Here is a 55,793-nt window from a genome sequence, read left to right as displayed (position 1 = left end):
CCGCGGGATGGCACGGCCAGGCGCTGTTCGTGGCCGCCGGGGGATACCACCACCATATGGCCATGAATGTCTGGAACAGCCGCGGCGCGGGGCCGCGGAAGGACACCCTCGGCCTCGGCGAAGTCCTCATTCACGTTCAGACAGTTGATGAGGCAGGCGCTCTCGCGGAGCGGCTGGACGCGGCGGGAGTGGGGTACCACCACACCGGCGCGGAGCTGCGATTTAACGACCCCTGGAACAACAAGCTGCGGGTCGCCGTACGCTGAAGGCGTGCCTGAGTCGCCTGCAGGCCGTTCCGTCTGGCACAATGTAGCTGTACCCAATCTGCGCAGCCCCTCTCTCTGCGTGCATTGTGTCCTCTAGAACCCCCAAAAGTATGGCCCGCCCCACGGGTGCAGAAACCGGAGTTCGCCCTTTTGATCAACAAGGAGTGACCACACAAGTGGCCGTAAAGATTCGCCTGAAGCGCTTCGGCAAGATGCGCGCACCGTACTACCGCATTGTCGTCATGGACTCCCGCGCCAAGCGCGACGGACGTGCCATCGAGGAGATCGGCAAGTACCACCCCACTGAAGAGCCCTCGTTCATCGAGGTCAAGTCGGACCGTGCACAGTACTGGCTCGGAGTCGGCGCACAGCCCACGGAGCAGGTCGCCGCGATCCTCAAGATCACCGGTGACTGGCAGAAGTACAAGGGTATCGAGGGCCAGGAAGGCACCTTGAAGACCAAGGCCCCGAAGGAAGCCTTCACGGCACCTGAGAAGGGTTCGGTCATTGTGCCCGAGGCCATCACTAAGAAGAGCAAGAAGGCCGACGAGCCTGAGGCAGAAGCTTCCGAGGCTGAGTAAATTGCTCGCTGAAGCGCTGGAACACCTCGTTCGCGGGATCGTGGACAGCCCTGACGACGTCCGGGTATCCACCAAATCCAACCGTCGCGGCGAGACGCTCGAGGTCCGGGTTCACCAGGAAGACCTCGGCCGCGTCATCGGCCGGCAGGGAAGGACAGCACGCGCCCTGCGCACTGTCATCTCAGCCCTCGCAGACGGCGAGCCGGTGCGGGTCGACGTCGTGGACACCGACCGCCGCCGCTGACCAGCAGCACATGCTTCCGAGTCCGGCCCCACCACGCCAGTGTTGGGGCCGGACTTTTCACGATCCGCCCACATCAATTCGAAACCGGAGACCAGATGGACCTGCAGGTTGCCCGCATCGGCAAGCCCCACGGCATTCGCGGTGAGGTTACCGTGCAGCTCTTCACGGACGCTCCCGAAGAGCGGTTCGAAGTCGGCGCCGTTTTTCGTGTGGAGCCTGCCTCCAGCGGTCCGTTGACGATCTCCAGTGCACGTTGGAACAAGGACATCCTCATTCTCGGCTTCGAGGAGGTTGCCGACCGCAACGCCGCCGAGCTCCTGCGCGGCGCACAGCTCTTCATTGACTCCGAAGAGGACAACGACGACGACGGCGATGCCTGGTATGAGCACGAATTGGTCGGCCTCCAGGCCCGGGTGGGGAGCGACGTCGTCGGCCGGGTGAGTGCCCTGCGCACCATGAGCGTCCAGGACCTGCTGATTATCGAGCGGCCGGACGGCGAGGAAGTGCTGGTGCCGTTCGTCTCAGAGATTGTGCCCGAGGTGGATATCGAGGGTGGGTTCGTGCTCCTGACTCCGCCGGCGGGGCTGCTGGAACTGAACCTTCCCGGTTCAAACCAGGCCGAAGAGTCACACCCGAACGTCAGCGATAGCTAGTGCGCATCGACGTCGTCAGCATCTTTCCTGAGTACCTTGCCGCCCTGGAGCTCTCGCTGATCGGCAAGGCGCGGCAGGACGGGCTGCTCTCCCTTACCGTCCACAACCTGCGGGACTTCACGGTCGACCGGCACCGGACCGTCGATGACACGCCATACGGCGGAGGTGCCGGGATGGTCATGAAACCGGAGCCTTGGGCTCAGGCATTGGAGGACGTGCGCGGTGATTCGCGTCCTGTGCTGATCGTTCCCTCTCCCGCCGGGGAACGCTTCACCCAGGCAATGGCACACGAGCTCGCGGAGGAAGAACATCTCGTCTTCGCCTGCGGTCGCTATGAAGGGATCGATGAGCGGGTGCTCGACTGGGCCGCGGACTCGTTCGACGTCCGACCCGTGAGCCTCGGCGACTATGTGCTCAACGGGGGAGAGGTGGCTGTGCTCGCGATGGTGGAAGCGGTCGCGCGGTTGCTTCCCGGCGTCGTCGGAAATCCTGAGTCACTGATCGAGGAGTCCCACGCGGACGGGCTGCTTGAGTACCCGGTCTATACGAAGCCATCCTCCTGGCGCGAGCTCGAAGTGCCGGAGGTACTCCTCAGCGGTAACCATGCTCGCATCGCCCGCTACCGCCGGGACGAACAGTTGCGCCGCACTGTCCTCCGCCGCCCGGATCTGCTCGGCAAACTGGACGTGGAGGCACTCAACGCCGCCGATCTCGCCGTTCTGGCAGAGGCTGGCTATGCGGTGGTCGACGGAATGCTTACCCAGAACTGAGAGATACCTTCGGTTCTGCCATCGCGGCCGCACTGTGGCATAATTGACACTCGTGCCAACTGGGTGCGCGCCTGCCACAGGGGGAGCGTCACCAACGCAGACGGCACACCGGAAACCGCCAAGGGGCGCCCGGTACTCAATCTTCAACGGCATCTGCCTGTTCTGCAGGTCTTTGTCGTTGTGACCAACGTGAATGACCTGTGGCGTTCACCAGGAGCAATGCACATGCATATTCTCGACAGTGTGGATGCAGCCTCGCTGCGCAGCGATGTCCCCAACTTCCGTGCGGGCGACACCCTGAAGGTTCACGTCAACATCATTGAAGGCAAGAACACGCGTGTTCAGGTCTTCCAGGGCTTCGTTCTCGGACGCCAGGGCGACGGTTTACGCGAGACCTTCACCGTTCGCAAGGTCAGCTTCGGTGTCGGCGTTGAGCGTACCTTCCCGGTTCACTCCCCGGTCATCGACAAGATCGAGCTCGTCAGCAAAGGCGACGTACGCCGAGCGAAGCTGTACTACATGCGTGATCTCCGCGGCAAGGCTGCAAAGATCAAGGAGAAGCGGGATCCGAAGACCGCCAAGTAGTCCGCGGATTCACAAGCTTCACCATGCCTGAGTTCTCCGTTCCACGGAAGAAGACCAGGCAGCCCACAAAGCGCCGGCCCGGAACTTCGGGCTGGCGCTTTGTGTTCTATGCGGTTGCCCTCGCCTGCCTGACCATCGTGGCTGTGCGGGCGCTGCTTGTCGACATCTTCTACATCCCCTCCGGCTCTATGGAACCGCTCCTGGAAGCAGGGGACCGGGTGCTGGTCTCACGTACGGATTATGTATTCGGCGAGATCCAGCGCGGAGACGTTGTTGTCTTCGATGGAAGAGGCTCTTTTGCCCCCCTTGGCCCCGGAGGCGTCGAGCAGGCGCTGACGGATACCATGCGATTCTTCGGGCTTGGCGACACCGAAACGGTCTATGTGAAGCGCGTCGTGGGCGTGGGCGGGGACCTGGTTGCGTGCTGCGATTCCAGCGGGGGAGTCACCGTCAACGGGAACGCACTCGAGGAGCCCTACGTTTTCCCCATGAACGCGCCGAGCGAAATGAAGTTCGAGGTAGCTGTTCCAGAGGGTAAGTTGTGGCTGATGGGTGATCACCGGTCGGAGTCATTCGATTCACGGGGCTTGTTGGGTGCTCCAGGAGGCGGGCTGGTTTCCGAGGAGCGGGTCATCGGCCGTGCGATCAGCGTAGTCTGGCCCCCTGTTAACGCAGCAGCTATCCCACGCCCAGCCGACGCGCCGTAACCGGCAGGACCAACCCTGACGCACAGTAGAGGATTCACTTCAATGGCAAAGACCTACCCGGGAACACCGAACGACGGCGCCGAAGAGCCTGCGGACACGCCGCGATTCGATGTTCCCGGAGATGGTGAGCCCTTGGACAATGCCCCAGAAGAATCCAAGAACCGGAGTCTTGGCAGCTGGGCCAGGGAAATTCTCATCATCGTGGCGGTTGCGCTGCTTCTCTCCTTCCTCATCAAGACATTCCTTTTTCGTGCGTTCTTCATTCCTTCGGGGTCCATGGAGGACACCCTCGAGATTGACGATCGAATCTTCGTCAACCAGCTTGTCCCCGAGCCGTTCGCGCTGGAGCGCGGCGACGTCGTCGTCTTTCGTGATACCCAGGGCTGGCTTCCCGAGCCGGCTCCGGGCACCACGTCGACCAACTGGTTCCAGGATGCGCTGGTGTTCATCGGTTTGCTGCCGGATCAGTCCCAGCAGCACCTGGTCAAGCGGGTGATCGGCCTTGAAGGGGACCGCGTAATCTGTTGCGACGCGGAGGGGCGGATCACCGTCAACGGCGAACCGCTGAACGAGCCCTACCTATATCCCGGAGCAAACCCCTCCGATGTCCCGTTCGACGTCACGGTGCCGGAAGGCGAAATCTGGGTCATGGGGGACCACCGAAACGCTTCGGCAGATTCCAGGGCGAACCAGGACGGGCCAGGGGAAGGATTCATCGACGTGGATGATATCGAAGGCAAGGCGGCAGTCATCGCCTGGCCGCTGGACCGTATCGGATTCCTTGGCAACTACCCGGATGTCTTCGCAGGCGTCCCCGAAGCCCCCCAGAGCACCGGGCGGGAGAACTCAGCGCCGTGACCGGGAAGGCGCCTACCCTGCGGTACGAACGGTCATTCCTTGCAGAAGGCCATCGCTTCCTAGCCGGCTGTGACGAGGTGGGCCGGGGGGCCCTTGCCGGACCGGTAACTGTTGGGCTGGTAGTCATCGATATCACTGCTGCGAAGGGCTTGCGTGGTGTGCGGGATAGCAAGCTTCTGAGCGCTGCTGACCGGGAAGCACTGGTGCCGAAGATTCAGCGCTGGGCACTCGCATACGGTGTTGGCCACGCTACGGCCGGCGAAATTGACGCAACGGGCCTGATGGCAGCGCTGCGCGCGGCAGGGAACCGTGCGTGGGCGCAGGCCAGCCGGACGGTGCGGCCCGATGCTGTGATTCTCGACGGAAACCATAACTGGTTGGCACCTTCCGCCCAGGGCTCCCTGTTCGAGGACGTCGAGACCCGGGAGATCAGCTGCGACGCGCCGGTTCACACCCGGATCAAAGCGGACCTTCAGTGCCTGAGCGTCGCCGCCGCGAGCGTCCTGGCCAAAGTGGAACGCGACCATCTCATGGTCGAATTTTCCCGGCGCTACCCGGGGTACGGCTGGGAGATCAATAAGGGTTATGCCACCGCCGGCCACAGGGCAGCCATTGACGGTCTCGGGCCAAGCCGGGAGCACCGCCGTACGTGGCGCCTCGGCACGGGCACAGGTATGAGCGTGCCCGCCGTCGAAATTGGGGGATGATGGATTAATGAGCGCCGAGGATCTTGAGAACTACGAAACCGACATGGAGTTGCAGCTCTACCGTGAGTACCGCGACGTCGTCAGTCTCTTCAACTATGTGGTGGAAACAGAGCGGCGTTTCTACCTCGCCAACCACGTGGATTTGCAGGCGCGCTCGGCGGACGGCGAAATCTACTTCGACCTGACCCTCAATGATGCCTGGGTGTGGGATGTTTACCGGTCCGCCCGGTTCGTGAAGACTGTCCGGGTCATTACGTTCAAAGACGTCAACGTTGAGGAGTTGGCCAAGACTGACGACATCTCCCTGCCGAAGGACGGCTCGCTCGGCGGCTGACCCCCCTTGCACGTCCGGTCCTGACTCCTGCTCCACAGTGGCCCGATTTTGCTGGCTTTACCCACATAACCAGCTAAAACGATGCCTCCGGATTCATCCTGCATCAGGCTGGATCCGGAGGTGTTCGTATGAAAACAAAGGACGAGCTGGGCAGGCGCGGTGAAGCGCTGGCCGCCCGGTTTCTGGAAGACGCCGGGCTCCGGGTCATTGACCGGAACTGGCGGTGCACGGTAGGCGAGATCGACCTCGTGGCCGTCGACGGCGCCACTTTGGTGGTGGTCGAGGTAAAGACCAGGTCCACGGAGAAGTTTGGCCATCCGCTCGAGGCCATCACGCCGGGCAAGCTGGAGCGGCTGTATCTCCTTGCCTCGCGGTGGGCACGCGCACACGACCTTCGGTTCTCAGGGTTCCGTGTGGATGCGGTCGCGATCGTCGACGACGGCGTCAACGCACCGGTGATTGACCACCTTCGGGCGGTGAGCTGATGCCGCTCGGCCGCACGTACGCCATCTCACTGGTGGGACTGAACGGGTACATTGTCGAGGTCGAATCTGACATCGGGCAGACGCTGCCCGCTTTCGTCCTGTTGGGCCTACCAGATGCTTCCTTGTCGGAAGCCCGGGAGCGGATCCGGGCAGCGGCCCGGAATGCCGGACTGCCGCTGACCCGGCGGAAGATCACAGTGAACCTGATTCCGGCGTCTCTGCCGAAGCGTGGATCCGGTTTCGACCTCGCAATCGTCATGTCAGCGCTGGCCGCTGCCGGAGACATCCGGAACTGCGGCCGCACCGTCTTTCTATCCGAGCTCGGCCTCGACGGTCGCCTCCGGGCAATCAACGGTGTCCTGCCGGCGGTCATGGCTGCCGTCGAGGCAGGCTATCCGAATATCGTCGTGGCAAGCGATAACGCCGCCGAAGCCGCCCTCGTTCCGCAGGCGGTGGTCCGTGGCTTTGATTCTCTGGCGGAGGTGGCACTGGCTTTCGGGGCGGACGCTGCCGCAGTGGAGCTTCCCACACCGGACCAGCCGGAACTCTCCCGCATGGCTCAACCCAGGGACGTCGCGATTGTGCCCAAGGACATGTCCGACGTCGCCGGGCAGTCAGATGCACGCCTTGCTGTGGAGGTCGCCGCGGCCGGGGCGCACCACCTCATGATGGTCGGCCCGCCCGGTGCGGGAAAAACCATGCTCGCAGAGCGGATCCCGGGCATACTGCCTAATCTCACGGACGAGCAGGCCATGCAGGTGACCGCGATCCATTCGCTCAGTAGCGCCGTTGCGTGTCGTGAACTGCGCCGCAGGCCACCGTTCGAGAGCCCTCATCACACAGCCAGCGCCGCCTCCATCATCGGCGGGGGAAGCGGGATTCCGCGTCCCGGTGCAGCCTCGCGGGCACACCGGGGCGTCCTCTTCCTGGACGAGGCGCCTGAGTACCAGCGCCGAATTCTCGATGCGTTGCGGGAGCCGTTGGAAAGTGGCGAGCTTGTGTTGCACCGTGCGGCCGGTACAGCAACATATCCGGCCAGATTCCAGCTGGTTCTTGCCGCGAATCCGTGCCCGTGCGGTCTGGCGAGCGGCAAAGGCATGAACTGCACATGTTCCGCGCAGCAGCGAAGGCTCTACTTCGGCCGGATTTCGGCGCCACTCCTTGACCGGGTTGACCTGCAGTTGGCCATGCACCGTGTGGCGCTGAAGGACTTCTCAGGCTCTCCAGCTACCGACACGAGTGCCGCGGTTGCCGCCAGGGTCGCAGGGGCACGGGAAATGCAGCGGGACCGGCTGTTCCAATGGGGCTTCCATACCAACGCAGAGGTTCCCGCCAAATTGCTTCATGATGAACTTCGCCTGTCTCGCAAGGCAACAAAGTCGCTGGATCTAACCATGGAGCAAGGGGCAATAACCAAGCGTGGCTATGACCGAGTGCTGCGCGTCGCGTGGAGCGTAGCGGACCTCGCCGGGAAATCAATACCGAGCAGTGACGACGTTGAACTGGCACTGGTCTTCAGGACCCAGCAGGACGCAGCATGAGCGCCGCCGACTGGAGTCAGGTACAGATTGCCCGAGCAGCGCTGTCCCGATTGTTCGAACCCTCTGACAACATCGGGATGGCCCTGGTCGCAGCCGCGGGGCCAGAAGAGGCGTTGGGAATCGCAACCGGCCGCACCCGCTGCGGGCCCACCCTGCACCGTGCGTTCCTCGAGGTTCTCGCTGACACCGGTCACCAGGTGCGCACCGACGTATTGACCGGAGCGGTTGCCCGGTGGGGTTCAAGGAAGGACAGCCTGGTACCCCTGCGCGATCTGGAGACGGTGAAACGCTTTGGCGGTACCCTGCTGACTCCGGAGTCGGAGGCTTGGCCGGCTGCACTCACCGACCTTCAGCTCGGAATGCCGCTGTGCCTGTGGGTACGAGGCGAGTCTCCTACAACCATTCCTCCGCTCGAACGGGTGGTGGCCATCGTGGGATCGCGCGACAGTACCAGTTACGGCTCCTCGGTCACGGCAGAGATGGCGGCCGGACTGGTTAACCGCGGGTACACGGTGGTCTCGGGCGGAGCCTATGGTATTGATGCGCAGGCCCATCGCTCGGCGCTGATGACCGCGCGGGAAGACCACCCGCTTCCTACCCTCGGTGTATTGGCATGCGGCATTGACCGCTACTACCCGGCTGGCAACGAAGAGCTCCTGAGGGAAATCGCCCGCAGGGGTTTGCTGGTCTCGGAGGTCCCTCCGGGCTCAGCTCCGTCTCGTTGGCGCTTCCTCCAGCGAAACAGGCTCATCGCAGCCTTGAGCGCGGTCACGGTGGTCGCCGAAGCCCGGTGGCGCTCCGGCGCCCTCAACACGGCACACCATGCCGCTGGTCTCGGGCGCGCAGTCGGAGCCGTGCCCGGGTCTATCCAATCCGCTAATTCGGCGGGGTGTCACCGACTCCTCCGCGATGGCAGTGCCATCTGCGTCACTGATGCAGCCGAAATCGCCGAGCTTGCCGGCCCTTTGGCATTGGTGTCAGGGCCGGAACGTCCTGCGGTCAAAGCCGTCCACGACGGATTGACAGTGGAGGACCTCCTGCTTCTTGATGCATTGCCGGTCAGGGCGTCTTCGACGGTGGACAAGCTTGCGTCGGTTGCCGGGCTCAGCCTGCCGGGCGTCCTCTCGGGTCTCGGGCGCCTTGAGGCGGACAAGCTGGCGGAACGGTCCGACGACGGCGGGTGGCGCAAGACACGGCACTAGGTCCTTCCACAATTCAGGCACACCTACACATTCACAAAGGAAATGCACGACCATGACAACTTTCACGATTTTCGATAGTCCGATCGGTGGACTGGTTCTGGTGGCCCGCGGGGGCGGCCTGACCGGTGTCTATCATGAGTACCACTCACCTGAGCCGTCTCCTGTCCTCCTCGGTGCGCCTTTTGACCCGCTCGCCGGCGAAGCTGACAACCCAAGAGGATCGGAAGCCGGAAGCGTAGATGCGGCCCGCTTGGAGAGCGAGAATGCCGCGGAGGTGTTCCGCGTCGCTACTGAATGGCTCGAAGGTTACTTCAGCGGACAGATAGCTGACAGGATCCCCTACGTGTTGAACCGTGGAACCGATTTCCAACGCGAGGTGTGGGCAGCTGTCTCGGAGATTCCGTACGGTGAAACGCGTACCTATAAGGACATTGCCGCTGCCATGGGTAACCAGGACATGGGACGGGCGATAGGCGCCGCCGTCAGGGCGAACCCGCTCTCGATCGTCATTCCCGGCCACCGCGTCGTGGGTTCCGGCGGAGCGATCACGGGTTACGCGGCGGGTGTCGCCGTGAAGCGCGCGCTCCTTGAGCTGGAAACGACCGTAGCGATGTCCGCCGTGGCGTAATGACCGGCAGTGTGAGCTGTCGCTGCGGAGGGCCGGAAGGATGCATCGCGGTGCGCCTCCTTGAGGTCTTCAAGGTCCTGGCTCACAGTGGTTACAACACACGCTTATGGATACAGTTACGGCAGGCAGGCTCGGGTGATGAGGACTACAGGGAGCGGAGCCGCGGCTGATGCTCCCGGATATCCAGCGTTCACGAATGAGGCTCAGGGCTTCATCCGTTATCTCGCACAGGAACGAAATCGCTCTGCCCACACGATTCGCGCCTATCGCGGCGATATCGAACATTTTACCGCCTTCGCCGCCGGACAAGGACTGACCTCGCTGCAGGAGGTCGATCTCTCCTGCCTGAGGGCGTGGCTAGGCTCGTTGGACCGGACAGGCCAGTCCCGAGCCACGCTGGCACGCCGGGCAGCTACCGTCCGGAGTTTTCTGGCGTGGGCGGCAAGGGAGGACCTGATCCCGGCGGACCCTTCCCTTCGCCTCAAGGCGCCAAAACGACAAAGTGCGTTGCCGGATGTGTTGACGGTGTCCCAGCTCGAGCCTCTGCTGGCGGCAACGCAGGCGGCGGCCGTTGGCGGGGAGCCTGCTGCCCTGCGTGCACGTGCGGTACTGGAACTGTTGTACGGCTCCGGGATCCGTGTGGGCGAGCTGGTGGGACTGGACATCGATGATCTCGATACTGATCGCCGGACCCTCAAGGTTCTTGGGAAAGGAAACCGGGAGCGCACCGTTCCCTACGGCGTTCCGGCAGCACACGCCGTCCACGACTGGCTGGCAAGAGGAAGGCCTCGGTGGGTGCGGACCGAGAGCGGCGCCGCGCTTTTCCTCGGCCCCCGGGGAGGGCGCCTCGATCAACGCCAGGCGCGGTCAATTGTGGACAAGCTCCTGCGCACCGTTGAAGGCACCGGCGCTAGGGGCCCCCACACGCTGCGTCACACGGCAGCAACGCACCTGCTCGACGGCGGTGCGGACCTGCGGTCCGTCCAGGAACTTCTCGGGCATCGCAGCCTCTCGACCACCCAGCTTTACACACACGTGTCGGTTGACCGCCTCCGACGGAGTTACGAGCAGGCGCACCCGAGGGCCTGATCAAGTTGGAGGTAAGCCGCCAGTCAGAAGCAACGTCCGTGAATCCAGCCACCGTACGGCAGCAGCTAATTACACTGGCGCAATTCGGGTTCTTACGGCACAATGAACCGTAGTTCACTACGCATGCGGACTGACTGTACACGCAAGTGCATATCCCGGAGGTTGTTTCCGGGACACCGAAGCAGCAGCAACGTTTCCACCGGAAGCTGAAGGTCGTTGGGGAAGACGTACCTACAGCTATGGAGGATGGAATGTCTGTTGTGATGGCTCGCGGTGTTTTGTACGTACACTCAGCCCCTTCTGCGTTGTGCCCTCATATCGAGTGGGCCATCGGATCGGTGATCGACCAGCGAGTGGATCTCCAGTGGTCGCCGCAGTCTGCCGCGCCCGGAATGTTCCGCGCCGAACTCTCCTGGGTTGCCCCTCAAGGGTCGGGAGCAAAATTGGCGTCTGCCCTGCGCGGCTGGGCGCATCTGCGTTATGAAGTCACCGAGGAACAGAGCGCCGGAGCCGACGGCGGGCGTTGGTCCCACACTCCGGAGTTGGGAATCTTCCACGCAACAACTGACGTCCACGGCAACGTGATGATTTCAGAAGACCGTATCCGGTACGCCTATGAGACCGGAGCGGGCGACCCCGCGGCCGTCTACCACGAGCTGTCCCTGGCGTTGGGCGAGTCCTGGGACGAGGAACTAGAACCCTTCCGTCATGCAGGAGAAGGCGCTCCGGTTCGCTGGCTGCATCAGGTGGGCTAAAGCGCGCAGTCATTACCCGAAACATGCTGGAGGCCCGGATACACAAGTATCCGGGCCTCCAGCATGTTGGGCAGAATCTGCCCGGGACGATCAGACGTTCTTGACCACGATCACGGCATTGTGCCCTCCGAACCCGAATGAGTTGCTGAGCGCCACAATGTCACCTCCGGGCAGATCCCGGGCAGAGGTCACTACGTCCAGTGGAATCTCCGGATCCTGGTTTTCGAGGTTGATGGTGACCGGAGTCCTCCGCTCGTAAACCGCGAGAACCGTCATGACCGCCTCTACTGCGCCGGATGCACCGAGGAGGTGTCCTGTCTGTGATTTGGTCGCGGACACCGCGACGGATTCCACCTGGTTCCCCAGAGCGGTTTTCAGTGCAACGTACTCGGGCTGGTCTCCAACGGGCGTTGATGTCGCGTGCGCATTCACGTGGACAACATCCGAAGCCTGAACGCGTGCATCGAACATGGCCGCCTTCAAAGCACGGGTAGCCCCGAGCCCCTCGGGGTCGGGAGCCGTGATGTGATACGCATCCGCGGTTACCGAAGTTCCGGCCAGTTCGCCGTAGATTCGTGCTCCGCGGGCCAGCGCATGTTCCTCTGCCTCTAGGAGAAGCGCACCGGCGCCCTCGCCCATGACGAAGCCGTCACGGTCGATGTCGTAGGGCCGTGACGCGTGTTCCGGATCATCATTGCGGCGCGACAACGCCTGCATGGACGCAAAAGCCGCGATCGGCATCGGGTGAATGGCCGCTTCGGCGCCGCCGCACATGACAACGTCGGCCTTCCGGGAGCGGATAAGTTCAAGCCCCTGATGAAGGGCTTCGGTTCCGGAAGCACAGGCTGAAACGGGAGTATGGGCGCCGGCACGTGCGCCAAGGTCGAGGCTCACTGCCGCTGCCGGGCCGTTGGGCATCAGCATGGGCACCGTCATCGGAAGGACCCGGCGAGGACCTTTCGCGCGAAGAGTGTCCCAGGCGTCGAGCAGAGTCCACACACCTCCGATTCCGGTGGCAAACGCCACTGCGAAGCGGTCGTGGTCGACCTCCTCCAGCCCGGAGTCGCGCCACGCCTCCCGTGCTGCGATGACCGCGAACTGGGTGGAAGGATCCATGCGCTTGGCTTCAACGCGGCTCAGGACCTCACTCGCCGGCGTCGACACCTGTGCTGCGAAGGTGACGGGCAGCTCGTACTCCGCTACCCAGTCGGCTTCGATTGTTCGGGCCCCTGAGACACCCTTCAGCGCGTTTTCCCACATGGTGGGAACGTCGCCGCCGATGGGTGTAGTGGCGCCCAGGCCGGTGATGACTACTTTGCGTGCCATGGTTCACTCTCTGATGCGTCGTTGTTGCCGTGGAACGGAGATCGGATGGGGCGGCGATGGCAGATTGCGCGCATCGCCGCTCCCGGATCAGGACTGTGCGTTGGCGATGAAGCCGACGGCGTCTCCAACGGTCTTGAGGTTCTTGACTTCCTCATCCGGGATACGGACACCGAATTTTTCCTCGGCGTTGACCACGATGGTCATCATGGAGATGGAGTCGATGTCCAGGTCGTCGGTGAAGGACTTGTCCATCTCGACGGACTCCGGTGCGAGGCCGGTTTCTTCGTTGACGATCTCGGCAAGTCCGGCGAGGATTTCTTCGTTGCTAGCCATGGTGGCTCCTTTTCTTGTGGTTCCGGTCTGTGACCGGATGGGTTTGATCGGACCGCAGATTGCGGTCCCGTTGTGGAAAATTATGGGAGGACAACTACCTGCGCGCCGAACACGAGACCCGCTCCGAAGCCGATCTGCAGCGCAAGTCCACCGCTCAGAGACGGGTTCTCGGAGAGTAGGCGGTGCATTGCGAGGGGGATAGAGGCGGCCGATGTGTTGCCGGCGTCGACGATGTCCCGCGCAACCGCGACGTGGTCCGGCATTCCGAGCTGCTTGACCATTTCGTCGATGATCCGGATGTTCGCCTGGTGGGGCAGGAAGGCAACAAGGTCCTCGGCGCGGATACCTGCCGCATCGAGCGCCTGCTGGGCAACCTTCGCCATCTCCCAGACCGCCCAGCGGAACACCGTAGGGCCGTCCTGGCGCATGGTTGGCCAGAGCGCTGTTTCAGTTTCTGCTGAGGCGCCTGCGGTCAGTCCGCCGTCGGCGCGGGCAGCCAGCGAGAGGTCCCTGATGTCCAGCAACGAGTGCGTCATCCGGATGGATTCGTGCTTGCTTCCATCCGAACCCCACACAGAGGGGCCAATGCCCGGCGCATCAGAAGGACCGACGACGACGGCTCCCGCCCCGTCACCGAGAAGGAACGATATGGTGCGCTCAGAGTTGTCTATGAAGTCCGAGAGCTTCTCCACGCCGACCACGAGCACGTACTCAGCGGTTCCTGCATGCACCAGCGCATCGGCCTGTGCAATGCCGTAGCAGTAGCCTGCGCAGGCGGCAGAGATGTCGTAGGCCGGAGCCGGGGTAGCGCCCAGCCGGTCCGCGAGTTGCGCGGCGGCTGACGGCGTGGCGTAGGGGTGCGTCACCGTCGAGACAAGGACCGCACCAAGTTGCGAAGCCTCGATTCCGGCGTCGGCCATTGCTGCACGCCCGGCCGCTTCCGCCATGTCGATAACGGAAGTGTCCTTGTCCGCACGGTGGCGGGTAACAATGCCGGTGCGCTGCCGGATCCACTCATCCGAGGAATCGATCCACTGACAGATGTCGTCATTTGTGACGATTACGTCCGGACGGAAAATTCCAAGTCCGTGAATACGGGTGTGTTCGCGCAGGGCAGCCTGCTTGAGGGTGGGAGTGGTCACTCGATTCCTTCTGCGATCGGGGCAGCAACTGGACCCGCTGTGCGGGAGTGCTCTGCAAGGAAAGTACGTGCAGCATCAAGATCTTCGGGGCTCTTCAACGCGAGGCCGGCAGTTCCGCGCATGCCCCGCTTCGCCAACCCGGTCAACGTACCGGCGGGGGGAAGCTCGAGTACCCCGGACACACCCATCGCCTGCAGACGCGCCATGCAGAGATCCCAGCGGACCGGACGCGAAACCTGTGCAATCAGGCTGTCCAGGTTGGTCTCGCCGGACGCGACTGGTTCGCCGTCGTAATTGGAAAGCAGTGTAGCCAGCGGAGTTGTCGGAGACAACGAGGGGCGAAGCGCTTCGAGCGCCTCCACTGCGGTGGCCATGTGGTGCGTGTGGAAGGCGCCGGCCACTTTCAACGGGATAACCCGGGATTTCGACGGCGGATCCGCAGCGAGCGCCGTGAGCTGGTCCAGGGTGCCCGCAGCGACAATCTGACCGCCGCCGTTTGCGTTCGCCGGAGTGAGACCGTGGCGCTCAAGGGTGGCGACGACGTCGTCGTGGTCCCCGCCCAGTACGGCGCTCATGCCCGTGGGTGTCACGGAGGCAGCGGCTGCCATGGCCTGCGCGCGGGTCTTTACCAGCGCGACGGCGTCCTGCTCGGTAAGTGCTCCGGCGATCGCGGAGGCGGTCAGCTCGCCCACGGAGTGGCCGGCAATGACGGTGGAAGCGGTGAGCGCGGCATCCTCGAGCAGCACCCTCGACGCAACCAGGCCGGCGGCAACGATAAGCGGCTGAGCAACCGCGGTATCCCGGATTGTCTCCTCGTCAGAGACCGTTCCATGCCGGATCAAATCCAGTCCCGCAGCGTCACTGAGCGCTTCGAGGTGCTCGCGCACACCGGGCAGGTCGAGCCAGGGGGTCAGGAACCCGGGAGATTGGGAGCCCTGTCCTGGGCAGAGAATTGCAAGCACGTATCAAGCTTTCCAAAGAGGATGTCTGTTGCAGGGTGTTCCGGTGCACGAAGCTCCCGGAGGCACTTTGTAGGAAGTCTACAACGAACCGGTGCGGTCCAGCCTCGCACCCGCCCGGTCGGCAACGCCTTTGAGTGGGGGAGCGAGACGTCCTATTACCAGCGCCGTCTGCAGAACAAACGCCTCGCGGGGGAGGAGCGGATCCCATCCGGTGATGTCACACACCCTCCGCAGACGGTAGCGGACCGTATTGGCGTGAACAAACAATTCACGTGACGTCGCTTCCAGTGAATGACCCAGCGAGAGATACGCGGAGAGCGTCTCCTCCAGCCCATTCTGCGCGTTGACGAGCGGCCGGTAGATGTTGCGCAGCAGGGCCTTCCGCGCTGTATCGTCGCCGGAGATGACGCGTTCGGGCCACAGGTCGTCGGCTGCCACCGGGCGCGGAGCGGAAGGCCATGCGCGTGCGGCGGTCAGGCCTGCGAACGCCGCCTGGGCGGAACTGCTGGCCGCCACGAGCGAGGCGGACTCCGGCCCATAGACCACTGGGCCCGGCCCGAAAAGCTCGCTGAGTTTGCGGTAGGAATTGTCCCTGTCCTGAACTCCACCGAGCACCAGGATAAGGCGGTCGCCCTGGATTCCCACCAGGGTGTCCTCCGCAAGGCGTCCGGTGGTGCGGCGCAGTTCGTTGAGGAACATGGCATTCGGTTCTGAGGGGGACCTGCCCACCATGACGGTAATCCGTGCCTGCGACTTCCAACCGACCGCCGCGATGCGGGACCGCAGGGCGTCTGAGCTCTCACCCCGGAGGATGGCATCCACCACCAGCGCTTCGAGCCGGGTATCCCAGGATCCACGGGTTTCCGCCGCCCGTGCGTACACGTCCGCCGCGGCGAAGGCCACCTCCCGGGAATATCTGAGCACCGCTTCGCGCAGCGGCCCCTGGTCTGCGTCTGAGGCGAGGTCAGGGACCTGGTCCTCGACCACCTGCACTACGACGCGGATCAGTTGAAGGGCCTTCTGAAGGCTGATGGAGCGCGTCAGCTCGGTGGGGGCGGTTCCGAAGACGTCGCTTAGCACCCAGGCAGGTGATACCGGCTTCTGATACCAGTTGACGAATGAGGCGATGCCCTTCTGCGCTACCAGCCCGAGCGCCGAACGCTCGTCCGGACGGAGGTTGCGGTACCAGGGGAGCGTTGAGTCCAACTGCTTCAGCGTTGCAGTTGAGAGCGCACCGATCTGGGTCCGCAACCGGTCCACCGTTGCAGAGTCAGGTGCGGGCAGGGAGGTGCCGCGCGGGCCAGTGGACGATGCCATGCATTGAGCATACTCACCAGGTGCACGAGGCCCCTATTTTGTACGAAGGCTACAAAGAAGGCACGTTCTGAGGAGCTTGGATTAAAGCCCGCTGCCGCATGGTCGCCCTTGGGGTGGGCCACCATGCGGCAGGAAGGGAACGGTGCTAGGAGTCGCCGCCCGCGTTCCCGGTAGTGCCTGCATTCACATCGAGCAGTGAGTACTTTTCGATTGCTTGGCGGGGTGCGTCGGGGTCGACTTTGCCTTGTTTGGCGAGGAGTTCGAGGGTGCGTACGACGACGGAGTGTGAGTCGATCTTGAAGTAGCGTCGTGCGGCGGCTCGGGTGTCGGAGAAGCCGAAGCCGTCGGCGCCGAGGGTGGCGAAGTCCTGGGGGAGGAACTGCCGGATCTGGTCGGGGACGGCTTTCATGTAGTCCGAGACGGCGATGATGGGTCCGGGTGCTTCGCCGAGTTGTTGTGCGACGAAGGGCACGCGTGCTTCTTCGCCGGGGTTGAGGAAGGCGTCTTCCTCTGCGGCGAGCGCGTCACGCCTCAGTTCGGTCCAGGACGTCACTGACCACACATCCGCGGACACACCCCACTCGTCAGCAAGTATCTGCTGCGCTTCGAGAGCCCATGGCACTGCCACGCCGGAGGCGAGGATCTGCGACGTCGGCGCGTTGTCGGCAGCGTGCCCGTCCTTGAGCTTGTAGATACCCCTGAGCAGGCCGTCTACGTCAAGGTTCTCCGGCTCGACGGGCTGGAGGATCGGCTCGTTGTACACCGTCAGGTAGTACATGACGTTCGGATCGGTACCGGACACCGCGTTGCCGTTGCCGTACATGCGTTCCAATCCGTCCCGCATGATGTGCCCGATCTCGTATCCGTACGCCGGGTCGTAGGTAACTACGGCAGGGTTGGTCGAGGCCAGTAACGGTGAGTGGCCGTCGGCGTGTTGGAGGCCTTCGCCGGTGAGGGTGGTACGGCCGGCGGTGGCACCGATGATGAAGCCGCGGGTCATCTGGTCTCCGGCAGCCCAGTAGGAGTCGCCGGTGCGCTGGAACCCGAACATGGAGTAGAAGACGTAGATCGGGATCAGCGGTTCACCCTGGGTGGCGTATGCCGTGCCGGCAGCCGTAAAGGCCGCGACGGAACCGGCCTCGTTGATACCGGCATGGAGGATCTGGCCCTCAATCGATTCCTTGTAGGCGAGCACCAGATCGCGGTCAACAGAGAGGTAGTTCTGCCCCTTGGGATTGTAGATCTTGGCCGTCGGGAAAAACGAGTCCATGCCGAAGGTACGCGCCTCATCCGGGATGATCGGCACAATGCGCTTCCCGAACTCCTTGTCACGCATCAGATCCTTGAGCAGACGCACAAAGGCCATGGTGGTTGCGGCCTGCTGCTTCCCGGAGCCTCGTTTGGCAACTTCGTACGCTTTGTCGCCGGGCAGTACAACGTCGGCGTGCTTGCTGCGGCGCTCCGGCAGATAGCCGCCGAGCGCCTTACGGCGCTCATGCAGGTACTGGATTTCCGGAGAGTCCGGTCCCGGGTGGTAGTACGGCGGGTTGTAAGGATCTCCCTCGATCTGCTCGTCGCTGATGGGGATGCGGAGGTGGTCGCGGAAGTCTTTGAGGTCCTGAAGGGTGAGTTTTTTCATTTGGTGGGTGGCGTTGCGGCCTTCGAAGTGCGCGCCGAGTCCGTAGCCCTTGACGGTTTTGGCCAGGATCACGGTGGGTTTACCGGTGAACTCGGTGGCGGCCTTATACGCGGCGTAGACCTTGCGGTAGTCGTGTCCGCCGCGCTTGAGGCCCCACACCTGGGCATCGCTCATGTCAGCGACGAGGTCCTTGGTCGCAGGGGTCTTCCCGAAGAAGTGATCCCGCACGAACCCACCGGATTCGGCCTTGTAGGTTTGATAGTCCCCGTCCGGGGTTTCATTCATGATCTTCACCAGGTCCCCGCTGGTATCAGCCTCAAGCAGGTCATCCCATTCCCTGCCCCAAACCACCTTGATCACGTTCCACCCGGCACCACGGAAGAACGCCTCCAACTCCTGCATGATCTTCCCGTTACCCCGTACCGGCCCGTCCAGGCGTTGCAGGTTGCAGTTGATCACGAAATTCAGGTTATCCAGACCCTCATTCGCGGCCAGCTGCAACAACCCCCGCGACTCGGGCTCATCCATCTCCCCGTCCCCGAGGAACGCCCACACCTGCTGCCCACTGGTGTCCTTGATCCCCCGGTTCTGCAGGTACCGGTTGGATTGGGCCTGATAGATCGCGTTCATCGGACCGATCCCCATCGACACCGTCGGGAACTCCCAAAACTCCGGCATCAACCTCGGGTGCGGATACGAGGACAGTGCGTGACCCTCTTTGGACTTCTCCTGCCGGAACCCATCCAGGTCCTCCTCGGTGAGCCGGCCCTCCAGGTACGCCCGCGCATACATCCCCGGGGACGCGTGGCCCTGGAAGAAAATCTGATCCCCACCACTGGGGTGATCCTTACCCTTGAAGAAATGATTGAACCCCACCTCATACAAGGTCGCCGCCCCCGCGTACGTGGAAATATGACCGCCCACACCAATCTCCGGACGCTGCGCCCGATGCACCATCACCGCAGCATTCCACCGCATCCACGCCCGGTACTTCCGCTCAATCTCCTCATCCCCCGGGAACTCCGGCTCCTCATCGACCGGAATCGTGTTCACATAATCAGTCGTCACCACCGGCGGCAAACCCACAGACCGCCCACCAGCACGGGCCAACAACCGGCCCAACACCTCACGAGCCCGCTCCGAACCCCGCACATCAACCAACTGATCAAACGACTCAACCCACTCAGCCGTCTCCTCCGGATCCGAATCAACAGAACCCGAACCCACAATCCCCTGATCAGCAGCCATCCCAAAACCTCTTTCAATCCGCAGATTATGTCTGCGACGTCTACGACTTTGCGCTTCGGGCATTTGCTCGTCGAAGCACATCGAACCCCGCCGGCGTTTGCCCGATCTACGGATTCACTGTGTCACTCTAGCCCCGTGGCATGAGTCATGCGTAGCTGGTCGGGCGGTCGAGCGGTTAGGTTACGACACCGGCAGGCCGGGTTGTCGCTGACATTGCGCTACTGGTGCGGCGCAATCGAGCGTCAAGACGGCGTCGTCGTGCCTGTCGGCGCGGAGCGCGGGTTGAAGCGTAGCGCTTAAGGGTGTTGGCTGGTAATAATGCATATCAACGTACGGTGGAGGTCGAGTCATAGGCACCATCGGGCGAAACACAGTCTTTCGGGAGGAAAAAAGTGAGCGAGGCCGAAGCCGCCACCGCAGATAGCGTGGCGGACAAACTGGGTTTCAAGGATGGCGACCTTGTTCAGGAACTTGGGTATGACGAAGACGTTGATTTCGACTTCCGGGCTGATCTGGAGGATGAGATTGGCTCCGAGCTGCTTACCGAAGAAGACCAGGACGTCGTTGACGGCGTAGTCCTGTGGTGGCGTTCCGACGACGGCGACCTCGTTGACGCGCTGGTCGATTCGTTGACCTGCCTCGACGACGGCGGGGTTGTTTGGTTGTTGACGCCAAAATCGGGACGCGACGGCTACGTTGCCCCGTCTGAAGTCCAGGAGGCAGCGCCCACAGCGGGCCTTCACGCTACGTCGTCGGCCGGTGTTTCGCACGACTGGGCCGCCACGCGGCTGGTCAGCCGCCGCAAACAGTAGGTGGACCAACTGACTTCGGTCGGCGGGCTAGCCCCCGCTTTCGAGCTTCCCAACCAGCACGGGGAGCCGGTCAGCCTTGAGTCGCTTCGCGGGACTGCGGCTGCGCTCGTGTTCTACCCGTTTGCTTTTTCGCAGGTCTGTACCGGCGAACTCGACGAGTTGCAGGCGCAGTCAGAGGAGTTCCGCGGCAGAAACGTCCGGCTACTGGCCATCTCTGTCGACTCAAAATACACATTGCGTGCCTACGCAGAAGAACGTGGCTATGACTTCGATCTGCTCGCGGATTTTTGGCCGCACGGAGCCGTAGCCGATACCTACGGTGTGCTCGACCACACCAGGGGTTATGCGAGGCGCGCCACCTTCTTCCTTGATCCCGACGGAGTCGTCATCGAGCGGATCGATGCCGCGCTCGGTGACGTGCGTCCTTTCGATAGTTATCTGAGTGCCCTCCACAGCCTTTCGACCGCGAGGGCCGTGGGCCCGTGACCGAGTCATCGGCCGTCCCGCACGCTTCTTCACTGCCCGGCTTCGGGACGACCGGTTTTGCGAGGGGTGAGGCAGCGGAACAGGGTTCACTCTCACACCGTGAACTTGAGCTCCTCACCGGTGCCGCAAAGCTGCTTGAAGGACGGCGCCTGGCGGTCCTGACCGGTGCGGGCCTGAGCACGGATTCAGGTATTCCGGACTACCGAGGGCCGAACTCCGTGCCACGGAGCCCAATGACCTACCAGCAGTTCGTGGGTGATGATGCCCTTCGCCGCCGGTATTGGGCCCGCAACCATGTGGGCTGGCATCACCTCCGGCGTGCGGACCCCAATGCCGGGCACAGGGCAATCGCACTGATGGAGCAGCGTGCGCTGCTCACCGGCCTCATCACCCAGAACGTTGACCGGTTGCACTCGGTGGCGGGGAGCACCAACGTGGTGGACCTGCATGGGACCTACGACAGGGTTCTCTGCCTGAATTGCCGCAGCCACTTCACGCGCGAGGAGATTGCCGCACTGCTGGAGGCACTCAATCCGGGGTACCTCGACCTCGCTGGGGACGCGGGAGATGTCGCGCCGGATGCCGACGCCGACGTCGACGATACGGCGGGCTTCGTCGTCGCGCCGTGCCCGGTGTGCGGGGGCATGCTCAAGCCCGACTTTGTCTATTTCGGAGAGAACGTCCCCAAGGACCGCGTGGAGCGTTCGTATGGGCTGGTGAACGACGCCGGCGCCCTCCTTGTGGCCGGATCGTCACTGGCTGTGATGAGCGGGTTGCGCTTCGTCCGACAAGCGAAGAAGGACGGGAAGCCCGTGGTGATCATCAACCGCGGGACAACCCGCGGAGACGATCTGGCCTCGCTGAAGCTTGAGGTGGGAGTTTCGGAAGCCCTGACATACCTCGCACGGGCCCTTCCGTCATTGGGTGCCGGCGTTGCGGGCTGATTGGCGTTGCGCCGCTGGGTTCCGGTAGAGTAATTCCTCGTGATGAGGGGCCGCGACAGCCCGGGAAGTCACCAAGGGTCTTTAGCTCAGCTGGTAGAGCGCCACGTTTACACCGTGGATGTCATCGGTTCGATCCCGGTAGGACCCACCACGAAGAACCCCGCCAATCCGCGCATGCAAGCCGGAATGGCGGGGTTCTTGCATACCCCCACCTAGAGTTCCTTGTCGAGTTCAGCCGCAAGCCGCGGAGCCAGCGCTTCGCCCATGGGTTCCGAGAGATGGTGCGCGTCCCGGTAGGCAAGGATGTCACCGATGATGGCAGGGCAGTGCTCGGCGCACAGGTACTTGTTCATGTCGAGGAAGCGCGCACCCGTTTCTTCGGCTACCCTACGCTCGACGGCGGCGCGCGAAGCGTTCAGTGCCTCCTCGGGCTCCGCGTCGCACGCCGCCGCGTCATCGATGTTCCTTGACAGACAGGACGCCGGAGCGGAGTCGTGAAACGGTGTGTCAGCCATGACAACCACTTCTGTCCCCTCCGGTAGCGCGTCGATGGTCGCTCGAAGGCCCTCTTCCCACTGCTTGCGGAGATCCTTCGAATCGTCCACCGGTGTTACGCGCCCGTAGTTGCCCAGCACCACCAGTCGTGGTTTGACCTCGCGGATCGTCTGCAGCGCCCCTTCCCGCCACTGGTCGCATTCTGTGTACGGAGCACCCTGCCGTTCGATCGAGATGGACACCGCAGGACAGGAGGCCTTGGTGAGCGTGCGCAACCGCATCGCATTGTCCCGGGCCAGACGGTCCACTCCCGCGAACCACTGTTCAGCGTGGGAGTCGCCGAACAACACGACATCCTGCGTGGCTTCACGATTGCCGTAGATGCAGTGGGCTTGCGGTTCGGTCTGCTTCACCGGAGCGTGACATCCGTCGCCGTTGGTCGGCGGCGCGCTGGTCGCGGCCCGCTCGAGCACCGGCGTCACGTTCGAGGGCACGAAGGGCGTGCCTTCCGGGTAGGGGAGCCCGGCTTTTCGTTCCGCCGGTTGTGCTGCCGTGGCCGGAGTCCGGTCGATGTAGAGGCCCGCGCCGTACGCCGAGCCGGCAATCACGAGGGATCCGGCAGTCGCCATTGCGAGTGTGGGTCCAGTGCGGCGGATGTTTCCCCTGGCTGGCCCACGGCGGAAGGGTCCCTCAACGTAGCGGTGCAGCAGGATCGCCAGCGGGACACTCAGAGCGCCGAGCGCAAGAGTTCCAGCCAGTGGCAGCGGGTGCTCCACGCCAACAGCCAACTGCGGAATCGTGAGCAGCGGCCAGTGCACCAGATACAGCGAATAAGACCACTTGCCCATTGCTTGCATGGGGCGATTGGTGAGCAGCGCGGGGTGCGGCGCAGCCGACCCGCCGAGGATTACGGCGGCGGTGGACAGAGTCGGCAGGAGGGCGGCAACGCCGGGAAACGGGGTCGTCGAGGTCAGCAGCACAAATCCCGTCAGCATCCCTGCAAGCCCGCTCCAGATCAGCACGCGCCCGACGGCGGTGGAGAGGCGTCCTGCGGCATGGCGCAGTGCCAGCGCTGCCAGGGCGCCGACGCCGAGTTCCCATGCCCTGCTGGGCAGGGAGAAGAAGGCCCACGGCGGGGATACCTCGAGCAGGACAAGTCCACTGGCGAAGGACGCTGCAACAAGCGCAGCGATTACAGCGGCAAGCCGCCTGTTCGACCGGCGGACCAGGAAGAACGTACCCAGCAGCACCGCAGGCCACAGCAGATAGAACTGTTCCTCAATGCCGAGGGACCAGTAGTGCTGGAACGGCGAAGGCGAAGTTTCCGCCAGGTAGTCGGTTCCCTGCGCGGCGAAGAGCAGGTTCGGCATGTAGAGAGCCGTCGCGGCGGCGTCTTCCAGCGTGCCCGGCACGTCTACCCGCGGCACTAACAGGACGGAGGCCAGCGCGGTCAGTACCAGGACCGTCAACGCCGCCGGCAAGATGCGGCGAATCCTTCGGGCGTAGAAGTCGGAAAGCCTGATTGTGCCGTGGTCACGGAGGGTTGAGAGCAGGTGTGAAGTAATCAGAAACCCTGAGATGACGAAGAAGACGTCGACGCCGGAGTAACCTCCGGGCACCAGGGAGACACCGGCGTGATAGATCACAACCGCGAGGACTGCCACGGCCCGCAGGCCCTGAATGTCCGGACGGAACCCAGCGGCGGCATGGGGCGGACGGTGCATCAACACTTCCTCACTTCGGTTGGATTCTCTCGAACATATCAATTTGGTAACGGAGGTTGCACATTCGCCCACACCGTTGCCGCTCGCTTTTGTGTCGACTGATTACCTGTACGGGCGAGCGCCGTCTGGCACGGACGGCGAGCCCGGTAATAGGGTGGAACCTGCCAAGGCGCATAGGGGCGTCACAACGTATATGCGCCCCTAACCACGGGGCGAACCTGCAGATGGAGACTTGATGAGTGCACAAATCGGTGTGACCGGCCTGGCCGTTATGGGAGCGAACCTTGCCAGGAACCTGGCCCGCAATGGCTACACCGTGGCCCTGCACAATCGTTCTGTCGAGAAGACAGACGCCTTATTGGACAAGCATGGAGACGAGGGCGACTTCGTACGTACCGAGACCCTGCAGGAACTTGTCGATTCACTTGAGAAGCCTCGCCGCGTTCTGATCATGGTCAAGGCCGGCGCTCCGGTGGATTCCGTCATCGATCAGCTTGAACCGCTGCTGGAACCCGGCGATATTGTGATCGACGCCGGCAACTCGCACTACGAGGACACCCGCCGGCGTGAAGCAGCACTCGCCAAGAAGGACTTGCACTTCGTGGGCGTGGGGGTTTCCGGTGGTGAGGAGGGCGCACTTCTTGGTCCTTCGATCATGCCGGGTGGATCGCGGGAGTCCTACGATTCGCTGGGCCCGATGCTTGAGAAGATCTCCGCAAAGTACAACGGCGAGCCGTGCTGCCGCTGGGTCGGTACGGACGGCGCAGGGCACTTCGTCAAGATGGTTCACAATGGCATCGAGTATGCCGACATGCAGGTTATCGGTGAAGCGTACGACGTCCTTCGTACGGCGGCGGGGATCGAACCTGCCGAGCAGGCCAAGATCTTCACGGACTGGAACACCGGAACGCTCTCATCGTTCCTGATCGAGATCACTGCCGAGGTGCTCGCGCACACTGATGCGCGCACCGGTAAGCCGTTTGTCGACGTCGTCGTGGATTCCGCAGGCCAGAAGGGCACCGGCCGGTGGACGGTGGTGTCGGCACTGGAACTCGGTAGCCCGACATCGGGTATTGCTGAATCGGTGTTCGCGCGGGGGCTTTCGTCGCAGCGCGGACAACGGGAACTGGCGCAGGAGATTCTGCAGGGTCATGAGGGCAGCGTCGACCTGCCTGAGGATTTTGTGGAGGATGTGCGGCTCGCACTGTATGCATCAAAGCTGGTCAGCTATGCACAGGGCATCGACATGCTCACCGCAGCTGCAGGCGAGTACGGATGGGAACTCAAGCTTGATGAAATCGCATCGCTGTGGCGCGCCGGGTGCATCATCCGCGCTGAGCTGCTGGACGACATCATGAAGGCCTACGCTGCCGAGGAGAAGCCGGCAAATCTGCTCCTTGCACCGGCGTTCGCCGAGTCAATTGCCGGCGCGGTTCCCGCATGGCGCCGCGTTGTCGCGGCTGCAGTGCAGCTCGGCATTCCCGTTCCTGTGTTCTCCTCGTCGCTCGCCTACTACGATGGACTGCGCCGCAAACGACTGCCCGCTGCCCTCACCCAGGGGTTGCGCGACCTTTTCGGAGCCCACACCTACAACCGGGTAGACGCTGACGGAACCTTCCACACTCTCTGGGGTGAGGACCGTTCGGAGGTCGAAGCGGTCGACACCCACTAGCCCCCAGCACGAATGTGAATGCCCCGGCGGATCCCCGCCGGGGCATTCACATTTGCTAATAAGACGTTCAGATATAGAGCGCCGGGTCGATGTACTCTGCGGGATCGACCGCAGGCTGGGTCTCCCTGGCCGAGTCCCGGTGGCGGAAGGTCGCCGGGATCCCGGTCACGATGGAGTCTGGTGGTGTGTCCTTTACGACGACGGCGTTCGCTCCCACCGCGCTTCCCGCACCGATGGTGATGGGCCCGAGAACCTTTGCTCCGGCGCCGATCGTCACCCGGTCTCCGATAGTCGGATGGCGCTTCACCTTCTCAAGCGAGCGGCCGCCGAGGGTCACGCCCTGGTACATCATCACGTCGTCGCCGATCTCCGCGGTGCCGCCAATAACCACTCCCATGCCGTGATCAATGAAGAATCGGCGACCGATCGTTGCGGCCGGATGAATCTCGATCCCCGTCAGGAAGCGGGCTGCCTGGGACAGAACCCGTGCCGGAAACCGGAGGGCAGCAACCTGCCACATCCTGTGGGTTAGACGATGCACCCAGATGGCATGAAGCCCCGAGTACACGACGCCGTTCTCAATATCACCCCTGGCGGCCGGGTCATGTGCCCGGGCCGCCTCGAGGTCTTCTCGCAGTCTCGCTAAAAAGCTCACAGACCACCTTCTGTTGCAGGTTTGGCTAGCCCCGGATGTCGTCGAAGAGCACGGTGGAAATGTAACGCTCGCCAAAGTCACAGACCACTGCGACGATCAGCTTGCCGGCGTTCTCCGGACGCTTAGCCAGTTCCAGGGCACCCCAAACGATGGCGCCGGAGGAAATACCACCAAGGATGCCCTCCTGGGTACCGAGGGCGCGTGCAACACGAACCGAGTCCTCAACGCTGGCGTCAATCACTTCGTCGTAGATGGAAGTGTCGAGGATCTCCGGAACGAAGTTTGCACCCAGGCCCTGGATCTTGTGCGGTCCTGGTGCGCCGCCATTGAGGATCGGGGAGTCGGCCGGTTCGACGGCGATGATCTTCACATCGGGCTTGCGTTCTTTGAGTACCTGACCGACGCCGGTAATGGTGCCGCCTGTGCCGATGCCCGAGACGAAGATGTCCACCTCGCCGTCAGTGTCTTTCCAGATTTCCTCGGCCGTGGTGGCGCGGTGAATGGCGGGGTTGGCCTCGTTGGCGAACTGGCGGGCCCAGATGGCGTTGTCGTTGGTGGCAACAATCTCCTTGGCCCGGTCAACCGCTCCCCGCATGCCTTCGGATCCGGGAGTCAGGACAATCTCGGCGCCGTAGGCCCGCAGCATGACGCGACGTTCAGTCGACATGGTTTCCGGCATCGTGAGGATGACCTTGTAGCCGCGCGCCGCGCCGACCATAGCCAGGGCGATGCCCGTGTTGCCGGAGGTGCCCTCGACGATCGTCCCGCCCGGCTTCAGGGCGCCCGCCCGCTCGGCGGCATCGATGATGGCCACACCAATGCGATCCTTAACGCTGTTGGCCGGGTTGTAGAACTCAAGTTTCACGGCAACCTGCGCGTCGAGTCCTTCGGTCAGGCGGTTGAGGCGTACCAGCGGGGTGTTGCCTACCAGTTGGGTCACGTCGTCGTAAATCGGTGCCATGGTTTTCCTGTCTGGAGCGTCGGGAAGGAGGTAAGGGGAGTGGGTAGCGATAGCGCCGAACCCAGGCGAAACTGGACTCAGCCTAGCCAGCGCCAAGAGGGGCGGGCTATGCAGTGAGCCATTCGGCGTAATATTTCCGGGCCTTGGCCAGCTTCGGATTGATAATCACCTGGCAATAGCCTTGCTCCGGGTGCTTCGCATAGAAGTTCTGGTGATACTCCTCCGCTACATGGAACTTCGGCAAGCGGACCACTTCCGTGACGATCGGGTTTGACCAGTGCTCCTGGTTCCGCTCAATGGCCCTTTCGAACAGTTCCTTCTGTTCTGTGTCCTGGTAGAACATCGAAGACCTGTACTGCGTGCCGACGTCGTACCCCTGGCGGTTCAGCGTGGTTGGATCATGCGAGACAAAGAAGATTCCGAGGATCACCTCGGCCGGAATGACCGTCTCATCGAACGTCACTGCGACTACCTCCGCGTGCCCTGTGATGCCCGCGCAGACCGAGTCATAGTCGGGGTCCGGCTGGTGCCCACCCGTGTAGCCGGACACAACGTCGGTCACTCCGCGGGTCTTCTGGTAAACGGCGTCAAGGCACCAGAAGCAGCCCCCGCCCAGCACGAAAGTCATCATGGTGTTAACAATGCATGACGGTGACGGATGATTCCCGGGCGGGCGCCGCTCCATGGCCGCATTGGTGGGGAACCGGTGGTCAGTTGGACGAAAGCTGGTAGAACTAGGGCTATGAAACCTGAGGAGGAACAGGTCGGCGACCGGGAAAGCGATCTGCCCCACGCGGACGCTGACGAGCCGTCGACGTCGAAGCCGACAGTCGGTGACATCCTGCTGGCTATAGAGGAGCTGTGGCCGGAGTCGCTGGCCGAAGGATGGGACGCCGTCGGGCTGGTCACCGGACGTCCGGACCGTGAGGTTTCGACAATCGTCTTTGCCGTGGATCCATCCGAGGCCGTCATCGAGGACGCATTGGAGCTGGGGGCGGACCTGATCGTCGCGCACCACCCGCTCCTGCTAAAGCCCGTGAATGCAGTCGCCGCCACGCATGCAAAGGGTGCGGCAGTCCACCGTCTGATCGAAGCCGGCTGCGCCCTGGTGACGGTACACACCAACGGTGACAGCGCAGTTGGAGGCGTGTCGGATGTGCTGGCCGATGCCTTCGGATTGCGGAACGTGGAACCGCTCGCCAGCGCAGCGGACGGACTCCCCGAAGAGGGGATAGGCAGGGTCGGTGACCTTGCGGATGTCACGTCGCTCGGGGATTTCGCGGAACTGGTGTTCGGGCTGCTTCCCGCGGTTGCCGGAGGCATGCGGGTGGCCGGGGACCGGCACGGACTGGTTAGGCGTGTCGCAGTCTGCGGAGGCGCCGGGGACAACCTTTTCGACCAGGTTCGTGCCAGCCAGGCTGACGTCTATGTGACGGCCGATCTCCGGCATCATCCTGCCCTTGAGGCGCGGGAAGCAGCGGTGAATGGGCGTCCTTACCTGATCGACGTTTCCCACTTCGGCAGCGAATGGCTTTGGTTGACGCCGGCAGCCGCCGCGCTGGCGAATGTACTCTCCGACCAGAATTTCGAGGTTGACGTTCGGGTCAGCACCGTGAACTCGGATCCCTGGGACTTTGTTTTGACGCCTGGCGGCGACTGAGGGAAGCACGGCCGTCGGACCGGGCCTGCCTTGCCATAAGGTAGATGGAGAAGGAATTTTCGTTCGAATCCCCGGAGGACAATCGGTGGCAAAAGCACCCCAGGCGGAACAACTGCGGCTTCTTGACTTGCAGGCGAATGACTCCAAACTCAATCAGCTGCAGCGGCAGGCGGCCGCAGCGCGGGCAAACCCGGAACTCGCCGAGCTCGCCTCGAGCGTGGCCGCGGCAGACTCGGAGACCGTTAGTGCAGCAACCAACCTCGCCGACGCTGAGCGTGACCTGACCCGCGCGGAGGACGATGTGCAGGCCGTGGTTACCCGGTTGGAGCGGGACGAGCAGCGGCTGAATAGCGGCACGGGGACGTCCAAGGACCTCACCGCTCTGCAAAGCGAGGTGGCATCGCTCACCAAACGCCGGTCGGACCTTGAGGACATCGAACTCGAAGTGATGGAAAGGGTTGAGGCAGCCCGTACCGCGCGCGAAGTTGCCGCCGCCCACGCGGAAACCATCAGGGCACAGTTGCAGGGCGTGGAAAGCACGCGGGATGAGGAGCTTGCGCGGATTGAAGCGGAACGCACCGAAGTCCAACGCACGCGGGATGAGCTCGCGGGAACGTTCGACGCCGCGCTCCTTGCCCTCTATGAAAAAACCCTGGCCAAGCGCGGCGTGGGCGCGGCACGGCTGTTTCACGGCAGGTCTGAAGGTTCAGGCATGCAGCTCAGCCCCGGCGACCTTGCTGACATCTCCCGTGCAGCCCAGGACGATATCGTGTTCTGCCCGGATTCAGGGTGTATCCTCGTGCGCTCCGCCGAGTGGGGAAACTGACCCGACGTGCAGGAAACCGAGATCCCGCTATTCGATGACGTCCCGACAGAACCGCACCAGGAAGCGCGGAGCGGGTTCCTGATCGTTGAAGCCGACGGCGGATCCCGCGGCAATCCCGGGCATGCCGGCTACGGTGCATTGGTTCGCGATCCGGAGTCCGGGAGGATCCTTGTCGAGAAGGCAGGGTACGTGGGCATCGCATCCAACAACGTCGCGGAGTACTCCGGCCTCATCGCCGGACTGGAACTCGCACACGAGGTGGATCCCAACTGCCGCATTCTTGTGAAGATGGATTCCAAGCTGGTGGTCGAGCAAATGAGCGGGCGCTGGAAGATCAAGCACTCCGACATGCAGAACCTGGCATCGAAGGCACGGCGTGCTGTGGAGCCGCGCCGTGTGCGCTATGAATGGATTCCGCGTGAGCGGAACAAAGACGCCGACCGCCTCTCGAACGAGGCCATGGACGCGGGTATCTCCGGTGTCGAATGGACCCCGCGGAAGCCGGTTCAGAAGACTGTGGAGGCCGCCGTCGTCGTTCCCCAGCCGGAACCCGATGTCCCGCCGCAGCCGAGCGGATCGCTTCATCACATCGAGATCTGGGTCCGAAACATCGATTCGGCGAAGGAGAGTTTCGGTTGGCTCTTCGAACGTCTGGGATTCGTCCCGCGGGACTCCTGGAACGACGGCGCGAGCTGGGCCGGCAGGGGAGCGTACCTCGTGCTCGAAGCAGGTCCGGACGTTCTGCCGGAACCGCATGAACGCCGTCGTGCGGGGATCAATCACCTGGCCTTCAATGCCGGCTCGCGGGCTGAAGTCGACCTCCTGGCGCGCCGGGCCACCAGCCATGGGTGGTCCCTGCTGTTCGCTGAGAAGCATCCTCACGCGGGCGGGCCGGACCACTACGCTGCCTACCTTGAGAACGCGGACGGGTTCGAGGTGGAGCTTGTCGCTGAGCCTTAACGACTGAACACCAGCTCTGGCGGAAGCGGCGATATTCAGCCCGCGGCGAGGATGATGTTGAGTTGGGCGGCCCTGCGGGTGTTTGCGGGCGTCAGTTCACAGGTCCAGAGTTCACTCGCGGCCCGCAGGAGGTGCGCTGGGGTCTCGGGCTGCTTGCCGCGCCGGGTGAGCAGATGGCGGGCGAGCTCCCCCCGGGTATGTTTGGCGAAGTGCGAGACCACGGTGCGCTTCCCGTTGCGCTCCTGCAGGACGTTCACGGCGACCGTTCGTTCAGTGCTCGGCGACCAGACCGCGGCGTAGCTGCTGGAACGGCAGTCCACTACAAGCGATCCCCCTGCACGGGCATCCAGCACCGATGCGAGCCGGCTGCGCCAGAATGCCGTCAGTTTCCCAATCCCCGGTAGGTCCACTGACATGGAGAGCCGGTACGCCGGGATCGTATCGCCGAAGCCGATCGCACCCCAGAGCCCTGAAACAACGACGACGGCGGCGTCCGTCTTGCGCTTCTGCGCAGCAGTCATGGTGCGGTAGCCGAGGGCGTCATACAGTACGCCGGTGTAGATGGCGTGGGCGGGCGCGGCCGGTGAATCCCGTAGCAGGAGGTTCCGGCGTATCTCATCGGCAAGCGAGGCTCCGACGCCCAGGATTGCATGGGCATCTTCGTGGGCGCTGGTCTTCTCGAGTGCATCGAGCACCTCGGCACGCGCCTCCGCCAGCTCGGGAAAGGCCAGCCCGGCGAGGTCAAGCGGATCCCCTTTCGCCGCGGCCGACTTTCCTTCAGAGGGCGGAAGCAGAATAAGCACCGGATTACTCTACCGGGAGCCTCGGGTGGTATCGCTAGTGCACTGAGAGCCGGCAGCGAACCCGTAGAATCGATACGGATGGGTTGGCCAGGCGGCCGCGTGGGGAGTACCAGATACTCCTCCCGAGGAACGTCCGGGCTCCACAGGGCAGGGTGGTGGGTAACGCCCACTCGGGGTAACCCGCAGGACAGTGCCACAGAGAATAGACCGCCCCGGCAGTCCGCTGCACGGGGTAAGGGTGAAAAGGTGGTGTAAGAGACCACCAGCGCGCCGGGTGACCGGCGCGGCTAGGTAAACCCCACCCGGAGCAAGGCCAGACAGGGCGCGCTTGAAGGCTGCCCGCCTGAGCGCCCGGGTAGGCCGCTGGAGGGCGTCGGCAACGGCGCTCGTAGATGGATGGCCGCCACTGCAGGCGTTCGACGTCGGCAGGACAGAACCCGGCGTATCGGCCAGCCCATCCTTCAACGGCCGCCCCCCACCCCGCGAAGGCATACTGGCCGGTGATACTTGAATAGTCAAGAGTGTTCGGAACTATCCCTCGCGTTCATCCACAGGCGAAGTTCATGACCATTACGTTCCATTACGCTAGGGGAATGAGCGAGACGACTGCACCCAGCCAGTCGCTGGTGCGTCGCAACTCAAACTTCCGCGCCCTATGGCTGTCTGCAACAGTCGGCGTGCTGGGTACGGCCGTCGCCTCGATAGCATTACCCATCATCGCGGCAGTTGAGCTTGCGGCAAGTGACTTCGCCGTGGCTGCCCTGGCAGGGATGACCTTTCTCCCGTGGCTTCTTCTCGGCCTTCCTATCGGAGTATGGGTGGACCGTTGGCCCCGGAAACCGGTCATTGTGTGGTCCCTCATCGCACGGATACTTTCACTCGCGACGTTGCCGGTGGCTTACTGGTTCGGCATGCTCACCGTCGTGCAGCTCTTCGTGGTTGCTTTCGTGGCCGGGCTGTCCTCGGTATTCTTCAGCCTCGCGGACCAGGCGTTGGTGCAGCAGGCGCTCACGGGCGATGAGCTGGTGGAAGGAAACGGCATCATCACGGCCTCCGGTGCCTCCGCCGATGCGGCCGGACGCGGGATAGCGGGCTGGCTCACGGTGATCCTCGGCGCCTCGAACACCCTCCTCGTCCAGGTGGCCGCGTCGTTTGCGTCGCTGTTCGCCATTTCCTCCCTCCGGTTGAAGGAGGCGCGCCCCGAGCCCACACAACGCCACATCTTCGCCGAAATGATGGATGGCCTCCGCTATACCTTCAGCACGGCTCCCTTGCGCGCCATCCTCTTCAACGCGGCACTGTGGAACCTCGGCGGAAGCATGGTGGCTTCCCTCATGGTCCTGCTGGTGATTCGGGTGTTGAACGAATCAGAGATCTGGCTGGGACTGCTGATGGCGGCAACGTCCATAGGCGGGGCGGTTGGCGGCTTGAACGCGAAGAGACTCACGGAATGGTTGGGCTCGGGGCCGGTGTGGCGATGGTCGATGGTGCCCGGCGTCCTGGGCTACGCATCCCTGCTGGTGATGACTCCCGGTCCCGGCATGATCATCGGCTTGGTGGGCATGTTCGTCATGGGGGTCTCTGTGGCTTTGAACATCGTCGTCGGAACCAGCTTCCGGCAGCGGGTCTGTCCCCCCGCCATGATGGGCAGGCTTGGCGCGGCCACCCGCATGGTCAGTTGGGGGATGCTGGGCATCGCGAGCATCATTGGTGGAGTGCTCGCGGAGCTACTGGGTATTACAAACGCCATCCTCGTGGGGGTGGTTCTGACGACCGCTGCACCGTTGGTAGCACTGTTCGGATCGCTCCGGTCCGTCAAGCGGCTCGAGGACCTGCACCGCGAACCGGTGCCGAGTTCTCCCTGATCAGTGACCAAACGGGTCAGGATCGACGCCCGGCATCCAGGTCAGCCCCGGCTGGCCCCACCCGTTCGTCTTTGACGCCTTCTTCGCCTTCCGCGCAAACCGTGGGTTGAGGCGGTCCACGTAGAGCGTACCGTTCAGGTGGTCGAACTCATGCTGCATACAACGGGCAAACCACCCGGTGGCCTCGAACTCGACCGGATCCCCTGCCCCGTCGAAACCATTGATCTTCACCCATTCCGCCCGCTTTAGCGGGAAAGACTCGCCGGGAAATGAGAGGCAGCCCTCGGACTCATCCTCGTCGGGTTCCGCACCGGAGACCTTCGACGTGACCAGCGTCGGGTTCACGAGCACGCCCCGCGGGGGCACGCCGTCGTCGTTAGCCATGCCGTAGACGAAGATGCGAAGCCCCACACCGATCTGCGGCGCCGCGAGCCCAACACCGTGTGCCTCGTCCATGGTTTCGTACATGTCGGCGATGAGGGTGCGGAGCGCATCATCGAAATGCTCGACGGCGGTGGCCCGGGTGTGCAGCACAGGTTCGCCGGCGATGGTGATCGGGTGGACTGCCATTGAAGTTTCCCTTACTCCGGAGGTGAATCAGCCGGCGATCGAGCGGCCGATGGTTTCACGCATGATCTCGCTTGTGCCGCCGAAAATGGACAGCAACCGGACGGCGAGGAACGCCTGTGCAACGGGGTACTCCAGCACGTAACCGTACCCACCGTGGAGTTGAAGGCAGCGGTCGGTGATTGTCTTCACCCGTTCGCTCGCCCACAGCTTGACGCGCGCCGCGCCCGCCGGGTCCAATGCACCTTCGTTGAATGCAAGCATGGCACGGTCGACGTACGTCTCCATGACTTCTACTTCTGTGAGGATGTCGGCGAGCTCAAAGCGGGTGTTCTGGAAGTCGATCACCCGTTCACCGAACGCGTTGCGCTCCCTGGTGTAACGGACCGTGGCCTCGTAGATGGCTCTGGCCACAGCCGAGGAGGCAACAGCGATCGCCAGCCGTCCCTGGGGGAGCTGTTCTGTCACGTAGCGAAGACCATGACCCAGTTCGCCCACCAGGCCGGTACCCGGAACGCGGACGCTGTCGAAAAACAATTCGGCGGTGTCCGAGGCTTTCAGACCCATCTTGTCGATTTGCTTCCCCGTCTCGTACCCCGGCCCCTTCCCGACCATGAACAGTGAGAAGGAATCGTGGTTCCCGCGGCCGGCCGAACCATCAGTACGTGCAAGTACGAGGGAAGCGTCAGCGCTGATCCCGTTTCCGATGAATGTCTTCTGTCCGCTGATCAGCCAGTCGTCGCCGTCGCGGACAGCCTTGGTGCGGATTCCGCGGAGGTCGCTTCCGGCTCCCGGCTCAGTCCAGGCAACCGAGGTGACCTTTTCACCCGTCACCATGCCGGGAAGCCACTCTTGCTTGAGTTCCTCGGATCCGTACGCCAGCAGGTGGGGCAGAACCATGTCATCGTGCAGATGGAAGGCCAAACCCGCAGCGAGGTGGTCGGCACGGGCGAACTCTTCGTCCATAACTGCGCGGAACCGGTAATCAGGCATTCCCGCACCGCCGTATTCCTCCGGTACTGCGAGTCCGAGGAGACCCTGCTCGCCTGCAGCGGTCCACATGCTGCGCGGCATCATGTGATCACGGTCCCACCCGGCATAGTGGGGAGCGATTTCGCGGGAGTTGAACTCCCGCGCTACCTCCCGGAAGAGCTCGTGGTCCTCTTCGAACAGGGTGCGTTTCATGCCGTCTTTATTCCCTTCTGATGACTTGCCGTTGCTCACGGCCATGTCCTGGCTGAAGAAAGACCAATGGCCGCCCCGAGCATTCAGGACGGCCACAGAAGCCTACGGACCATTTCGGGGTGAGTAACGGGGTTTGAACCCGCGACCTCCTGGACCACAACCAGGCGCTCTGCCAACTGAGCTATACCCACCATGCGCCTCTCATTACCCTCTGCAGCAGTTCGCATATACCTGGCTGGTACAGCACTGATGCTTTCTGGCCTGAACGAGGCAGCGCAGACAATTCTACACACATTTCGGCGACCCAATAATCGGGCCGTTGCTCAACGGGCAGCGTGGCAGTTCAGGGCCGCAGCTCCCGCGCCACGGCCTTGCTCGCTTCGGAGTCAGGGCCGGGGCTGGGAACGAACACCGTGTTGCGGTAGTACTGCAGCTCGCGGATGGAATCCTTGATATCGCCGAGAGCCCGGTGGTTTCCACTCTTCTCCGGCGCCTGGAAGTACGCCCGCGGGTACCAGCGGCGGGCCAGCTCCTTGATCGTTGAAACATCGATGACCCGGTAATGCAGGTGTTCGACGACGGCTGGCATGTCGCGGGCAAGGAAGACCCTGTCGGTACCCACTGAGTTACCCCCGAGCTGCGCGCGCCGTGGCTCCGGTACCCACGCGGTGATGTACTCCAGCACGCGCTCCTGCGCTTCCTCCATGGTGACGCCGTGGGGGAGCTCCTCGATCAGGCCGGAGGACGTGTGCATTGCCCGTACAAAATCACCCATGGATTCGATTGCCTCCGCGGGTGGTGCGATAACGACGTCGACGCCGTCACCGAGCACATTCAGCTCAGAGTCGGTCACGATCACCGCCACTTCAATGAGAGCGTCGGCCACGGGATCCAGACCCGTCATCTCGCAGTCAATCCAGACAATATGTTCGTTTGATATGGGCACCCGTCAAATGTACCCGTTCCGTGAAAACACGCTTCCTCAGCTTCGTGAATGGCTCCATTGCGGTTGGGTCGTTCCTTCATTGGCGGGTGGAGCGAAAGCGCCCTGGACCTTCCCCTCGACATAACGCTGGATAGGAAGCTGCCCGGTTTCCGGGGGCCCGAACGTGTCTATCCAGCGGCTGCCGGCACCAGCCGTGCGTTCATCGTCGTGCGTGTATGCATCGTGCCGGCCGAGGTCGGCAGGCGGCCTCGGAACCATCTGCGCGGGAGTGCTGATTGCTAGCGTCGAAGAAGGTTCCGGGTTCTTCGAGGGCGTACCGCCTGGTCCGGCCGACCTACGCGTCGAGGTCGATGCCAGCCACCAGACGAGCAGGAACCCGAGACCGAGCACCACAGTGGTCATTGCATTCGCGGTCACCGGCACGTCGAAAACTGCCATGCTGCCCGCAGCGATCACGCACGCGAAAGCTCCCCACAGTGGAAAGTCGGAAGGTACGGCGTGCCCTGTCGGATGTTCCCGTGGCTCTGCCCGGTGGCGCCCCAATGCCATCAACCGCCTTCTGCGTTAGTTAGGATCTGGAGCCAGTTTAGGGCCTGAATTGGTTCTAATCGCCGAAGATGGGGCGGCCAGCCTTATCAGGAAATCCCCGACAGTCGAGGAAGGCGCCGGTGGTAAAATCAAGCCACCGCGCCTGTGCGTTGTCCACGTTCCTTCAACACGTTACTTCCTCAGGATTCAGCTATTTGCCCATGCTCCACCGACGATCGGACCCACTGCAGATGACCGCCGCCGTGCCCGCGCCTGTGGCAACACCCCATGTGGGCCGACCCAGGATTGCGATCATCCAGGGATTCGTCGGCTCCATGCTCATGCTCTTCGGGTCCTTCGGTGTCGGCTGGCTCTCGCTGGCCTCCCGTGAACTACGCCAGTTGGAGCCAATCATCTGGCTTCGATTCGAACCGGCAGGAGCGGTGCTATCCGTCGTCCTGCTCGCGCTGGGGGGGATGCTGCTGGTCCGCTCGTGGCTCCGCCTCGGGCAACGGCTGGCCGGGTGGGGGCCGGAGAGCAGGCCGATCATCCTCAAGGCGACGCTGGCCTGGGGCGCGCCGATGTGCTTCGCCCTTCCGCTCTTCAGCAGGGATGTATTCGCCTACATCGCCCAGGGCCAGGTGATGGTGGCGGGGCTGAACCCCTATGAGGACGGTTACTCACAGATCTCTAACTACCTGCAGATCGGCGCAGACGATCTCTGGGCACAAAGCCCAACGCCATACGGGCCGATTTTCCTATGGTTCGAAGAGTTGGTGGTGCGCGCAACGGGCGGTCAGCCTGATTTCTCGATCCTGTTGTTTCGTCTCCTGGCGCTGATTGGCGTGGCTCTCTGCATCTACTACGTGCCCCGGCTCGCCGAAGTCCATGGAATCAACCCCAACCGCGCACTGTGGCTCACCGTCGCGAACCCCCTCTTCCTGACCAACTTCATCGCGAGCGTCCACAACGATTCGCTCATGCTCGGACTGGCCCTTGCCGGTCTGTACGCTGCTGCCCGCGGGCGTCACGTCACCGGCATCCTCCTCATCACACTCTCCATCGGCATCAAGCCGATCACCCTGATCGTCCTTCCTTTCATCGGCTTGATGTGGGCCGGACGCGGAGCCAGTTGGCCGCGGAAGTTCCTTTACTGGGGAATGACAGCAGGGCTTTCGCTGGGCATCCTGTGGCTGCTGGGCTGGCTCAACGGATTCGGTTTCGGCTGGGTCGGAGCACTCAGCACTCCGGGAAGCGTGTGGATCTGGTACGCGCCTGTCGGGTTCCTCGGGATGGTTTTCGCCCTGACCGGCGATGCCCTGGGATTCGACGGCTGGTCCTGGGCGGACGTCGTTCACAAAGTGGGCACCGTCGTTTCCCTGATTCTTGTTGCGTGGTTCGTCTTCAGGGGTGACCACTCCAGACTGGTGCGGCGACTCGCACTGGCTCTGGCCGCCGTCGTTCTCCTGGCCCCGATGATTCAGGCCTGGTACGTCGTCTGGCTCATTCCGCTGTTCGCGGTGACCGGAATCCGTGATGACTGGCAGGTGAAGGTGCTGTACTTCGTGGTGTCTTTCTTCATGATCTACGCGATCTCCGATCAGCTGGACATTTTCCCCTATATCGAGCTCAGTCTCCACACGGCGAGGCAGATCGCGGCGGCGGTTGGAGTGGCGTTCGCGTCCTACCTTGTTTTCCTGGACCCGCGAACAAAGACGCTGTTTCGGGGCGCGCCGCAGGCGGCCGAGCTCAGCGTAAGCCGCTGACCAGCGCCGGGGCCAACATGCGAACGCCGGCGGATGCAGCAATACTGGGGGGATGAGCGAAGCGCAGGAGCAGGTCGTCCGGGGATCATTCGACATCTCGGGATGGGAACCACAGCCGTACACCGTCGATGGCGCAGACAGTGAACTGAACCGGGTGAGCGCCACCAAGGAGTTCGTCGGAGACATCGAGGGCGTCTCAGTGGCCGAGCTTCTGATGGCGGGCAACAGCCGGGGCGCCGGGTATGTGGCATCCGAGGTGTTCACCGGAATCATCCTTGGCAGGCAGGGAAGCGTCATAATCCAGCACTGGGGGTTGGCCGAGGGCACTGCCGCAGCAAGCTCAGGCCACATCATCCCGGGATCCGGAACGGGTGAGCTGGAAGAGATAGCGGGCAAGGCAGAGTACTCGCAGGACCTGTCAGGACAGCACCATCTTGAGCTGCGTGTGACCTTCGGCTGAAGAACCTCGGTGCCCCCGGCGCGACTCGAACGCGCAACCTACGGATTAGAAAGCCGTTGCTCTATCCATTGAGCTACGGGGGCGGGTACGGACATGAACCCGCACAAGTTTATCGGCTTTTAGTCTGCTTCATCTCCTCCACAGAGGCCAAATTACGCTGAAGTTGCCCACATAGCGCCCTTGCACGCTTTCAGGGCCTTCTGCCCCGCAGAGACTTGAGGAGACGGCACAGCGGTGCCGGGCACCGAACTCTGAAGGGATGAAGAATGAGCAACTATGTGACAATTCGCGGATTCGTGGGGACCGAGCCCAAATGCTCCGTAGCGGGCAGCGGACTGCCGATCACCAAGTTCAGGTTGGGCAGCACCAACCGGTTCCTGGACAAGAAGACGAACACCTGGACGGACGGCGAGACCAACTGGTATTCCATCTCCCTGTTCCGGCAGCTTGCGACCAATGCCGGCGTCAGCCTGCAGAAAGGAGACCCCATCATCGTCTCCGGACGGCTGCGCATCCGTCCGTGGGTGAATGAGGAAGGCAAGAGCGGCACCACCGTTGAGATTGATGCGGATTCGGCCGGACACGACCTCGTCTTCGGTACAGCCAACTTCAGGCGCTCCAGCGCAGACAGGAACGACGCCGGTGTCCAGCCGGCCTCCGACGACTCCTTGCCGGCCGATTTCAACTATTCAACGGGCGAACTCCCGTCCGGCGCTGGCTATGAATCTCCCGGTGCGCCGGAGGAAGGCAGTGCTGGGGGCGGCGATACGGAGGAGGAACCCGGTTCCGGCGAGAATCAGTTGGCGAAGACTTCCGCGCCCTTCTAGATTCGCGCATGTCAGAATGGCTGTATGCGGGGATCTCGCCCATCGGGTACTGCGAAGCTCATGAACTGGCGTACAGCGGGGCCTGCACGGGGCCAGGTGGTTGTCCTCTGTGTTGGGATGGCAGTTGTTCTCGGTGGGTGCGTGGCTCCGGCTGTGGGTGACGAGCTGAACCCGGGGAAGGATGCTCAGGCTGGTCAAAGCTCCGGCGAGGTCGTTCCGCAGCCGGGGCAGGAAGAATCATCCGGTCCGGCCGCTGCGTTCGCTTCGGAGGTCAAGGAATCCCTTACCGCGCTGGCGGTTGAGGTCCCGAAGCCGGGCAGGGAAGCGGTGCGCGGGGCATTCATCACGGCCGGTGCCGAGGAAGGGTCAGTGCAGGTCTCCCTCGACACCACGCCTACCGGGCTGGAGGTCGACGCGATCACTGGAGCGGTGGCCGTCGAGAGCGTCTGCGTGTTCGGGCACGTCCGTGATGGTGAAGTCTCAGTGACCCGGCTTCCGGTGCTGGCAGGCGGCAATTGTTTCGTCGGTGATCAACGGTAAGCATCCTCCCGTCCTGCCTCCTGCGCCGAATATGCCCTGAGGATTGCAAGCACTAGCCTTGTACTATGGCGGAATTTATCTACACAATGACCAAGGCCCGAAAGGCCGTTGGCGACAAGGTGATCCTCGACGACGTAAGCATGTCCTTCTATCCTGGCGCGAAGATCGGTGTGGTCGGACCCAATGGTGCCGGTAAATCCACCATCCTGAAGATCATGGCCGGTCTGGATACCCCATCCAACGGTGAAGCCCGGCTCAGCCCCGGCTATACGGTCGGGATTCTTCTGCAGGAGCCGCCACTCAACGAGGACAAAACCGTACTCGGCAACGTGCAGGAGGGTGTCGGCGAGATCTACGGCAAAATCCAGCGCTTCAACGAGATCTCCGAAGAAATGGCGAACCCGGACGCGGACTATGATTCGCTGCTGGATGAGATGGGCAAGCTGCAGGAGGCCATCGACACGGCTGACGCATGGGACCTGGACTCCCAGCTTGAGCAGGCGATGGACGCCCTTCGCTGCCCGCCGCCGGACGCCGACGTTTCGATTCTCTCCGGTGGAGAGCGGCGCAGGGTTGCGCTCTGCAAGCTGCTCCTGCAGAAGCCGGACCTCCTTCTGCTTGACGAGCCCACCAACCACCTGGACGCCGAGAGCGTGCTTTGGCTTGAGCAGCACCTCTCGAAGTACCCCGGTGCCGTCCTCGCCGTGACCCACGACCGCTACTTCCTCGACCACGTTGCCGAATGGATTGCCGAGGTGGACCGCGGACACCTCTACCCGTATGAGGGCAACTACTCCACCTACCTTGAGAAGAAGCGTGCGCGCCTCGAGGTTCAAGGCAAGAAGGACCAGAAGCTCTCCAAGCGGCTCACCGAGGAACTCGAGTGGGTGCGCTCCAACGCCAAGGGCCGCCAGACCAAGTCCAAGGCCCGCCTCGCACGTTATGAGGAGATGGCTTCCGAAGCTGAGCGCACCAGGAAGCTTGACTTCGAAGAAATTCAGATCCCGCCGGGCCCCCGCCTCGGCAGCCAGGTGATCGAAGCGCACGGCCTCCGCAAGGGCTATGACGACCGCATCCTGATCGATGATCTGTCCTTCTCGCTGCCCCGTAACGGCATAGTCGGGGTCATTGGCCCGAACGGCGTCGGAAAGACCACGCTCTTCAAGACGATCGTCGGACTCGAACCGCTCGACGCCGGGGAACTCAAGATCGGTGAGTCCGTCAAGATCTCCTACGTGGACCAGTCACGCGGAGGAATCGATCCGAACAAGTCGCTGTGGGAAGTGGTTTCCGACGGCCTCGACTACATACAGGTCGGCCAGGTCGAGATGCCTTCGCGCGCCTATGTGTCCGCGTTCGGGTTCAAAGGACCAGACCAGCAGAAGAAGGCGGGAGTTCTCTCCGGCGGAGAGCGTAACCGGCTGAACCTCGCGTTGACCCTGAAGCAGGGCGGCAACCTGCTGCTCCTCGATGAGCCCACCAACGACCTCGATGTCGAAACGTTGTCCAGCCTCGAGAACGCGTTGCTCGAGTTCCCGGGCTGTGCCGTTGTTGTCTCCCACGATCGCTGGTTCCTGGACCGGGTGGCCACCCACATCCTCTCGTACGAGGGAACGGATGAGGACCCGGATAACTGGTACTGGTTCGAGGGCAACTTCGAAGCCTATGAGGAGAACAAGGTTGAGCGGCTTGGACCGGATGCCGCGAAACCCCACAGGGTGACGCACCGACGCCTCACGCGCGACTAGTCAGGCACCACGCGAACCACCCCGATACGCCGAAGGAGCATGCGCTGTCCTGCGCATGCTCCTTCGCGGTTAAGCCCCAGCCCGTTTAGTCAGGCTTTCCAGCGGCGCATCTTTTGATCCATCAGCTTCTTCTGGACAGCGCCCTTTACCCGGTTTCCGACGTCGGACGGAACCCGCACCATGCCTTCCTGGGCGACGGTGGCCACGAGTTCTCCACCTCGGCTGTAAATTTTCCCTGTCGCCAGGCCGCGGGCTCCGGACGCGCTGGGCGAGGCCTGCACGTACAGTAGCCACTCATCAACCTTGACCGGACGATGCCACCACATTGCGTGGTCCAGGCTGGCCACGCTCATCCCAGGGTGAATCCAGGTCAGGTCGTGTGGACGGAGGATAGATTCCAGCAGCGTGTAGTCGCTGGCATAAGCCAGGGCTGCCTGATGAACGCTCGGATCCTCCGGCATCGGGCCGAAAGTCTTCATCCACACGGCATTGACCGGTTCCTTTGCCCCTGTGTTCTCTACATAAAGCGGTGAATCGACGTGGCGGATGTCGAATGGCCGGTCATACGCCCACGCCTTCGCTACCGGGTGGTCGAACCTGCCCAGGAGGTCTGCCGTTGAGGGCAGGGACTCCGGTTCGGGGATGTTGCCCGGCATGGGCTCCTGATGGGTGATGCCGTCGTCGGGCTGCTGGAAGGAGGCGATCATCGACAGTATCGGCACGCCGTTCTGGTAGGCGTGAACCCGGCGGGCCGAAAAGGAACGCCCGTCGCGGAGGCGCTGGACCCCGAACGTGATTGGCAGGGCCGCATCTCCGGCCCTGAGGAAGTACCCGTGCATGGAATGCACTGATCTCACTGTGTCGACTGTTCGGATTGCCGCAACGAGCGCCTGTGCCAATACCTGGCCGCCGAAGATCCTCTTGCCGGGCTGCCGCACGGGCGTCGCCACGAAGATCTCCTCGTCCGTCTGGGCGCCCGCTGCGCTGTCGAGGTTGAGCAGGCTGACGAGGGCGGCAGTGGGATCCTGCGCGGGATCAGCTGACATTGTGGTGGTTAGCTCCTTGCACGGGGGCAGATGTTGTGACAGGCCGCACGCCACCGGTCGATGAGCTACAGGGCCACCACTGACAATAGACTGCGCACTCCGCCGCCTCAACCGCGGACGCGGTGTGCAATCGCACGCTCAATGCTGACGGGACGAACGAGGGCCGGAGGTCACACGAAATGGTTTCGGCTGCCGGGTGGATGAGAGGATTGCGGTATGGCCAGCCTTTCCACCAACACGTCCGAGCTCGCCTTTTCCGACCCACAGGTGGTTTCCGACCTCAGGACCTTCGTGGGGCGTGCGCGGGCAGCTGAAGACGGGGCAGTCCGCTTGCAGGCGTCATCGAACGTACTTGCGGCGTACGTCTGCATTCTCGGACCACGGATCCTCGGCGAAGCAACTCCCACAGTCCTGGGCCTGCGGACCATGCCGCTGGACGCAGCAAGCCGGCTCGACACGACTGTCGCCCTTGCATCGGTGGCTGACCGCCTCGCGCGGATGGAAGAAGGCGACCTCGTCCTGTCCGTGCCGCCCACCACGGTGACCGAGACCTGGGCCGGAGTGTTGCCGCCGCGCTCGGGGTGGCGTCCTGCCGGTACGGTTCCAACGGATGTGCTGCTCGATCATGCAAGAGAAGGAATTCGGGAGATCGCCCAGAGCGTACCAAGCAACCACGGAGCGATCATCGTGAACAACGCCCGCGGAGCTGTTTGGGGCCGCAACGTAGCCGAGGTTTCAACGGGACTTCCCGCCGGGGCCGCATTCGGGGCCTTTGCGCTTGGCTTCTGCGTACCCGGTGCGCAGGCGAACGTGTTCACGAACGGACGCTGGACACGGATCAGCACACCGGGCGGGCACATCCTCGTTCGGCGTGCCGCCGTCCTCTGAAACAGCCCACCTGATCATCCTGCGTTAGGCCGAGTTCACCATCGAATGGGCCGCGCGCTCAAGGTAATCCCATAGTGTGGCCTCGTGAAGCGGTGAAAGTTCGAGCGAATCGACGGCATCGCGCATGTGCGCCAGCCAGCGGTCACGGGCCGCGGGCGTGACCTGGAACGGCTGGTGGCGCATCCGCAGGCGGGGGTGGCCACGCTGCTCACCGTAGGTCTTGGGTCCGCCCCAGTACTGCTCCAGGAACATGAGCAACCGTTCCTTTGCCGGCCCGAGGTTCTCTTCGGGGTACATCGGCCGGAGAAGTTCATCGCCCGCGACACCGTCATAGAACACGTCCACCAGACGTAAGAATGTATCGTGGCCGCCGACGGCCTCGTAGAAGTTGTCGGTGTAGGAGGGCTGGTCAAAGCGTGGACCGACGGGCGTCAGCCGGGCTATCGGCTCTCCGAATCGAGAGGGTACGGGAATTTGTCCCGGTGTCTGCTCACTCACTGGGCTTCTGAAGCCTTTCCATCCTCGGTTACGGGCGCAACGTAGTTCCCTTGAGACCTGTTGCCCACCTTCATGATGTCACCGTTCCGGACGTACCAGATGGCGCCGTTCTCATCGACCAGGCGGGTGATGCGCAATCCAACGGATTGAACCACCCCTACGGTGTCACCGATCTCAATCGTGTCACCGATGCCGTACTGATCCTCGATTGTGATGAAGAACCCGAGGAAGGCGTCGCGGATCACTTCGCGGGCGCCGAAGCCGATCGCGATGCCCACGATGCCCACACTCGCGAGGATAGGCCCGATCTCCACGCCCAGCTCCCCGAGAGCGGTCATGACGGCGATGACCGCAATAGTCACGGCAGTTACGCTGCGCAGCAGGGCACCTATGGTTTCCGCGCGCTGCTCCCGCCGTTTGTGGTCGAGGTTGCGGAGCACCGGGTGAGCCCACCGGAAATGCGGCTTCTTGAACATCTCGTACCCGTTCTTGACCCGCCGAACCGAGCGGTTGATCAGTACACGGAGTGCGAGCCAGAGGAGGAACGCAGCCAGCAGAATCAATGCGGCAGCGATGACGTTCCCGCCGTATCCAAGCTGGTCCAGGAACTGCATGGGGACACCTCTCACTGAAAGCGCGCCGACAAGCGCAATGGGAGCCCGCGATTCTTCGGGCAGGTCAAGGTTACCGTCGTAGGCTGGCGGTATGCGCATTCTGGTTCTGGGTGGCACCGTCTTCCTTTCCCGTGCAGTGGCTGCGGCCGCGCTGCAGGCGGGCCATGATGTGACCTGCTTCGCCCGCGGGACCCACGGGCCTCCACCGCCTGGAGCCCGCTTCGTCCAGGGGGACCGGGACGGTGAAGATGCCTACAGCGATCTGCGAGAGAAGTGGGACGCCGTCGTCGACGTGACCAGCGAGCCCCGGCATGCGAGCGAAGCCGCAACCGCGCTGGGAAGCGACGCCGGGCACTGGACGTTCGTGTCCAGTTGCTCTGTCTATGCAGACCAGGGCACGCCGGGACAGGACGAGTCGGCGGCCATTCTCTCGGCGTACGACGGCGAGGGGCCGGCACCGCGGGAGAAGTACGGGGAGGCGAAGGTCGCCTGCGAGCAGGTCTACGCATCGGCACTTGGGGGCCGTGCACTCATCATTCGTCCCGGTTTGATCTGCGGGGCGGGCGACGGCAGCGACCGCTTCGGTTACTGGCCCGCCCGGCTCGCTCGCGGCGGCACGGTGATTGCACCGGACATCAGAAACGCTGCTACCCAAACCATCGACGTACGTGATCTTGCCGCCTGGATAGTCCGCTCGGCTGAAGCAGGCCTGACCGGTAGATTCAACGCGCTGGGACCGTCGGTGTCCTTCGGAGACCTGCTCACGAGAGTTGCGGAGATCACGGGGTTCACCGGCGAGTTCCGGTGGTGCGCACCATCGTGGTTGGCGCGGCAAGGCGTATCCTACTGGGCCGGGCCCGACTCGCTGCCGCACTGGCTTCCTGAGGGCTTCGAGGGGTTCGCGACGCGCTCTGCCGCTGCTGCACTTCGCAATGGACTTATCCTGCGTTCTGTGGATGACACCATCCGGGAAGTGCTCGATGATGAGCTGGACCGTGGTCTTGACCGGGAAAGAAAATCCGGTCTTACGCCCGGGACCGAGCAACGGCTGGTCGGGCAGACGCCGGTTTCCTAGCGTTGCCGGCTCTCAACCGTTTCGACGAGCACAACGGGCTCGTGCCGGACCGGGAAGTTTACTGAGCGCCCAATGAAGCAGGCGGCAGCGGCGTCGTGGTGAATGGACTGGGCGGTGTGCTTGCCCGTGGCGCCTTGAATAGTGACGCGCGGCTTCAGCGTTACGCTCACAAATTCGCCGCTTCCGTCCGGATTCAGTCGCATAACGCCCTCAGCGGCATCCTGGTAGCCGACAACGACGACGTCGTGCTTCGCCGCCATGTGCAGGTAGGACAGCATGTGGCACTGGGAAAGAGCGGCGAGGAGTAGTTGCTCGGGATTCCAGCGCGCCGCGTTGCCGTGGAACGTCGGGTCAGCGGAACCTTCGATCGTTGGGACGCCTGCCGAAGACACCTCGTGGTCGCGGCTGTAGGACCGGTAACTGGTGGTTCCCTCCCCGCGGTTTCCGGTCCAGACGACATCCACCCGGTAATGGTGTTCGGAGAGGTTCATACGCCCAAGGTACACCGATTGCCCGGGGTCAGGCTTACCAATCCCGGGCAATCTGTACTGGCCTGTTTACCTGTCTGCGGCTTGAGCGCGGAGTGCGCGCGCTACCCCGTCCCGGTTCTCCAGGGTGAGGCGGCGAAGCGACGCGAGGTCAGCATCGAGGGTACCGAGGAAGGCCTCCGTCGCATCCAGTGTCGACTGGTTGGTCAGGCGTGACGGATACAGGCCCACGATGATCTGCTGGGCGATTTCGTGTGTGCGGGTGGCCCAGACATCCTTTGCAGCGGCGAAGTACTTCTCGGCGAAGGGTTCGAGCAGGGAGGTGTCGTGTACCCGGGTGAAACCTGCAATGGCGGATCGTTGCGCCGCGTTGGGCATGTCCGAGCTTTCGACGATGGCAGCCCATGCGGCGGCTTTCCCCTCCGCCGTGGGAATGGCCGCTTTTGCCTGGGCAGCGGCCAGCGCACCTGTGGCAGTCGCATCCCGTTCGAGTTCGGCGTCGATATCCGTCTGCGTCTTGCGGCCGCCTACAACCAGCGAAGTCAGCAACTCCCAGCGCAGGTCGGCGTCGACTGCAAGACCCGAGGGTACTTCCGAACCGTCCAGAATGGACGCGACCGTATCCAACTGGGAGTCGGTCTGCGCATGTACGGCGAATCCCTTGACGAACTGAAGCTGTGAATCGGATCCTGCAGCAGCTCCGCGTGCAAGATCCCACAGGCTGTCGGCTGCGGCGATCTCCATTGCCTGACGGTCATTCGGGTCGACGTAGAAGGTCAGCGTGGTTGCGAGTTGGCGCAGCAGCACCAGGACCACGGAGGAGTCCGATTCCGAGGCGATGTTCTGCAGGATCAGCTCGACGTAATCGCGTGCGGGTGTCTCACCGTCCCTCGCAGCGTCCCACGCCGAAGCCCACACGAGGGTCCGGGGGAGCGATTCGCTGAAGTCCTTCAGGTGGCGGGTGGCCGTGCGTAAGGAGTGCTCGTCGAGCCGGATCTTCGCGTAGGCGAGATCGTCGTCATTCAGGAGCACGAGGTCCGGGCGTCGAAGGCCGAGAAGATCCGGCACGTCGGTGCTTTCGCCCGCGACATCGAGCTCCACCCGATGGGAACGCTCCAGCTTTCCGTCGTCGTTGAGGTTGTAGAAGCCGATTGCCAGCCGGTGCGGCCGGATCGTGGGATAGTCAGCCACAGCCGACTGCAGCACAGCGAAGGAGGCGATGGCGCCGTCGTCGTCGTAACCGATCTCGGCACGCAGGGTGTTCACACCGGCTGTTTCCAGCCACTGTGCGGACCACTCCTTGAGATCCCGGCCGCTTGCCTTTTCCAGCTCCGTCAGCAGGTCGGAGAGTTCCGTATTCGACCAGGCGTGTTTCGAGAAGTACTCACGCACCCCCTGCATGAAATGGTCCTGCCCAACCCAGGCAACGAGCTGCTTCAGTACTGAGGCGCCCTTGGCGTAGGTGATGCCGTCGAAGTTGACCTGCACGTCCTCGAGGTCGTTGATCGGAGCGACGATCGGGTGAGTGGACGGAAGCTGGTCCTGGCGGTACGCCCACGCCTTCTCAAGCGAAGCGAACGTGGTCCATGACTGAGTGAACTCAGTTGCTTCGGCCGAGGCGAGTGTGGACATGAATTCAGCGAAGGACTCATTGAGCCACAGGTCGTTCCACCAGCGCATGGTAACGAGGTCGCCGAACCACATGTGTGCCAGTTCGTGAAGGATGGTAATGGCCCGGCGTTCGATCGTGGCCTCGGTGACCCGGGAGCGGAAAACGTAACTTTCAAGGAAGGTGACGGCTCCGGCGTTCTCCATGGCGCCCGCGTTGAACTCGGGGACGAACAGCTGGTCGTACTTCTCGAAGGGGTACGGCGTGCCGAACTGTGCCTCGAAGAATTCGAAGCCCTGGCGCGTGAGCTTGAAGACGTTCTCGGCGTCCAGATGCTGCATCAGGGACTTCCGCGCGAAGACGCCCAGCGGGATGATGCGGCCGTCCGAACTGGTCAGCTCACTGCGTACCGCCTGGTATGGCCCGGCGATGAGAGCCGTCACGTACGAGGAGAGCACGGGGGTCGGTTCGAAGGCCCAGGTTGAGCGGGCGCCGCCGTCCTCTGCGGAGCCTGCTTCGACCGGCGCGGGCGTCGGTGAGTTGGAGATGACATCCCAGTGCGACGGCGCCGTCACGGTGAAACGGAAGGTTGCCTTCAGATCCGGCTGCTCGAACACCGCGAAGACGCGGCGCGAATCGGGTACTTCGAACTGCGTGTACAGGTAGACCTCGTTGTCCACCGGGTCCACGAAGCGGTGAAGTCCCTCACCGGTGTTCATATAGAGCATGTCGGCGTCGACAACCAGTTCGTTCGACGCCGCGAGATTATCCAACCGGATGCGGACGCCGTCGGCCACATCGTCGACGTTGAGGTCAACACCATTGAGGGTGACGCGGTGCACCGCCGCGGTGATTGCGTCGATGAAGGTCGACGAGCCCGCTTCGGCGTCGAAGGACACGACGGTGGTCGAGCCGAAAACGGAATCTCCACGGGTGAGATCAAGGTTGATGGCGTAGCTGTGGACGCTGACTGTGGCCGCGCGCTGGCGTGCTTCGTCCCGCGTCAGGTTCATACCTGGCAAGGTGCTGCCTCCGAGAGTGGGGAGTGGATCTGGCCGCGCAAATGGTGCGGTGTGACCCACCTTACGCGTCAACCGCGCACCTTCACCATCCGGCGCTACCGGCTCCGGCCAAGCCAGCAAGTACTCTTAGGTCGAAGAAATGCACGCTCTTTCGAATGGATCTTCTACATGCGCGTTCACATCGCAACCGACCACGCCGGCATGGAGCTCAGCGCCCACCTCGTCCGTCACCTCAGCGGCAGGGGATACGAGATGGTGGACCACGGCCCCGCCGCATATGACGCCGCGGACGATTACCCGGCGTTCTGCATCAACGCAGCTCTCGCGGTGGTCGATGACCAACTGGGCGGACTGGACTCCCTCGGCATTGTGCTTGGCGGCTCCGGCAACGGAGAACAGATCGCGGCGAACAAGGTGCGCGGCGTCCGGGCTGCGCTGGCGTGGAACCTCGACACCGCCAGGCTTGCCCGCGAGCATAACGACGCCAATGTCGTAGCGCTCGGTGGGCGCCAGCACTCCCTGGAGGAGGCCACGGAGATCGTGGAGGCCTTCCTCGCCGAACCGTTCAGCGGTGCCGAGCGCCATGTCAGGCGCATCAGCAAGATCGCCGTCTACGAGACCACCGGCGAAGTCCTCCCGTAGTGCCCGAAGGTCATTCCATCCACCGGTTGGCGCAACAGTTCGAGTCGGTTTTTGCGGGCAAGCGGCTGGCGGTGAGCAGTCCGCAGGGCCGTTTCCAGGCTGGATCGGAACGCATTGACGGGACCGTCCTGACAGACGCGCACGCACACGGTAAGCAACTCTTTCTCGAGTTCGACAACGACCTCGTGCTGCGTGTCCACCTTGGATTGTATGGAGCGTGGAGCTTCGGCGGGGACAGTTCATTCCGCGGGGCCTCAAGCATCGGTGCGCCCCGGCGGATAGGTGAGCAGGAAACTCCCGACGACGACGACGGCACCTACGAGGGTCCACCGGCGCCGGTCGGCGCGGTGAGGGTCAGGCTGGTGTCGGACACCGGCTGGGCCGACCTTCGGGGACCCACGGCGTGCGAGGTCATCACGCAGGGCGAGCGTGCCGCCGTCGTCGCCAAACTGGGTCCGGATCCGCTCAATCACGAGTCCGACGCCACCGAGTTTGTCAGGCGCATACGCCGGACACGGACCAGCGTTGGCCTGTCGCTGATGAATCAGGTTGTGGTGTCCGGCGTCGGAAACGTCTACCGGGCCGAAGCGCTCTTCAGGCGTCGAATCAATCCCTGGCTGCCAGGACTCTCGCTCGGCGAAGTGGAAGCCCTCGCTCTATGGGCTGATCTCGAAGTCCTGATGGCTGACGGAGTCCGAATCGGCAGGATTATTACGACGGCGCCCAGCCATCGCTCCAAGCGGGTTGCCGACGGCGGCCTCGTTCCTGTGGAAGAAGCGCACTACGTCTATAAAAGGACCGGGCTTGAGTGCAGAATTTGCCACACGAGTATTTCGATGAGCGAGATGGGTGCCCGCAAGTTGTACTGGTGTCCGCGCTGTCAGGCCGCGTAAGGGGAAATTCGTGGAGGAGTGGAGGGGATGACGGGAATCGAACCCGCGTAATCAGTTTGGAAGACTGAGGCTTTACCATTAAGCTACATCCCCGAAACCGGCTGAACTATGGTTTCCGGGCGATTTGAACGCCGCGGGCCTGCCATGGGCCGGAACGGATACAACTACATCATAAGGCGACTCGAATTTCCAAATGTGCAACGGAGCACTTTCTTTCGTAGACTTGCCTCTGCACTTACGGGGTGTAGCTCAGCTTGGTAGAGCGCCTGCTTTGGGAGCAGGAAGTCGCAGGTTCAACTCCTGTCACCCCGACTCTGTATTAGACGGTGCAGAACATGTATTGAACTGTGCAGAATCCGACGCGGGATATGTATACCCGGTGCAGAACCGATCCCTATCATTCAGGAGTACTAGGCTGTGAAGAGCGCTGTCGAAAATCTCACTCCCACGCGAGTGAAGCTCAACGTGGAGGTCCCTTTCGAGGAACTCAAGCCGAACATCGAAGCTGCCTACAAGACCATCGCCGGCCAGGTACAGGTTCCGGGTTTCCGCAAGGGCCACGTTCCCAACAAGCTCATCGACCAGCGTGTCGGTCGCGGCTACGTCATCGAGACGGCAATCAACGACGGCCTGAACGGCTTCTACCAGAACGCCGTCCAGGAGACGAAGATTCGTCCGCTGAGCCGGCCCGAGGTTGAAATCACCGAGGTTCCCGATCCCTCCGCCCAGGACGGCCAGCTCCTGTTCACAGTTGAACTGGACATTCGGCCTGAGGTCGAGCTTCCCGACTATTCCGGTCTCGAGGTCGCCGTTGAGGCAACCGAGGCAACCGATGAAGACATCACCAAGGCACTGGATGAGCTGCGCGGCCGCTTCGGCACGCTCAAGGACGTGGATCGTCCTGCAGCCGACGGTGACTTCCTGACCATCGATCTGACTGCGAAGATCGACGGCGAGGACGTCGATTCCGCCGCGGACATCTCTTACCAGATCGGGTCCGGGACCATGCTGGAAGGCATGGATGAGGCAGTGACCGGCCTGAGCGAGGGAGAATCCGCAACCTTCGAGACAAAGCTTGCCGGCGGTGAGCACACAGGCAAGGACGCCCAGGTCACCGTGACCGTAAAGGCAGTCAAGGAACGTGAGCTCCCGGAGGCTGACGACGACTTCGCGCAGCTGGCCAGTGAGTTCGACACCATCGGTGAGCTGCGCGAGGATCTGGCGAAGCGTGCTGCTGAAGACAAGCTTGTCGAGCAGGGCGTCGAGGCCCGGGACAAGGTCCTGGAGAAGCTGCTGGAGCTCGTGGAGGTTCCTGTTCCCGAATCCGTGATCGAGGACCAGCTCGAGCAGCACTTCAATTCCGAGAACAGCCACTCGGCTGCGGAAGATCACGACACCGAAGAGCACCGCGAGGAAATCCGTAAGAACACCGAACAGGCTTTCCGCAACGAGATCGTTCTCGACGCCGTAGCTGAAAAGGAAGAAATCGGTGTCAGCCAGAACGAGCTGATTGACTACATCGTCAGCTCAGCGAGCCAGTACGGCATGGACCCCAACCAGTTTGCGCAAATGCTCGACCAGAGCGGCCAGGTCCCCATGATTGTGGGCGAGGTCCGCCGTCGTAAGGCGCTCGCCAAGGTACTTGAACTCGCGGTCGTTACCGACAGCGAGGGTGAGACCGTGGACCTGACCGATTTCGTGCGTCCTGCGGGCGCTGATGAGTCGGCATCCCCGGAGGATGCGCCGGAAGCATCTCCAGCCGACGCCGGTGACGCTGCAGAGAACGGCGCAGGAACCGAGGAGTCCGCAACGGAAGGCGAAGCGGAAACCAAGAAGTCCTAGCGTCTCGCGCACTCGGTGCCGTCAGCTCAAGTAGCTGGCGGCACTGCGCGTTTAAAGCAATGTTTCAGAGCGCCCTCGGGTGATGTCAGAGGCCTGATGCGCCGTCAGCGAACAGCTGTTGGAGCGGGAGCAAACACCGACCTAAACAGGTTAGTGTCCAGTGAGAGATAAACCTGAGTGAGAGGTCAATCAGCAATGGCAACCGAACCCACCATCCCGACCATGGCAACTGTTGATCCGGCCAGCCGTGACGACTACATCTATAATCGGCTCCTCAAAGAGCGCATCATTTGGCTTGGCTCCGAGGTACGTGACGAGAATGCCAACGCGATCTGCTCGCAGCTGCTTCTCCTGTCAGCGGAAGATCCGGACAAGGACATCTTCCTTTACATCAACTCTCCGGGCGGCTCTGTGACAGCAGGGATGGCCATCTACGACACCATGCAGTTCATCCCGAACGACGTGGTCACTGTTGCCACCGGACTGGCGGCCTCAATGGGACAGTTCCTGCTTTCCTCCGGAACCAAGGGCAAGCGTTATGCGACGCCGCACGCACGCATCCTCATGCACCAGCCGTCGGGCGGCATCGGCGGAACGGCGTCCGACATCCGTATTCAGGCCGAGCTGATCCTCCATATGAAGAAGGTCATGGCGGAATTGACGGCGGAACAGACCGGACAGAGCGTTGAGACAATCCTCAAGGACAATGACAGGGATAAGTGGTTCACCGCCCAGGACGCACTGGAGTACGGGTTCTTCGACCACATCTCGGCGCACGCCGGATCCGTTTCCGGCGGCGGCGGAACAAGCCGCGACTGACCTGCTCCCGTCCCACATCCCTAACCTGATAACAGGAGGCACCATGAACCACAGTTTCCACACCGAAGCCGGGGGCAGCGCCGGACAGCTCCCCACGAGCCGCTACGTCCTGCCGCAGTTCGAGGAGCGCACGCCGTACGGCTTCAAGCGCCAGGACCCCTATACCAAGCTGTTCGAAGACCGGATCATCTTCCTTGGCGTGCAGGTTGATGATGCCTCAGCGGATGATGTCATGGCACAGCTGCTGGTTCTGGAGTCCACTGACCCTGAACGCGACATCACGCTCTACATCAATTCCCCCGGCGGCTCCTTTACCGCCATGACAGCGATCTACGACACCATGCAGTTCATCCGGCCGGAGATCCAGACAGTCTGCCTGGGTCAGGCGGCAAGCGCTGCCGCAGTGCTGCTCGCTGCCGGAGCTCCGGGCAAGCGCCTCGCCCTTCCCAATGCGCGAGTGCTGATCCACCAGCCTGCGCTGGGCGGCGGGCAGGGCGGCCAGGCATCCGACCTCGAGATTCAGGCGAATGAGGTCATGCGCATGCGAACCTGGCTCGAAGACACGCTGGCGTTGCACAGCGGAAAGAGCTCCGAGCAGGTCAACGCTGACATCGAGCGTGACAAGATCCTGACCGCCGAAGACGCCAGGGCGTATGGTCTGGTGGATGAGGTGCTGACCTCCCGCAAGATCACGCCTCCGAAGATCAATAAGCCGTAACTTACTCTCGCCCCCGTGACCTTTCGCAATCGGCGGAGGGCCACGGTGTGTGGGGTTGCTGATTCACAGCACCAAGTGGCCTAGAGTGGAACTTAGTCGACGCATGGAGACCGTCCCATCAGCAGCTGCTGGTAGCGGCCGAAGACTCAAAGCGACACTGAGGACCACGTTAGGGGACTGACACATGGCTCGCATTGGTGAGAGCACCGATCTACTCAAGTGCTCTTTCTGTGGCAAAAGCCAGAAGCAGGTCCGGAAGCTTATCGCCGGGCCGGGCGTCTATATCTGCGACGAGTGCATCGAACTCTGCAACGAGATCATCGAGGAAGAGCTCTCTGAGGTGGCCGATCTGGGCACCTTCGAATTGCCAAAGCCCCGGGAGATCTTCGATTTCCTGCAGGAGTACGTCATTGGTCAGGAGCCGGCCAAACGTTCCCTGGCAGTGGCCGTGTACAACCACTACAAACGCATCCAGTCCGGTCACACGCCGCGCGCGTCAGCCAATCTCTCTGATGCAGCACCGGCTGAAGATGTTGAAATTGCCAAATCGAACATCCTCCTGATCGGACCGACGGGGTGCGGCAAGACCTATCTGGCCCAGACCCTCGCACGCCGGCTGAATGTCCCCTTCGCTGTCGCTGATGCCACTGCCCTTACTGAAGCCGGGTATGTCGGTGAGGACGTAGAGAACATCCTGCTCAAACTGATCCAGGCCGCCGATTATGACGTCAAGAAGGCTGAGCAGGGAATCATCTATATCGATGAGATTGACAAGATCTCGCGCAAGAGCGAGAACCCCTCCATCACCCGCGATGTCTCGGGCGAAGGCGTGCAGCAAGCGCTCCTGAAGATTCTTGAAGGCACCGTTGCGTCGGTGCCCCCGCAGGGCGGGCGCAAGCACCCGCATCAGGAATTTATTCAGATCGACACCACCAACGTGCTGTTTATCGTGGCGGGGGCATTCGCAGGCCTTGAGGAGATCATCGGTTCGAGGGCAGGTCGCAAGGGCATCGGCTTTGGAGCGCCCCTGAGTTCGCTCAAGAACGAGGAAGCAAGCTACGGCGACGTGATGCCTGAGGATCTGCTCAAGTTCGGCCTGATACCGGAGTTCATCGGCCGCCTGCCAGTCATTACTACAGTCACCCACCTGGACCGGTCTGCCCTGATGCAGATCCTTACTGAGCCGAAGAATGCACTGATCAAGCAGTACCAGAAGATGTTTGCGCTGGATGGGGTGGAACTGACGTTCGAGCCACAGGCACTCGAAGCAATCGCTGATCAGGCATTGGAGCGTGGCACGGGTGCACGTGGGCTGAGGGCGATCATGGAAGAAGTGCTGCTCCCAGTGATGTTCGATTTGCCGAGCCGCGAGGACATCGCCACGGTGGTGATCACGGAAGCCGTCGTTGACAAGACGGCGGAGCCAACGCTGATCTCGCACGACGTCGTCGCGAAGCGGCGTAACAAGTCCGCGTAGTCCGCACTCCGTCTGGGAATACTGTCGAATCTGCGTGGGTTGGCGACAGAGAAGGCACCGATCGGGTGACCTGCTAATCCTGCACCAAGGAGATTTCTCTATGACCGCTGTTGCTGAAACCACCAAGACCGCAGACTTCTGGTTTGATCCCATCTGTCCGTTTGCCTGGATCACGTCACGCTGGATCGGCGAGGTCGAGAAGGTTCGGGACGTTTCGGTGGCCTGGCACGTCATGAGTCTTTCGGTCCTGAATGAAGGTCGCGATCTGCCGGAGGATTACCGGAAGGGTATGGACGAGGCATGGGGACCGGTGCGCGTCATCATCGCGGCTGCTCAACTTCACGGCGAAGACAACATCAA

General features: G+C 62.8%; 58 protein-coding genes, 5 tRNA genes and 1 other RNA gene (2 of these 64 only partly in view). 41 read left to right on the top strand and 23 right to left on the bottom strand.

The features are described 5' to 3' along the window. The 16 genes from BJ994_RS08195 to BJ994_RS08120 form a co-directional block, all read left to right on the top strand. Positions 1–266 carry the 3' portion of a VOC family protein gene (locus BJ994_RS08195; RefSeq protein ID WP_167993228.1) on the top strand. It extends 622 nt beyond the left edge of the window, so only the last 266 of its 888 coding nucleotides appear in the window; its start codon lies off the left edge, out of view; its stop codon occupies positions 264–266. Positions 267–442: 176 nt separating this feature from the next. After that, positions 443–847, top strand: a complete 405-nt coding sequence (gene rpsP, locus BJ994_RS08190) for a 30S ribosomal protein S16 (protein ID WP_167993226.1) — start codon at positions 443–445, stop codon at positions 845–847. 1 nt (position 848) lies between these two features. Continuing rightward, a complete protein-coding gene (locus BJ994_RS08185) occupies positions 849–1,091 on the top strand; it encodes an RNA-binding protein (protein WP_167993224.1) in 243 nt (80 codons plus the stop codon). Positions 1,092–1,186: 95 nt separating this feature from the next. Then, positions 1,187–1,744 carry a ribosome maturation factor RimM gene (rimM, locus tag BJ994_RS08180; RefSeq protein WP_167993223.1) on the top strand — a complete coding sequence of 186 codons (558 nt, stop codon included), beginning with the start codon at positions 1,187–1,189 and terminating at the stop codon, positions 1,742–1,744. After that, on the top strand, positions 1,744–2,514 hold the full coding sequence (trmD, locus tag BJ994_RS08175; protein ID WP_167993222.1) for a tRNA (guanosine(37)-N1)-methyltransferase TrmD: 771 nt from the start codon (positions 1,744–1,746) through the stop codon (positions 2,512–2,514). Before rimM ends, trmD begins: the two co-directional genes overlap by 1 nt. A gap of 225 nt (positions 2,515–2,739) precedes the next feature. Then, positions 2,740–3,099 (top strand): 50S ribosomal protein L19, encoded by a 360-nt coding sequence (rplS, locus tag BJ994_RS08170; RefSeq protein WP_167993221.1) that lies wholly within the window; start codon positions 2,740–2,742, stop codon positions 3,097–3,099. 23 nt (positions 3,100–3,122) lie between these two features. Continuing rightward, positions 3,123–3,806 (top strand): signal peptidase I, encoded by a 684-nt coding sequence (gene lepB, locus BJ994_RS08165; RefSeq protein WP_167993220.1) that lies wholly within the window; start codon positions 3,123–3,125, stop codon positions 3,804–3,806. 42 nt (positions 3,807–3,848) lie between these two features. After that, positions 3,849–4,664, top strand: coding sequence for a signal peptidase I (lepB, locus tag BJ994_RS08160; protein ID WP_167993219.1), 816 nt, complete (start codon positions 3,849–3,851; stop codon positions 4,662–4,664). Further along, complete coding sequence (locus BJ994_RS08155; RefSeq protein ID WP_167993218.1) at positions 4,661–5,371, top strand: ribonuclease HII; 711 nt, start codon at positions 4,661–4,663, stop codon at positions 5,369–5,371. The genes lepB (BJ994_RS08160) and BJ994_RS08155 overlap by 4 nt, the downstream gene beginning before the upstream one ends. 7 nt (positions 5,372–5,378) lie before the next feature. Next, positions 5,379–5,705, top strand: coding sequence for a DUF2469 domain-containing protein (locus tag BJ994_RS08150; protein WP_167993217.1), 327 nt, complete (start codon positions 5,379–5,381; stop codon positions 5,703–5,705). A gap of 128 nt (positions 5,706–5,833) precedes the next feature. After that, positions 5,834–6,190, top strand: a complete 357-nt coding sequence (locus BJ994_RS08145; protein WP_167993215.1) for a YraN family protein — start codon at positions 5,834–5,836, stop codon at positions 6,188–6,190. Beyond that, positions 6,190–7,731 carry a YifB family Mg chelatase-like AAA ATPase gene (locus BJ994_RS08140; RefSeq protein WP_167993213.1) on the top strand — a complete coding sequence of 514 codons (1,542 nt, stop codon included), beginning with the start codon at positions 6,190–6,192 and terminating at the stop codon, positions 7,729–7,731. The genes BJ994_RS08145 and BJ994_RS08140 overlap by 1 nt, the downstream gene beginning before the upstream one ends. Next, positions 7,728–8,933 (top strand): DNA-processing protein DprA, encoded by a 1,206-nt coding sequence (dprA, locus tag BJ994_RS08135; RefSeq protein ID WP_167993211.1) that lies wholly within the window; start codon positions 7,728–7,730, stop codon positions 8,931–8,933. The genes BJ994_RS08140 and dprA overlap by 4 nt, the downstream gene beginning before the upstream one ends. Before the next feature lie 52 nt (positions 8,934–8,985). Next, positions 8,986–9,561 carry a methylated-DNA--[protein]-cysteine S-methyltransferase gene (locus tag BJ994_RS08130; protein WP_167993209.1) on the top strand — a complete coding sequence of 192 codons (576 nt, stop codon included), beginning with the start codon at positions 8,986–8,988 and terminating at the stop codon, positions 9,559–9,561. Between the two features lie 138 nt (positions 9,562–9,699). Then, positions 9,700–10,650, top strand: a complete 951-nt coding sequence (locus BJ994_RS08125; RefSeq protein WP_167993207.1) for a tyrosine recombinase XerC — start codon at positions 9,700–9,702, stop codon at positions 10,648–10,650. A gap of 251 nt (positions 10,651–10,901) precedes the next feature. Further along, positions 10,902–11,405, top strand: coding sequence for a DUF3145 domain-containing protein (locus BJ994_RS08120; protein WP_167993205.1), 504 nt, complete (start codon positions 10,902–10,904; stop codon positions 11,403–11,405). A 90-nt stretch (positions 11,406–11,495) separates the two neighbouring features. Here the strand turns inward: BJ994_RS08120 and fabF are convergent, their stop codons facing one another. From fabF to aceE, 6 genes are all read right to left on the bottom strand, one after another. After that, the gene (fabF, locus tag BJ994_RS08115; RefSeq protein ID WP_167993203.1) at positions 11,496–12,731 is read right to left on the bottom strand and encodes a beta-ketoacyl-ACP synthase II; all 1,236 of its coding nucleotides are present in this window, start codon (positions 12,729–12,731) and stop codon (positions 11,496–11,498) included. 87 nt (positions 12,732–12,818) lie between these two features. Further along, complete coding sequence (locus BJ994_RS08110) at positions 12,819–13,064, bottom strand: acyl carrier protein (protein ID WP_167993200.1); 246 nt, start codon at positions 13,062–13,064, stop codon at positions 12,819–12,821. 80 nt (positions 13,065–13,144) lie between these two features. After that, the gene (locus BJ994_RS08105) at positions 13,145–14,206 is read right to left on the bottom strand and encodes a beta-ketoacyl-ACP synthase 3 (RefSeq protein ID WP_167993198.1); all 1,062 of its coding nucleotides are present in this window, start codon (positions 14,204–14,206) and stop codon (positions 13,145–13,147) included. Next, positions 14,203–15,168, bottom strand: coding sequence for an acyltransferase domain-containing protein (locus BJ994_RS08100; RefSeq protein ID WP_167993196.1), 966 nt, complete (start codon positions 15,166–15,168; stop codon positions 14,203–14,205). The genes BJ994_RS08105 and BJ994_RS08100 overlap by 4 nt, the downstream gene beginning before the upstream one ends. 78 nt (positions 15,169–15,246) lie before the next feature. Next, positions 15,247–16,485, bottom strand: a complete 1,239-nt coding sequence (locus BJ994_RS08095) for a PucR family transcriptional regulator (protein ID WP_245192269.1) — start codon at positions 16,483–16,485, stop codon at positions 15,247–15,249. A 145-nt stretch (positions 16,486–16,630) separates the two neighbouring features. Then, positions 16,631–19,372, bottom strand: a complete 2,742-nt coding sequence (gene aceE / locus BJ994_RS08090; RefSeq protein ID WP_167993194.1) for a pyruvate dehydrogenase (acetyl-transferring), homodimeric type — start codon at positions 19,370–19,372, stop codon at positions 16,631–16,633. Positions 19,373–19,764: 392 nt separating this feature from the next. On the opposite strand from aceE, the gene BJ994_RS08085 reads away from it, so the two are divergent. From BJ994_RS08085 to BJ994_RS08070, 4 genes are all read left to right on the top strand, one after another. After that, entirely contained in the window at positions 19,765–20,184 is a 420-nt protein-coding gene (locus BJ994_RS08085; protein WP_167993192.1) for a DUF3052 family protein, read from the top strand. Continuing rightward, positions 20,185–20,670, top strand: coding sequence for a redoxin domain-containing protein (locus BJ994_RS08080; protein WP_342450321.1), 486 nt, complete (start codon positions 20,185–20,187; stop codon positions 20,668–20,670). It abuts the gene before it with no gap. Continuing rightward, positions 20,667–21,614: an NAD-dependent protein deacetylase gene (locus tag BJ994_RS08075; protein ID WP_342450320.1), complete on the top strand. Its 948-nt coding sequence runs from the start codon at positions 20,667–20,669 to the stop codon at positions 21,612–21,614. The genes BJ994_RS08080 and BJ994_RS08075 overlap by 4 nt, the downstream gene beginning before the upstream one ends. 75 nt (positions 21,615–21,689) lie before the next feature. Then, positions 21,690–21,765, top strand: a tRNA-Val gene (locus tag BJ994_RS08070). A gap of 61 nt (positions 21,766–21,826) precedes the next feature. Here the strand turns inward: BJ994_RS08070 and BJ994_RS08065 are convergent. Further along, a complete protein-coding gene (locus tag BJ994_RS08065; protein WP_167993190.1) occupies positions 21,827–23,833 on the bottom strand; it encodes an acyltransferase family protein in 2,007 nt (668 codons plus the stop codon). Positions 23,834–24,068: 235 nt separating this feature from the next. Between BJ994_RS08065 and gndA the strand changes: the two genes are divergently transcribed. Beyond that, the gene (gndA, locus tag BJ994_RS08060) at positions 24,069–25,505 is read left to right on the top strand and encodes an NADP-dependent phosphogluconate dehydrogenase (RefSeq protein WP_167993188.1); all 1,437 of its coding nucleotides are present in this window, start codon (positions 24,069–24,071) and stop codon (positions 25,503–25,505) included. A 67-nt stretch (positions 25,506–25,572) separates the two neighbouring features. Here the strand turns inward: gndA and epsC are convergent, their stop codons facing one another. From epsC to msrA, 3 genes are all read right to left on the bottom strand, one after another. Continuing rightward, the gene (gene epsC, locus BJ994_RS08055; protein ID WP_167993186.1) at positions 25,573–26,160 is read right to left on the bottom strand and encodes a serine O-acetyltransferase EpsC; all 588 of its coding nucleotides are present in this window, start codon (positions 26,158–26,160) and stop codon (positions 25,573–25,575) included. Positions 26,161–26,185: 25 nt separating this feature from the next. Continuing rightward, positions 26,186–27,121, bottom strand: coding sequence for a cysteine synthase A (gene cysK, locus BJ994_RS08050; protein WP_167993184.1), 936 nt, complete (start codon positions 27,119–27,121; stop codon positions 26,186–26,188). 106 nt (positions 27,122–27,227) lie between these two features. Continuing rightward, positions 27,228–27,752, bottom strand: a complete 525-nt coding sequence (gene msrA / locus BJ994_RS08045; protein WP_167993182.1) for a peptide-methionine (S)-S-oxide reductase MsrA — start codon at positions 27,750–27,752, stop codon at positions 27,228–27,230. 111 nt (positions 27,753–27,863) lie between these two features. Here msrA and BJ994_RS08040 point away from each other — a divergent pair, with 111 nt between their 5' ends. The 3 genes from BJ994_RS08040 to BJ994_RS08030 all read left to right on the top strand — a co-directional run bounded on the left by BJ994_RS08040 (position 27,864) and on the right by BJ994_RS08030 (position 30,567). After that, on the top strand, positions 27,864–28,781 hold the full coding sequence (locus BJ994_RS08040; protein ID WP_167993180.1) for a Nif3-like dinuclear metal center hexameric protein: 918 nt from the start codon (positions 27,864–27,866) through the stop codon (positions 28,779–28,781). A gap of 85 nt (positions 28,782–28,866) precedes the next feature. Further along, entirely contained in the window at positions 28,867–29,607 is a 741-nt protein-coding gene (locus BJ994_RS08035) for a CT398-like coiled coil hairpin domain-containing protein (RefSeq protein WP_167993176.1), read from the top strand. Between the two features lie 6 nt (positions 29,608–29,613). Further along, positions 29,614–30,567, top strand: a complete 954-nt coding sequence (locus tag BJ994_RS08030; protein ID WP_342450319.1) for a reverse transcriptase-like protein — start codon at positions 29,614–29,616, stop codon at positions 30,565–30,567. Between the two features lie 35 nt (positions 30,568–30,602). On the opposite strand, the gene BJ994_RS08025 is transcribed toward BJ994_RS08030, so the two are convergent. After that, a complete protein-coding gene (locus tag BJ994_RS08025; protein ID WP_167993175.1) occupies positions 30,603–31,370 on the bottom strand; it encodes a peroxide stress protein YaaA in 768 nt (255 codons plus the stop codon). 79 nt (positions 31,371–31,449) lie between these two features. Here BJ994_RS08025 and rnpB point away from each other — a divergent pair. Beyond that, positions 31,450–31,831: RNase P RNA component class A (rnpB, locus tag BJ994_RS08020), an RNA gene on the top strand. Between the two features lie 132 nt (positions 31,832–31,963). After that, positions 31,964–33,235: an MFS transporter gene (locus tag BJ994_RS08015; protein ID WP_167993174.1), complete on the top strand. Its 1,272-nt coding sequence runs from the start codon at positions 31,964–31,966 to the stop codon at positions 33,233–33,235. On the opposite strand, the gene def is transcribed toward BJ994_RS08015, so the two are convergent. The 5 genes from def to BJ994_RS07990 form a co-directional block, all read right to left on the bottom strand. Next, positions 33,236–33,805: a peptide deformylase gene (gene def / locus BJ994_RS08010; protein ID WP_167993172.1), complete on the bottom strand. Its 570-nt coding sequence runs from the start codon at positions 33,803–33,805 to the stop codon at positions 33,236–33,238. A gap of 27 nt (positions 33,806–33,832) precedes the next feature. After that, complete coding sequence (locus tag BJ994_RS08005; RefSeq protein ID WP_167993170.1) at positions 33,833–34,987, bottom strand: acyl-CoA dehydrogenase family protein; 1,155 nt, start codon at positions 34,985–34,987, stop codon at positions 33,833–33,835. A gap of 118 nt (positions 34,988–35,105) precedes the next feature. Next, positions 35,106–35,178, bottom strand: a tRNA-His gene (locus BJ994_RS08000). 152 nt (positions 35,179–35,330) lie between these two features. Further along, positions 35,331–35,933: an oligoribonuclease gene (gene orn / locus BJ994_RS07995; RefSeq protein WP_167993168.1), complete on the bottom strand. Its 603-nt coding sequence runs from the start codon at positions 35,931–35,933 to the stop codon at positions 35,331–35,333. A gap of 36 nt (positions 35,934–35,969) precedes the next feature. Next, complete coding sequence (locus BJ994_RS07990; protein ID WP_167993166.1) at positions 35,970–36,482, bottom strand: hypothetical protein; 513 nt, start codon at positions 36,480–36,482, stop codon at positions 35,970–35,972. 230 nt (positions 36,483–36,712) lie between these two features. Here BJ994_RS07990 and mptB point away from each other — a divergent pair, with 230 nt between their 5' ends. Together mptB and BJ994_RS07980 are read left to right on the top strand one after the other, a co-directional pair. Beyond that, positions 36,713–38,227, top strand: coding sequence for a polyprenol phosphomannose-dependent alpha 1,6 mannosyltransferase MptB (gene mptB / locus BJ994_RS07985; protein ID WP_167995925.1), 1,515 nt, complete (start codon positions 36,713–36,715; stop codon positions 38,225–38,227). A gap of 52 nt (positions 38,228–38,279) precedes the next feature. Then, positions 38,280–38,687: a DUF3224 domain-containing protein gene (locus BJ994_RS07980; protein ID WP_167993164.1), complete on the top strand. Its 408-nt coding sequence runs from the start codon at positions 38,280–38,282 to the stop codon at positions 38,685–38,687. A gap of 10 nt (positions 38,688–38,697) precedes the next feature. Here BJ994_RS07980 and BJ994_RS07975 read toward each other — a convergent pair. Beyond that, a tRNA-Arg gene (locus tag BJ994_RS07975) sits at positions 38,698–38,770 on the bottom strand. A gap of 183 nt (positions 38,771–38,953) precedes the next feature. Between BJ994_RS07975 and BJ994_RS07970 the strand changes: the two genes are divergently transcribed. The 3 genes from BJ994_RS07970 to ettA all read left to right on the top strand — a co-directional run bounded on the left by BJ994_RS07970 (position 38,954) and on the right by ettA (position 41,802). Next, positions 38,954–39,514 carry a single-stranded DNA-binding protein gene (locus tag BJ994_RS07970; protein ID WP_167993161.1) on the top strand — a complete coding sequence of 187 codons (561 nt, stop codon included), beginning with the start codon at positions 38,954–38,956 and terminating at the stop codon, positions 39,512–39,514. A gap of 60 nt (positions 39,515–39,574) precedes the next feature. Then, positions 39,575–40,054 carry a DUF6993 domain-containing protein gene (locus BJ994_RS18120; protein ID WP_245192268.1) on the top strand — a complete coding sequence of 160 codons (480 nt, stop codon included), beginning with the start codon at positions 39,575–39,577 and terminating at the stop codon, positions 40,052–40,054. Positions 40,055–40,119: 65 nt separating this feature from the next. Beyond that, on the top strand, positions 40,120–41,802 hold the full coding sequence (ettA, locus tag BJ994_RS07960; protein ID WP_167993159.1) for an energy-dependent translational throttle protein EttA: 1,683 nt from the start codon (positions 40,120–40,122) through the stop codon (positions 41,800–41,802). A gap of 89 nt (positions 41,803–41,891) precedes the next feature. Here the strand turns inward: ettA and BJ994_RS07955 are convergent, their stop codons facing one another. Beyond that, on the bottom strand, positions 41,892–42,848 hold the full coding sequence (locus tag BJ994_RS07955) for an acyl-CoA thioesterase (RefSeq protein ID WP_167993157.1): 957 nt from the start codon (positions 42,846–42,848) through the stop codon (positions 41,892–41,894). 216 nt (positions 42,849–43,064) lie between these two features. Between BJ994_RS07955 and BJ994_RS07950 the strand changes: the two genes are divergently transcribed. Next, positions 43,065–43,736 carry a DUF8185 domain-containing protein gene (locus tag BJ994_RS07950; protein ID WP_167993155.1) on the top strand — a complete coding sequence of 224 codons (672 nt, stop codon included), beginning with the start codon at positions 43,065–43,067 and terminating at the stop codon, positions 43,734–43,736. Between the two features lie 24 nt (positions 43,737–43,760). Here the strand turns inward: BJ994_RS07950 and BJ994_RS07945 are convergent, their stop codons facing one another. Further along, positions 43,761–44,234 carry a globin gene (locus BJ994_RS07945; RefSeq protein WP_425339373.1) on the bottom strand — a complete coding sequence of 158 codons (474 nt, stop codon included), beginning with the start codon at positions 44,232–44,234 and terminating at the stop codon, positions 43,761–43,763. After that, positions 44,231–44,947: a mechanosensitive ion channel family protein gene (locus BJ994_RS07940; protein WP_245192267.1), complete on the bottom strand. Its 717-nt coding sequence runs from the start codon at positions 44,945–44,947 to the stop codon at positions 44,231–44,233. Before BJ994_RS07940 ends, BJ994_RS07945 begins: the two co-directional genes overlap by 4 nt. On the opposite strand from BJ994_RS07940, the gene BJ994_RS07935 reads away from it, so the two are divergent. Further along, positions 44,940–45,923: an NAD-dependent epimerase/dehydratase family protein gene (locus BJ994_RS07935; protein WP_167993153.1), complete on the top strand. Its 984-nt coding sequence runs from the start codon at positions 44,940–44,942 to the stop codon at positions 45,921–45,923. The two genes, BJ994_RS07940 and BJ994_RS07935, sit on opposite strands and share 8 nt — an antisense overlap. Here BJ994_RS07935 and BJ994_RS07930 read toward each other — a convergent pair. Together BJ994_RS07930 and pepN are read right to left on the bottom strand one after the other, a co-directional pair. Beyond that, positions 45,920–46,414 (bottom strand): OsmC family protein, encoded by a 495-nt coding sequence (locus BJ994_RS07930; RefSeq protein WP_167993151.1) that lies wholly within the window; start codon positions 46,412–46,414, stop codon positions 45,920–45,922. The two genes, BJ994_RS07935 and BJ994_RS07930, sit on opposite strands and share 4 nt — an antisense overlap. Positions 46,415–46,480: 66 nt before the next feature. Then, positions 46,481–49,033 (bottom strand): aminopeptidase N, encoded by a 2,553-nt coding sequence (gene pepN / locus BJ994_RS07925; protein WP_167993149.1) that lies wholly within the window; start codon positions 49,031–49,033, stop codon positions 46,481–46,483. 177 nt (positions 49,034–49,210) lie between these two features. On the opposite strand from pepN, the gene BJ994_RS07920 reads away from it, so the two are divergent. Continuing rightward, positions 49,211–49,684: a ribose-5-phosphate isomerase gene (locus BJ994_RS07920; RefSeq protein ID WP_167993147.1), complete on the top strand. Its 474-nt coding sequence runs from the start codon at positions 49,211–49,213 to the stop codon at positions 49,682–49,684. Beyond that, complete coding sequence (locus tag BJ994_RS07915; RefSeq protein ID WP_167993145.1) at positions 49,684–50,577, top strand: DNA-formamidopyrimidine glycosylase family protein; 894 nt, start codon at positions 49,684–49,686, stop codon at positions 50,575–50,577. The genes BJ994_RS07920 and BJ994_RS07915 overlap by 1 nt, the downstream gene beginning before the upstream one ends. A gap of 19 nt (positions 50,578–50,596) precedes the next feature. On the opposite strand, the gene BJ994_RS07910 is transcribed toward BJ994_RS07915, so the two are convergent. Next, positions 50,597–50,670 (bottom strand) — tRNA-Gly (locus BJ994_RS07910). Between the two features lie 145 nt (positions 50,671–50,815). Here BJ994_RS07910 and BJ994_RS07905 point away from each other — a divergent pair. From BJ994_RS07905 to BJ994_RS07880, 6 genes are all read left to right on the top strand, one after another. Next, positions 50,816–50,889: transfer RNA gene (locus BJ994_RS07905), tRNA-Pro, on the top strand. A 105-nt stretch (positions 50,890–50,994) separates the two neighbouring features. After that, positions 50,995–52,419: a trigger factor gene (gene tig, locus BJ994_RS07900; protein WP_167993143.1), complete on the top strand. Its 1,425-nt coding sequence runs from the start codon at positions 50,995–50,997 to the stop codon at positions 52,417–52,419. A 222-nt stretch (positions 52,420–52,641) separates the two neighbouring features. Beyond that, positions 52,642–53,238, top strand: coding sequence for an ATP-dependent Clp protease proteolytic subunit (locus BJ994_RS07895; protein ID WP_167995921.1), 597 nt, complete (start codon positions 52,642–52,644; stop codon positions 53,236–53,238). Positions 53,239–53,281: 43 nt separating this feature from the next. Beyond that, positions 53,282–53,956, top strand: a complete 675-nt coding sequence (locus tag BJ994_RS07890) for an ATP-dependent Clp protease proteolytic subunit (RefSeq protein WP_167993141.1) — start codon at positions 53,282–53,284, stop codon at positions 53,954–53,956. Between the two features lie 184 nt (positions 53,957–54,140). Then, the gene (gene clpX / locus BJ994_RS07885; RefSeq protein WP_167993139.1) at positions 54,141–55,433 is read left to right on the top strand and encodes an ATP-dependent Clp protease ATP-binding subunit ClpX; all 1,293 of its coding nucleotides are present in this window, start codon (positions 54,141–54,143) and stop codon (positions 55,431–55,433) included. 100 nt (positions 55,434–55,533) lie between these two features. Continuing rightward, positions 55,534–55,793: the 5' end (the start) of a mycothiol-dependent nitroreductase Rv2466c family protein gene (locus BJ994_RS07880; RefSeq protein ID WP_167993137.1), read on the top strand. It continues 361 nt past the right edge of the window; 260 of the gene's 621 nt are visible here — the first part of the coding sequence; the start codon lies at positions 55,534–55,536; the stop codon falls past the right edge of the window.

Source organism: Arthrobacter pigmenti, assembly GCF_011927905.1.
Classification (GTDB): domain Bacteria; phylum Actinomycetota; class Actinomycetes; order Actinomycetales; family Micrococcaceae; genus Arthrobacter_D; species Arthrobacter_D pigmenti.
Note: the sequence above shows the minus strand (reverse complement) of the source record. Positions and strands in the feature narration are given on the sequence as shown.

Bases quoted from the DNA above. Each gene is read 5' to 3' on its own strand.
- lepB (WP_167993220.1), top strand. From the start codon at position 3,123: ATGCCTGAGTTCTCCGTTCCACGGAAGAAGACCAGGCAGCCCACAAAG.
- rimM (WP_167993223.1), top strand. From the start codon at position 1,187: ATGGACCTGCAGGTTGCCCGCATCGGCAAGCCCCACGGCATTCGCGGT.
- BJ994_RS07970 (WP_167993161.1), top strand. From the start codon at position 38,954: ATGAGCAACTATGTGACAATTCGCGGATTCGTGGGGACCGAGCCCAAA.
- BJ994_RS08015 (WP_167993174.1), top strand. From the start codon at position 31,964: ATGAGCGAGACGACTGCACCCAGCCAGTCGCTGGTGCGTCGCAACTCA.
- BJ994_RS07990 (WP_167993166.1), bottom strand. From the start codon at position 36,482: ATGGCATTGGGGCGCCACCGGGCAGAGCCACGGGAACATCCGACAGGG.
- fabF (WP_167993203.1), bottom strand. From the start codon at position 12,731: ATGGCACGCAAAGTAGTCATCACCGGCCTGGGCGCCACTACACCCATC.
- ettA (WP_167993159.1), top strand. From the start codon at position 40,120: ATGGCGGAATTTATCTACACAATGACCAAGGCCCGAAAGGCCGTTGGC.
- BJ994_RS08065 (WP_167993190.1), bottom strand. From the start codon at position 23,833: ATGCACCGTCCGCCCCATGCCGCCGCTGGGTTCCGTCCGGACATTCAG.
- BJ994_RS08120 (WP_167993205.1), top strand. From the start codon at position 10,902: ATGTCTGTTGTGATGGCTCGCGGTGTTTTGTACGTACACTCAGCCCCT.
- BJ994_RS07940 (WP_245192267.1), bottom strand. From the start codon at position 44,947: ATGCGCATACCGCCAGCCTACGACGGTAACCTTGACCTGCCCGAAGAA.
- BJ994_RS08140 (WP_167993213.1), top strand. From the start codon at position 6,190: ATGCCGCTCGGCCGCACGTACGCCATCTCACTGGTGGGACTGAACGGG.
- msrA (WP_167993182.1), bottom strand. From the start codon at position 27,752: ATGATGACTTTCGTGCTGGGCGGGGGCTGCTTCTGGTGCCTTGACGCC.
- BJ994_RS07920 (WP_167993147.1), top strand. From the start codon at position 49,211: ATGCGCGTTCACATCGCAACCGACCACGCCGGCATGGAGCTCAGCGCC.
- BJ994_RS08125 (WP_167993207.1), top strand. From the start codon at position 9,700: ATGAGGACTACAGGGAGCGGAGCCGCGGCTGATGCTCCCGGATATCCA.
- lepB (WP_167993219.1), top strand. From the start codon at position 3,849: ATGGCAAAGACCTACCCGGGAACACCGAACGACGGCGCCGAAGAGCCT.
- BJ994_RS08095 (WP_245192269.1), bottom strand. From the start codon at position 16,485: ATGGCATCGTCCACTGGCCCGCGCGGCACCTCCCTGCCCGCACCTGAC.
- BJ994_RS07930 (WP_167993151.1), bottom strand. From the start codon at position 46,414: ATGAACCTCTCCGAACACCATTACCGGGTGGATGTCGTCTGGACCGGA.
- BJ994_RS07950 (WP_167993155.1), top strand. From the start codon at position 43,065: ATGGCCAGCCTTTCCACCAACACGTCCGAGCTCGCCTTTTCCGACCCA.
- BJ994_RS07890 (WP_167993141.1), top strand. From the start codon at position 53,282: ATGAACCACAGTTTCCACACCGAAGCCGGGGGCAGCGCCGGACAGCTC.
- mptB (WP_167995925.1), top strand. From the start codon at position 36,713: ATGACCGCCGCCGTGCCCGCGCCTGTGGCAACACCCCATGTGGGCCGA.
- BJ994_RS08110 (WP_167993200.1), bottom strand. From the start codon at position 13,064: ATGGCTAGCAACGAAGAAATCCTCGCCGGACTTGCCGAGATCGTCAAC.
- BJ994_RS07935 (WP_167993153.1), top strand. From the start codon at position 44,940: ATGCGCATTCTGGTTCTGGGTGGCACCGTCTTCCTTTCCCGTGCAGTG.
- def (WP_167993172.1), bottom strand. From the start codon at position 33,805: ATGGCAGTCCACCCGATCACCATCGCCGGCGAACCTGTGCTGCACACC.
- BJ994_RS18120 (WP_245192268.1), top strand. From the start codon at position 39,575: ATGAACTGGCGTACAGCGGGGCCTGCACGGGGCCAGGTGGTTGTCCTC.
- dprA (WP_167993211.1), top strand. From the start codon at position 7,728: ATGAGCGCCGCCGACTGGAGTCAGGTACAGATTGCCCGAGCAGCGCTG.
- BJ994_RS07955 (WP_167993157.1), bottom strand. From the start codon at position 42,848: ATGTCAGCTGATCCCGCGCAGGATCCCACTGCCGCCCTCGTCAGCCTG.
- rplS (WP_167993221.1), top strand. From the start codon at position 2,740: ATGCATATTCTCGACAGTGTGGATGCAGCCTCGCTGCGCAGCGATGTC.
- pepN (WP_167993149.1), bottom strand. From the start codon at position 49,033: ATGAACCTGACGCGGGACGAAGCACGCCAGCGCGCGGCCACAGTCAGC.
- BJ994_RS07980 (WP_167993164.1), top strand. From the start codon at position 38,280: ATGAGCGAAGCGCAGGAGCAGGTCGTCCGGGGATCATTCGACATCTCG.
- BJ994_RS08130 (WP_167993209.1), top strand. From the start codon at position 8,986: ATGACAACTTTCACGATTTTCGATAGTCCGATCGGTGGACTGGTTCTG.
- BJ994_RS08005 (WP_167993170.1), bottom strand. From the start codon at position 34,987: ATGAAACGCACCCTGTTCGAAGAGGACCACGAGCTCTTCCGGGAGGTA.
- BJ994_RS08040 (WP_167993180.1), top strand. From the start codon at position 27,864: ATGAAACCTGAGGAGGAACAGGTCGGCGACCGGGAAAGCGATCTGCCC.
- BJ994_RS08150 (WP_167993217.1), top strand. From the start codon at position 5,379: ATGAGCGCCGAGGATCTTGAGAACTACGAAACCGACATGGAGTTGCAG.
- clpX (WP_167993139.1), top strand. From the start codon at position 54,141: ATGGCTCGCATTGGTGAGAGCACCGATCTACTCAAGTGCTCTTTCTGT.
- aceE (WP_167993194.1), bottom strand. From the start codon at position 19,372: ATGGCTGCTGATCAGGGGATTGTGGGTTCGGGTTCTGTTGATTCGGAT.
- cysK (WP_167993184.1), bottom strand. From the start codon at position 27,121: ATGGCACCGATTTACGACGACGTGACCCAACTGGTAGGCAACACCCCG.
- BJ994_RS07895 (WP_167995921.1), top strand. From the start codon at position 52,642: ATGGCAACTGTTGATCCGGCCAGCCGTGACGACTACATCTATAATCGG.
- BJ994_RS08145 (WP_167993215.1), top strand. From the start codon at position 5,834: ATGAAAACAAAGGACGAGCTGGGCAGGCGCGGTGAAGCGCTGGCCGCC.
- gndA (WP_167993188.1), top strand. From the start codon at position 24,069: ATGAGTGCACAAATCGGTGTGACCGGCCTGGCCGTTATGGGAGCGAAC.